The organism is Gilvimarinus sp. 1_MG-2023 (assembly GCF_030548285.1).
In genome coordinates, this window is sequence record NZ_JAUOSC010000003.1 from 230,686 (window position 1) to 288,356 (window position 57,671).

Annotated in this window: 53 protein-coding genes and 1 other RNA gene (2 of these 54 only partly in view); 19 read left to right on the forward strand and 35 right to left on the reverse strand. The window is 49.8% G+C overall.

The window, feature by feature from the left end:
• Both Q4563_RS06555 and Q4563_RS06560 read right to left on the reverse strand, forming a co-directional pair.
• Nucleotides 1-43, reverse strand: partial view of a hypothetical protein gene (locus Q4563_RS06555; RefSeq protein WP_303604010.1) — the 5' portion only. 665 nt of this gene lie to the left of the window's left edge; only the first 43 of its 708 coding nucleotides appear in the window; the start codon lies at nucleotides 41-43; its stop codon lies off the left edge, out of view.
• A gap of 1,001 nt (nucleotides 44-1,044) precedes the next feature.
• Complete coding sequence (locus Q4563_RS06560) at nucleotides 1,045-1,512, reverse strand: pilin (RefSeq protein ID WP_303604011.1); 468 nt, start codon at nucleotides 1,510-1,512, stop codon at nucleotides 1,045-1,047.
• A 331-nt stretch (nucleotides 1,513-1,843) separates the two neighbouring features.
• Between Q4563_RS06560 and pilB the strand changes: the two genes are divergently transcribed.
• From pilB to yacG, 5 genes are read left to right on the forward strand one after another with little or no spacing between them, the layout of a single operon-like run.
• The gene (gene pilB, locus Q4563_RS06565) at nucleotides 1,844-3,556 is read left to right on the forward strand and encodes a type IV-A pilus assembly ATPase PilB (RefSeq protein WP_303604012.1); all 1,713 of its coding nucleotides are present in this window, start codon (nucleotides 1,844-1,846) and stop codon (nucleotides 3,554-3,556) included.
• A gap of 3 nt (nucleotides 3,557-3,559) precedes the next feature.
• Nucleotides 3,560-4,816 carry a type II secretion system F family protein gene (locus Q4563_RS06570; RefSeq protein WP_303604013.1) on the forward strand — a complete coding sequence of 419 codons (1,257 nt, stop codon included), beginning with the start codon at nucleotides 3,560-3,562 and terminating at the stop codon, nucleotides 4,814-4,816.
• A gap of 2 nt (nucleotides 4,817-4,818) precedes the next feature.
• Nucleotides 4,819-5,694 (forward strand): prepilin peptidase, encoded by an 876-nt coding sequence (locus Q4563_RS06575; RefSeq protein ID WP_442903732.1) that lies wholly within the window; start codon nucleotides 4,819-4,821, stop codon nucleotides 5,692-5,694.
• Nucleotides 5,695-5,708: 14 nt separating this feature from the next.
• Nucleotides 5,709-6,311 (forward strand): dephospho-CoA kinase, encoded by a 603-nt coding sequence (gene coaE, locus Q4563_RS06580; protein ID WP_303604014.1) that lies wholly within the window; start codon nucleotides 5,709-5,711, stop codon nucleotides 6,309-6,311.
• Entirely contained in the window at nucleotides 6,308-6,505 is a 198-nt protein-coding gene (gene yacG, locus Q4563_RS06585) for a DNA gyrase inhibitor YacG (protein WP_303604015.1), read from the forward strand. The genes coaE and yacG overlap by 4 nt, the downstream gene beginning before the upstream one ends.
• Before the next feature lie 29 nt (nucleotides 6,506-6,534).
• Here yacG and Q4563_RS06590 read toward each other — a convergent pair whose 3' ends face one another.
• The 22 genes from Q4563_RS06590 to rsmI form a co-directional block, all read right to left on the reverse strand.
• The gene (locus tag Q4563_RS06590; protein WP_303604016.1) at nucleotides 6,535-7,467 is read right to left on the reverse strand and encodes a Nudix family hydrolase; all 933 of its coding nucleotides are present in this window, start codon (nucleotides 7,465-7,467) and stop codon (nucleotides 6,535-6,537) included.
• Between the two features lie 6 nt (nucleotides 7,468-7,473).
• A complete protein-coding gene (gene argJ, locus Q4563_RS06595; protein WP_303604017.1) occupies nucleotides 7,474-8,694 on the reverse strand; it encodes a bifunctional glutamate N-acetyltransferase/amino-acid acetyltransferase ArgJ in 1,221 nt (406 codons plus the stop codon).
• A gap of 11 nt (nucleotides 8,695-8,705) precedes the next feature.
• A complete protein-coding gene (secA, locus tag Q4563_RS06600; protein ID WP_303604018.1) occupies nucleotides 8,706-11,441 on the reverse strand; it encodes a preprotein translocase subunit SecA in 2,736 nt (911 codons plus the stop codon).
• Nucleotides 11,442-11,525: 84 nt separating this feature from the next.
• On the reverse strand, nucleotides 11,526-12,458 hold the full coding sequence (locus Q4563_RS06605; RefSeq protein ID WP_215975818.1) for a M23 family metallopeptidase: 933 nt from the start codon (nucleotides 12,456-12,458) through the stop codon (nucleotides 11,526-11,528).
• A gap of 168 nt (nucleotides 12,459-12,626) precedes the next feature.
• Nucleotides 12,627-13,538: a UDP-3-O-acyl-N-acetylglucosamine deacetylase gene (gene lpxC / locus Q4563_RS06610; RefSeq protein ID WP_215975817.1), complete on the reverse strand. Its 912-nt coding sequence runs from the start codon at nucleotides 13,536-13,538 to the stop codon at nucleotides 12,627-12,629.
• 250 nt (nucleotides 13,539-13,788) lie between these two features.
• Complete coding sequence (gene ftsZ, locus Q4563_RS06615; protein ID WP_215975816.1) at nucleotides 13,789-14,940, reverse strand: cell division protein FtsZ; 1,152 nt, start codon at nucleotides 14,938-14,940, stop codon at nucleotides 13,789-13,791.
• A gap of 33 nt (nucleotides 14,941-14,973) precedes the next feature.
• On the reverse strand, nucleotides 14,974-16,209 hold the full coding sequence (ftsA, locus tag Q4563_RS06620; RefSeq protein WP_215975815.1) for a cell division protein FtsA: 1,236 nt from the start codon (nucleotides 16,207-16,209) through the stop codon (nucleotides 14,974-14,976).
• Between the two features lie 45 nt (nucleotides 16,210-16,254).
• Nucleotides 16,255-17,070 (reverse strand): cell division protein FtsQ/DivIB, encoded by an 816-nt coding sequence (locus Q4563_RS06625; RefSeq protein WP_215975814.1) that lies wholly within the window; start codon nucleotides 17,068-17,070, stop codon nucleotides 16,255-16,257.
• The gene (locus Q4563_RS06630; protein ID WP_303604019.1) at nucleotides 17,067-17,993 is read right to left on the reverse strand and encodes a D-alanine--D-alanine ligase; all 927 of its coding nucleotides are present in this window, start codon (nucleotides 17,991-17,993) and stop codon (nucleotides 17,067-17,069) included. The genes Q4563_RS06625 and Q4563_RS06630 overlap by 4 nt, the downstream gene beginning before the upstream one ends.
• Nucleotides 17,994-18,015: 22 nt before the next feature.
• On the reverse strand, nucleotides 18,016-19,443 hold the full coding sequence (gene murC / locus Q4563_RS06635; protein ID WP_215975812.1) for a UDP-N-acetylmuramate--L-alanine ligase: 1,428 nt from the start codon (nucleotides 19,441-19,443) through the stop codon (nucleotides 18,016-18,018).
• Complete coding sequence (gene murG / locus Q4563_RS06640) at nucleotides 19,436-20,506, reverse strand: undecaprenyldiphospho-muramoylpentapeptide beta-N-acetylglucosaminyltransferase (protein ID WP_215975811.1); 1,071 nt, start codon at nucleotides 20,504-20,506, stop codon at nucleotides 19,436-19,438. Before murG ends, murC begins: the two co-directional genes overlap by 8 nt.
• Nucleotides 20,503-21,702 (reverse strand): putative lipid II flippase FtsW, encoded by a 1,200-nt coding sequence (gene ftsW / locus Q4563_RS06645; RefSeq protein WP_303604020.1) that lies wholly within the window; start codon nucleotides 21,700-21,702, stop codon nucleotides 20,503-20,505. Before ftsW ends, murG begins: the two co-directional genes overlap by 4 nt.
• Nucleotides 21,695-23,044 carry a UDP-N-acetylmuramoyl-L-alanine--D-glutamate ligase gene (murD, locus tag Q4563_RS06650; RefSeq protein WP_303604021.1) on the reverse strand — a complete coding sequence of 450 codons (1,350 nt, stop codon included), beginning with the start codon at nucleotides 23,042-23,044 and terminating at the stop codon, nucleotides 21,695-21,697. The genes ftsW and murD overlap by 8 nt, the downstream gene beginning before the upstream one ends.
• An 8-nt stretch (nucleotides 23,045-23,052) precedes the next feature.
• On the reverse strand, nucleotides 23,053-24,135 hold the full coding sequence (gene mraY, locus Q4563_RS06655; RefSeq protein ID WP_215975808.1) for a phospho-N-acetylmuramoyl-pentapeptide-transferase: 1,083 nt from the start codon (nucleotides 24,133-24,135) through the stop codon (nucleotides 23,053-23,055).
• Nucleotides 24,135-25,499: a UDP-N-acetylmuramoyl-tripeptide--D-alanyl-D-alanine ligase gene (locus Q4563_RS06660; RefSeq protein ID WP_303604022.1), complete on the reverse strand. Its 1,365-nt coding sequence runs from the start codon at nucleotides 25,497-25,499 to the stop codon at nucleotides 24,135-24,137. Before Q4563_RS06660 ends, mraY begins: the two co-directional genes overlap by 1 nt.
• A gap of 11 nt (nucleotides 25,500-25,510) precedes the next feature.
• Nucleotides 25,511-26,995, reverse strand: a complete 1,485-nt coding sequence (locus Q4563_RS06665) for a UDP-N-acetylmuramoyl-L-alanyl-D-glutamate--2,6-diaminopimelate ligase (RefSeq protein WP_303604023.1) — start codon at nucleotides 26,993-26,995, stop codon at nucleotides 25,511-25,513.
• Nucleotides 26,995-28,734 carry a peptidoglycan D,D-transpeptidase FtsI family protein gene (locus Q4563_RS06670; protein ID WP_303604024.1) on the reverse strand — a complete coding sequence of 580 codons (1,740 nt, stop codon included), beginning with the start codon at nucleotides 28,732-28,734 and terminating at the stop codon, nucleotides 26,995-26,997. Before Q4563_RS06670 ends, Q4563_RS06665 begins: the two co-directional genes overlap by 1 nt.
• Nucleotides 28,735-28,737: 3 nt before the next feature.
• Entirely contained in the window at nucleotides 28,738-29,007 is a 270-nt protein-coding gene (ftsL, locus tag Q4563_RS06675) for a cell division protein FtsL (RefSeq protein WP_215975805.1), read from the reverse strand.
• Between the two features lie 15 nt (nucleotides 29,008-29,022).
• Nucleotides 29,023-29,955, reverse strand: a complete 933-nt coding sequence (gene rsmH / locus Q4563_RS06680; protein WP_215975804.1) for a 16S rRNA (cytosine(1402)-N(4))-methyltransferase RsmH — start codon at nucleotides 29,953-29,955, stop codon at nucleotides 29,023-29,025.
• A gap of 8 nt (nucleotides 29,956-29,963) precedes the next feature.
• Nucleotides 29,964-30,404: a division/cell wall cluster transcriptional repressor MraZ gene (mraZ, locus tag Q4563_RS06685; protein WP_215975803.1), complete on the reverse strand. Its 441-nt coding sequence runs from the start codon at nucleotides 30,402-30,404 to the stop codon at nucleotides 29,964-29,966.
• Between the two features lie 310 nt (nucleotides 30,405-30,714).
• Nucleotides 30,715-31,061: RNase P RNA component class A (gene rnpB / locus Q4563_RS06690), an RNA gene on the reverse strand.
• Nucleotides 31,062-31,093: 32 nt separating this feature from the next.
• Nucleotides 31,094-31,939 carry a 16S rRNA (cytidine(1402)-2'-O)-methyltransferase gene (gene rsmI / locus Q4563_RS06695; RefSeq protein ID WP_303604025.1) on the reverse strand — a complete coding sequence of 282 codons (846 nt, stop codon included), beginning with the start codon at nucleotides 31,937-31,939 and terminating at the stop codon, nucleotides 31,094-31,096.
• Between the two features lie 49 nt (nucleotides 31,940-31,988).
• Between rsmI and Q4563_RS06700 the strand changes: the two genes are divergently transcribed.
• From Q4563_RS06700 to Q4563_RS06730, 7 genes are all read left to right on the forward strand, one after another.
• Nucleotides 31,989-33,908 carry a penicillin-binding protein activator gene (locus tag Q4563_RS06700; protein WP_303604026.1) on the forward strand — a complete coding sequence of 640 codons (1,920 nt, stop codon included), beginning with the start codon at nucleotides 31,989-31,991 and terminating at the stop codon, nucleotides 33,906-33,908.
• Nucleotides 33,909-33,913: 5 nt separating this feature from the next.
• Nucleotides 33,914-34,288, forward strand: a complete 375-nt coding sequence (locus tag Q4563_RS06705) for a YraN family protein (RefSeq protein ID WP_215975800.1) — start codon at nucleotides 33,914-33,916, stop codon at nucleotides 34,286-34,288.
• Nucleotides 34,289-34,366: 78 nt separating this feature from the next.
• Nucleotides 34,367-34,954, forward strand: a complete 588-nt coding sequence (locus Q4563_RS06710) for an SIS domain-containing protein (RefSeq protein WP_215975799.1) — start codon at nucleotides 34,367-34,369, stop codon at nucleotides 34,952-34,954.
• Nucleotides 34,954-35,532 (forward strand): BON domain-containing protein, encoded by a 579-nt coding sequence (locus Q4563_RS06715; protein ID WP_215975798.1) that lies wholly within the window; start codon nucleotides 34,954-34,956, stop codon nucleotides 35,530-35,532. The genes Q4563_RS06710 and Q4563_RS06715 overlap by 1 nt, the downstream gene beginning before the upstream one ends.
• An 18-nt stretch (nucleotides 35,533-35,550) precedes the next feature.
• The gene (locus Q4563_RS06720; RefSeq protein ID WP_303604027.1) at nucleotides 35,551-36,147 is read left to right on the forward strand and encodes a LemA family protein; all 597 of its coding nucleotides are present in this window, start codon (nucleotides 35,551-35,553) and stop codon (nucleotides 36,145-36,147) included.
• Nucleotides 36,148-36,197: 50 nt separating this feature from the next.
• Nucleotides 36,198-38,165: a M48 family metallopeptidase gene (locus Q4563_RS06725; protein WP_303604028.1), complete on the forward strand. Its 1,968-nt coding sequence runs from the start codon at nucleotides 36,198-36,200 to the stop codon at nucleotides 38,163-38,165.
• 119 nt (nucleotides 38,166-38,284) lie between these two features.
• Nucleotides 38,285-39,562, forward strand: coding sequence for an aminotransferase class I/II-fold pyridoxal phosphate-dependent enzyme (locus Q4563_RS06730; RefSeq protein WP_303604029.1), 1,278 nt, complete (start codon nucleotides 38,285-38,287; stop codon nucleotides 39,560-39,562).
• A gap of 165 nt (nucleotides 39,563-39,727) precedes the next feature.
• Here Q4563_RS06730 and Q4563_RS06735 read toward each other — a convergent pair whose 3' ends face one another.
• Nucleotides 39,728-40,156, reverse strand: a complete 429-nt coding sequence (locus Q4563_RS06735) for an ExbD/TolR family protein (protein WP_215975794.1) — start codon at nucleotides 40,154-40,156, stop codon at nucleotides 39,728-39,730.
• Nucleotides 40,157-40,395: 239 nt separating this feature from the next.
• Nucleotides 40,396-41,457, reverse strand: coding sequence for a DNA polymerase IV (dinB, locus tag Q4563_RS06740; RefSeq protein WP_303604030.1), 1,062 nt, complete (start codon nucleotides 41,455-41,457; stop codon nucleotides 40,396-40,398).
• Nucleotides 41,458-41,753: 296 nt separating this feature from the next.
• Between dinB and Q4563_RS06745 the strand changes: the two genes are divergently transcribed.
• A complete protein-coding gene (locus Q4563_RS06745; RefSeq protein WP_303604031.1) occupies nucleotides 41,754-42,551 on the forward strand; it encodes a hypothetical protein in 798 nt (265 codons plus the stop codon).
• A gap of 345 nt (nucleotides 42,552-42,896) precedes the next feature.
• Here the strand turns inward: Q4563_RS06745 and Q4563_RS06750 are convergent, their stop codons facing one another.
• The 3 genes from Q4563_RS06750 to Q4563_RS06760 all read right to left on the reverse strand — a co-directional run bounded on the left by Q4563_RS06750 (nucleotide 42,897) and on the right by Q4563_RS06760 (nucleotide 45,219).
• Nucleotides 42,897-43,751 (reverse strand): hypothetical protein, encoded by an 855-nt coding sequence (locus tag Q4563_RS06750; RefSeq protein ID WP_303604032.1) that lies wholly within the window; start codon nucleotides 43,749-43,751, stop codon nucleotides 42,897-42,899.
• On the reverse strand, nucleotides 43,708-44,391 hold the full coding sequence (locus Q4563_RS06755; protein ID WP_303604033.1) for a flagellar brake protein: 684 nt from the start codon (nucleotides 44,389-44,391) through the stop codon (nucleotides 43,708-43,710). The genes Q4563_RS06750 and Q4563_RS06755 overlap by 44 nt, the downstream gene beginning before the upstream one ends.
• 135 nt (nucleotides 44,392-44,526) lie before the next feature.
• Complete coding sequence (locus Q4563_RS06760; RefSeq protein WP_215975790.1) at nucleotides 44,527-45,219, reverse strand: cyclic nucleotide-binding domain-containing protein; 693 nt, start codon at nucleotides 45,217-45,219, stop codon at nucleotides 44,527-44,529.
• Nucleotides 45,220-45,497: 278 nt separating this feature from the next.
• Here Q4563_RS06760 and Q4563_RS06765 point away from each other — a divergent pair, with 278 nt between their 5' ends.
• Nucleotides 45,498-46,769: a TonB family protein gene (locus tag Q4563_RS06765; RefSeq protein ID WP_303604034.1), complete on the forward strand. Its 1,272-nt coding sequence runs from the start codon at nucleotides 45,498-45,500 to the stop codon at nucleotides 46,767-46,769.
• 51 nt (nucleotides 46,770-46,820) lie between these two features.
• Here the strand turns inward: Q4563_RS06765 and Q4563_RS06770 are convergent, their stop codons facing one another.
• From Q4563_RS06770 to Q4563_RS06790, 5 genes are all read right to left on the reverse strand, one after another.
• Nucleotides 46,821-47,372, reverse strand: coding sequence for a hypothetical protein (locus Q4563_RS06770; protein WP_303604035.1), 552 nt, complete (start codon nucleotides 47,370-47,372; stop codon nucleotides 46,821-46,823).
• A gap of 125 nt (nucleotides 47,373-47,497) precedes the next feature.
• Nucleotides 47,498-49,081 (reverse strand): peptide chain release factor 3, encoded by a 1,584-nt coding sequence (gene prfC / locus Q4563_RS06775; protein ID WP_215975787.1) that lies wholly within the window; start codon nucleotides 49,079-49,081, stop codon nucleotides 47,498-47,500.
• A 227-nt stretch (nucleotides 49,082-49,308) separates the two neighbouring features.
• Complete coding sequence (gene cysQ, locus Q4563_RS06780; RefSeq protein WP_303604036.1) at nucleotides 49,309-50,088, reverse strand: 3'(2'),5'-bisphosphate nucleotidase CysQ; 780 nt, start codon at nucleotides 50,086-50,088, stop codon at nucleotides 49,309-49,311.
• Between the two features lie 17 nt (nucleotides 50,089-50,105).
• The gene (cysC, locus tag Q4563_RS06785; RefSeq protein WP_303604037.1) at nucleotides 50,106-50,729 is read right to left on the reverse strand and encodes an adenylyl-sulfate kinase; all 624 of its coding nucleotides are present in this window, start codon (nucleotides 50,727-50,729) and stop codon (nucleotides 50,106-50,108) included.
• Between the two features lie 55 nt (nucleotides 50,730-50,784).
• Nucleotides 50,785-52,116, reverse strand: coding sequence for an MATE family efflux transporter (locus Q4563_RS06790; RefSeq protein WP_303604038.1), 1,332 nt, complete (start codon nucleotides 52,114-52,116; stop codon nucleotides 50,785-50,787).
• 220 nt (nucleotides 52,117-52,336) lie between these two features.
• On the opposite strand from Q4563_RS06790, the gene Q4563_RS06795 reads away from it, so the two are divergent.
• The 5 genes from Q4563_RS06795 (at nucleotide 52,337) to Q4563_RS06815 (ending at nucleotide 57,021) form a co-directional block, all read left to right on the forward strand.
• A complete protein-coding gene (locus tag Q4563_RS06795; RefSeq protein WP_215975784.1) occupies nucleotides 52,337-53,884 on the forward strand; it encodes a 2-isopropylmalate synthase in 1,548 nt (515 codons plus the stop codon).
• Nucleotides 53,885-53,890: 6 nt separating this feature from the next.
• Entirely contained in the window at nucleotides 53,891-54,676 is a 786-nt protein-coding gene (locus tag Q4563_RS06800) for a hypothetical protein (RefSeq protein ID WP_303604039.1), read from the forward strand.
• Complete coding sequence (gene rimI / locus Q4563_RS06805; protein ID WP_303604040.1) at nucleotides 54,663-55,166, forward strand: ribosomal protein S18-alanine N-acetyltransferase; 504 nt, start codon at nucleotides 54,663-54,665, stop codon at nucleotides 55,164-55,166. The genes Q4563_RS06800 and rimI overlap by 14 nt, the downstream gene beginning before the upstream one ends.
• Before the next feature lie 89 nt (nucleotides 55,167-55,255).
• Nucleotides 55,256-56,494, forward strand: coding sequence for an ATP-binding protein (locus Q4563_RS06810; protein ID WP_303604041.1), 1,239 nt, complete (start codon nucleotides 55,256-55,258; stop codon nucleotides 56,492-56,494).
• Complete coding sequence (locus Q4563_RS06815) at nucleotides 56,491-57,021, forward strand: response regulator transcription factor (protein ID WP_215975781.1); 531 nt, start codon at nucleotides 56,491-56,493, stop codon at nucleotides 57,019-57,021. The genes Q4563_RS06810 and Q4563_RS06815 overlap by 4 nt, the downstream gene beginning before the upstream one ends.
• Before the next feature lie 16 nt (nucleotides 57,022-57,037).
• Here the strand turns inward: Q4563_RS06815 and Q4563_RS06820 are convergent, their stop codons facing one another.
• Nucleotides 57,038-57,671, reverse strand: the 3' end of a protein-coding gene (locus Q4563_RS06820) for an alpha,alpha-trehalose-phosphate synthase (UDP-forming) (protein WP_215975780.1). It continues 776 nt past the right edge of the window; the window shows 634 of its 1,410 coding nt (coding positions 777-1,410); its start codon lies off the right edge, out of view — the gene reads right to left on this strand; it ends in the stop codon at nucleotides 57,038-57,040.

The following is a 57,671-nucleotide window of genomic DNA, read 5'->3' on the forward strand; positions in this document are numbered from 1 at the left end:
TAATCGCCAAATGAACACCAAATGCCTTTATTCGATTTTTCATTATCTCGCCCACCTATTTTTCGCCATCTCTATTACGGCGGCAGAATCTCACTAATGGAGAAACAACTCTAAGCCGGCCTTCAATTATCAAAAGGCAACCACAGTACAATCTGATCGCTCCTGCACACCCAGCCATTGACTATAAACACACACTCAGAGACATCAAGAGCCTTTGCTTTAAACAATAGGCCTGCGCCTATTCCACACACCAACCCATTATATCAACTGCAAATTTATTGGAAAACGCCAGCAGGCTACGCAACCTGAGCACAAAAAAACAGGCAGAGGAAATAGGCACTTCGTAGAGCTACGCGACACCTGCAGCGGTCAAATAAAATTGTGCCCTTATGGATAGTAATTACCCCACCTAAACGAGATGCGACCGCCTTATTACTGGATCAAAATTACCCGATAATGCAGGCTTACCACCCTGGTCATTGACAACACAGCGTTTCGCTGCTGACTTAACCAGCCCGTGCAGAGTGCGACGCGCCCTCATCAGGGAAAACATGACCTCGGTTGAGCGGCGCATTAAAGCGCTTGGGGACGCTTACCATCGACGCAGAAAACCTGAAAGGGTCACATTTCAACCAGATCAATACTGCCCGTACACGAGCACTCGTTTTAAGCAAAGTCTTTGGCGGTAGCGTTTTACACAAGGCACGGATCGGTGAGGAAACCGTTGGAATATGCGCCGAGGGGATGGCTGCTGGGGAGCTTAGAACCGCAGTGGACCCCAAGCCGTGGTAGCTCATCAGTGAACGATGCGTTGATAGACGCTGACTGGTACTTGATGATTTTTTACAATCAGCAGTACCCTATGCTACCAAAGTTGGACTATCATCGGCAGCGAAAGAAAACCTATACAATTGCCCGGCATTAGCTGGCCAGCACATATTATAAATACCGCCTTCATTCACATCTTTAAACCCCTATTCTAAAAACAACAACCCCCAGCGTGGCTGAGGGTTGTTGTGTTGGAATCCATTCCAGCCTATTGCATTACAGGCGACATTCACCAGGCAAAAATTTAACTTCAATATTAGTATTACCACCGGTACAATTCCACTCTACGGTACCGCTTGAGTTAGCATCAGAAATAGCGGCGCCACCAATGGTAGGAACAAAGGCAACAGTACTAGAGCCGCCCAGTTGAGGAATACCGCCCATAGTCACCTGAATTTCACCAGTACCACCGTTAATTGCAACGGCACTAATTTTCGAGGTTTGCAGCTCAGCGCCGGCAGCGGCTATCTCACCAGCATAAGCAGCCACACCAGCCATACCGCCGTTGGCAAACATCTCCGTTACACCCACTTTCAGCTCGCTTGCGGCAACCAAGCCCTCAGACACCTGTGCACGTACAGTGTAATCTTGATATGCAGGCAGTGCTACTGCAGCCAAAATACCGATAATCGCCACAACAATCATCAATTCAATCAGTGTAAAACCTTGTTGTACTTTTTTCATTAGAGCCTCCAAATACGCTCAGTGTAAAATAACGTGTAACCAACGCCCCTAGAGAGGCTAATTACCAACCAAGCAAAGCACAGGCCAAGATGCTTAACACTAATTAAACTAGGCGCTATTCGCTTGTCAACCAGATAGAACCCTCACTCTCGGTGCCGCACTGCGGCCAACATTGCCCTAAATTGTCACACCACCCTTTTAAAAAAGCGCAAATCCACACAAACATTGCCAACAGGCCCAACAGTTCGTAAAGTAAGCAGAACTACCTTTGTGCTCAATGCATTAAGCTTGCAACCTAATCTATTTTACGAACAAAAAAGCGCACACTCATATGGCAGAATTAAACGGACTTGCAAGGCGACTGGTGAACGATGGCCTCCTAGATGAAGCCCTAGCCGTCAGCGGATTAGCCGAGGCACACAAACAGAAACTACCGTTTGCGATGTACTTAGCAAAAAATGACGTTTTAAACGCTAAGACAATTGCGCAAGTAGCCGCCGACGAGTTTGGTACGCCGGTATTTGACCTTAAAGCTATAAATCCGCACGCCATGCCATCTAAGCTGGTAGATGCCAAGCTTATTGATAAACATCACGCCCTACCCCTTATACGCCGCGGCAATCGCCTCTTTATTGGTCTAGTTGACCCCACCAACCTGCATGCGCTGGACGAGATAAAATTTAATACCGGCATTAACACCGAGGCCGTTCTGGTCGAGGCCGATAAGCTAGCCATAGCCATCGAAGCTTATATCAATGCCAATGAAGAGAGCATTGGTGATGCTCTCGGTAACCTTGATGATGATGGACTGGCCAACCTGGATACCGAGCCCGGCAGTGACGATAATACCGATGACGATACCTCCGAGGCCGACGAAGCCCCCATTGTTCGGTTTATCAATAAAATATTGCTGGACGCCATTAAAACCGGCGCCTCGGATATTCACTTTGAGCCCTATGAGAAGACCTACCGGGTGAGGTTTCGCACCGACGGCATTTTACAGGAGGTCTCCAAGCCCCCAATAAACCTTGCTACACGACTCTCAGCTCGACTTAAAGTGATGTCGCAAATGGACATCTCTGAGCGACGCGTCCCGCAGGACGGGCGCATCAAAATGAAAATAAGCAAGACCCGGGCGATCGATTTCCGGGTCAACACCTTGCCGACGCTTTTCGGCGAAAAGATTGTATTGCGAATTCTCGACTCCAGCTCGGCCAAGCTCGGAATTGATATACTCGGCTACGAAGACGAACAGAAAAAACTGTTTTTGGACACTCTGGCACAACCCCAGGGCATGATTCTGGTTACCGGCCCCACCGGTAGCGGTAAAACGGTCTCCCTGTACACCGGGCTTAACATTCTCAATACCGAAGAGCGCAATATCTCTACCGCAGAAGACCCGGTAGAAATTAACCTCGAAGGGATTAATCAGGTTCAAATGAACACCAGAGTGGGGCTGACCTTTGCTGAGGCCCTGCGTTCATTCTTAAGGCAAGATCCTGACATTGTCATGGTGGGTGAGATCCGCGACTTAGAAACCGCCGAAATTGCCATTAAAGCGGCACAAACAGGGCACTTGGTACTTTCTACCCTGCACACCAACAGTGCACCAGAAACCCTGACCCGCTTACTTAATATGGGTGTACCGGCCTTTAACGTGGCCACCAGCGTCAGCTTGATTATTGCCCAGCGCTTGGCTCGCCGCCTTTGCCCCAAATGTAAAAAACCGGCCGATGACATCCCTGATGAGATTTTAACCGAAGAGGGGTTTGATGAGATCGGTATCCCGCGCGAAGAGTTCGAGCTGTACCACCCCGTGGGGTGTGATAGTTGCCTGAAAGGCTATAAAGGTCGAGTCGGGGTGTATGAAGTAGTTCGCATCACTCCGGCCATCGCCAGCCTTATAATGGAGGGCGGCAACTCTCTGGATATTGCTAAAGAAGCACACAAGGCGGGATTCAATAACTTACGCATATCTGCTCTACGCAAAGCGGCGCAAGGCCTTACCAGCCTCGAAGAAGCCAACCGCGTTACAAAGGATTAAAACATGGCGATAACTACGGCAACCAAATCTAGAACCAAGCCTAAGCCCAAAACTACGGTCAATGAAACATTTACCTACAAGATAAAAGATCGTAAAGGTACGGTTTCTCAGGGCGAAAAGTCAGGCAGCAGTGCCGCTATTGTGCGAGCGCAACTGCAAAAGCAGGGCTATATTGTTCAAAATGTACGAAAAAAGCCCAAGCCCTTATTTGGCTCAGGCAAGAAAAAAGTGACCCCAAGCGACATTGCTGTATTTTCGCGCCAAATGGCCACGATGATGAAAGCTGGTGTACCGCTTGTACAATCTTTCGATATTGTTGCCGGCGGGGTCGACCACAACGGTCTGGAAGAACTTATTAACAAAATTCGCGACGACGTCGCCTCTGGCACAGGCTTTGCGCCTGCATTGCGCAACCATCCCAGATACTTTGACGACCTGTTTTGTAACTTAGTCGAAGCGGGCGAGCAGTCCGGGGCACTGGAAACCATGCTGGATCGTATTGCCACCTACAAAGAAAAAACCGAAGCTCTCAAATCCAAAATCAAAAAAGCCTTAACTTACCCTATTGCGGTAGTTGTTGTAGCTGTCATTGTAACCGCCATTCTATTGATCAAAGTGGTTCCACAGTTTGCCGAAACCTTCTCTAGCTTTGGAGCCGACCTACCCGCCTTCACCTTGTTTGTATTAAGCCTCTCCGAACTGGCTCAAGCTTATTGGCTGTATGCATTATTTGGCGCGGTAGGACTTTTCTTTGCTCTGAAAGAACTTAAATTACGAAGCTCTAAATTTTCTTATTTTATCGATCGGTATATGCTAAAAGTGCCCATCGTCGGAGATATTCTTTACCAATCCATTATGGCCCGCTTTGCGCGTACGCTGTCGACGACTTTCGCCGCGGGTGTCCCTTTGATAGATGCACTTAATTCTGTCGCAGGCGCTGCAGGCAACAGGTTGTACTCCGACGCGATCTTGCGTGTCCGGGAAGAAGTATCAACGGGCATACAGCTAAACATGTCAATTCGCAATCAGAATATGTTTCCTTCTCTGTTAATCCAAATGGCGTCCATTGGCGAAGAATCTGGCGCACTGGATGACATGCTGGATAAAGCAGCTAGCTACTATGAGGAAGAAGTGGACAATAAAGTGGACTCCCTTTCCTCCTTGTTAGAGCCTATCATTATGTCGGTTCTCGGGGTTCTTGTCGGCGGCTTAATGATCGCCATGTACCTGCCTATCTTCCAAATCGGCCAGGTAATGTAACTGTGACAGAAACCGAGTTTTTCGCCTCTGATTATTTCACTTGGTACGCCTACGTGGTTGTCGCCGTTTTCTGTTTAGCTATTGGCAGTTTTTTTAATGTGGTGATTTTGCGCCTACCCAAACAAATGCAGCAGCAGTGGACGCGAGATTGCTGCGAGCTTTTGGAGCAGCCAGCCCCCGATGAAAAACCAATAGGCATTGCCTTTCCCAACTCGCATTGCCCTAAATGTAAGGCTCCCATTAGACCGTGGCACAACATCCCAGTCATTAGCTACTTACTGCTAAAAGGTCGTTGCGCCAGCTGTAAAGCCGTTATCTCACCTCGCTATCCGGTTATAGAGCTTGCCACCGCGCTGATCTCCGTTGCTGTGGTAAGCCAACTTGGCTTCAACTGGACGGCTCTCGGTGTGCTTGTGTTTACCTGGGCGCTGCTGATTCTTACCGTTATCGACTTTGATACCCAGCTTTTGCCCGACAGCATTACCCTGCCTTTGCTCTGGTTGGGGCTAATTGTCAATTATTTTGGCCTGATTACAGATTTACCCAGTGCGCTTTGGGGCGCAATCATGGGCTACCTTTCACTGTGGTCTATTTTCTGGCTGTTTAAAATTCTTACCGGTAAAGAAGGCATGGGTTATGGCGATTTTAAATTGCTCGCGGCCTTGGGCGCCTGGATGGGGTGGCAAATGCTACCTTTGGTGGTCATTCTGTCATCGTTTGTGGGGGCTGTCATTGGTATTGGTCTTATTGTGATCAAGGGGCGCGATAAAAACATCCCCATCCCTTTTGGCCCTTATCTAGCCATTGCCGGCTGGATCGCCATGCTATGGGGCAGTGAAATGACTCGCTCCTATTTGCAGTTTGCGCATATCGGTTAATAATCTGAGCGTTCATGGGTAAACCTTTTTGTGTGGGCTTAACCGGAGGAATTGGCAGCGGTAAGAGTGCGGCGGCCTGTCTATTCGCCGAGCTGGGCATTGCCATTATCGATGCAGACGTTATCGCTCGAGAGGTCGTAATGCCTGGTGAACCGGCGCTAAACACCATCACTGAGCATTTCGGTGAGACAATCTTAACCGCAGAGCAAACACTCGACCGACGTCAATTACGCGCGATTATTTTCCATGACCCAGTCCAAAAAACATGGCTTGAATCGCTGCTCCACCCAGCGATTCGCCAACGAATTATTACACAGCTCGGCAGCGCTCTAAGCCCCTATAGCTTGCTTGTGTCGCCTCTTTTATTAGAAACCAATCAGCACACACTCACCGACCGGATTATTGTGATTGACTGCCCTGAAGCACTGCAGGTTGAGCGCGCTCAAATCCGTGACAACACCAGCGCCGCCCAAATTAAAAGCATTATGGCCACTCAAATGTCACGTCAAAAAAGGCTACATTTAGCCGATGATATTTTGCACAACCACGGCAATTTGGCCGACTTACACACTCAAATACTGCAACTGCATAACCAATATTTGGCATTAATACCATGAATGATAATACTCAGCCCATTAAGCTCGCCTGCCCCACCTGTCAAAAAAAAATATTTTGGAGTGATGAGTTCCCGCACCGACCTTTTTGTTCGGAGCGTTGTAAATTAATCGACTTAGGGGAATGGGCTAACGAAAATCATCGTATCGCCGGAGAAGATGCCAGCGCGCAAAACGATGAGTTAGAGGATAGATAGACAAGTCAGCGAACATACCTGCTCAGTGATTACCACCAAGCACTGATCGCACCGATACCTTGAGCGCCTGCGGCTTTAGCTTGTACCAGGTCATGTTGTACCAAGCCCCCTAGGGCATAGACCGGCAGCTTGGCGGTGCGCACCAGATCGGAGAACTGAGACCATCCTAAAGCTTGCTCTTGCGGGTGGGAGGCGGTTACTTGCACCGGGGAGAGCGATGCATAGTGAACCCCTAAAAATTCTGCTCGATGCAGCTCTCGGCGATTGTGGCAAGAAGCACCCACCCAACAACTCTTCGGTAACTTGCTCGCGGCTTGTAATTGCGCTGAACTCATGTGCAGCCCATCAGCCCCCAATAAGCTCACAATATCTATGGCCGAGGCATGATTTAACAGCACACGAGCGCCATGAGTTTGACAAATCTCTACCGCCAATTGAGCCAAGGCTTTATAGTCTTGGTTATTAAGATGGTGAGCCCGCACTTGCACCATAGTGATGCCGGACGCTAACGCCTTTTGCAGCCGATCAGTAAAATCTTGCAGGCAGATAAAATCACCGGTAATTAGGTAACTCTCAGGCAACTGTAACGCATTAATGATAGGATAATTTGCGGCTGGAAACGCATATTGATAAAGCTTTTGTGGGGCCACCCAACAAATTGGCTGTCCTTCTTTACCGCGGGCTAGTCCGCGCCAAGAATTCACCCTGTGAACTTGCAGGCAAACTTGCTTATCGGGGTAATCGTGGAGGATTTCAATAACCGGGACAGTGGCATCCACCCGAATATCAAGCTCTTCAAACAATTCGCGGTCTAGTGCTTGTAAAAGCGTTTCACCAGCTTCAACTTTTCCCCCGGGAAACTCCCATAACCCACCTTGATGGGTATGATCTGGTCGCCTGGCAATTAATATTCGCCCCTCGGTATCTTGCACCACTCCGACGGCAACCTGAACTCGTTTCATAACCGCTTAGGTTCGATAATCAGCGTTGATTCGCACGTACTCATAGGACAAGTCCGTGGTCCACAACAGCTCTTGGCACTCACCGCGCCCCAGATCAATAGTGATTGTAATTCGTTCGCCATCCATCACTTGTTGCCCCTGAGCTTCGGTATAGCTGGCCGCCCTACCACCTTGTTCGACAATCAGTACATCGTTAAGTAACACACGAACCTTACTTGCATTGAGGTCGCTCACACCAGCATAGCCAATAGCTGCAACTATTCGCCCCCAGTTAGGGTCAGAAGCAAACAGCGCGGTTTTAATCAAAGGAGAGTGGGCCACGGCATAGGCCACTTTTAAGCATTCTTCGTGATTGGCACCACCTTGCACATCAATGGTGACAAACTTTGTGGCACCCTCTCCGTCAGCAACAATCATTTGCGCCAATTGTACACACACATCGGCAATAGCAGCTTTTAACGCAGCGTAGTCTTGGCTATCGACACTTGTAATTCGGGTATTGCCCGCCTTACCCGAAGCCATCAACATACAGGCATCGTTGGTCGATGTATCGCCATCGATGGTGATGCGGTTAAACGACAAGCCAGCTACCTCACATACCAGCTGTTGCAATACGGCTTGATCAATGGCGGCATCTGTCGCGATAAACCCCAGCATGGTGGCCATATTGGGGTTTATCATTCCCGAGCCCTTGGAAATACCATTAATGGTCACGGTTCGACCTGCTAACTCAAGCGTGGTGGTAGCGCCCTTAGGGCGGGTATCGGTGGTCATAATGGCCCGAGCTGCACGATCCCAAGCATCTTCCTTGGTACTTTCTACGAGCAACGGCAGAGCAGCCTGCATTTTATCAACCGGCAAATGCTCCCCAATAACCCCTGTTGAGAAAGGTAAGACTTCACTTTCTGACAAAGCGTAATGTTGCGCTAAAGACCTACATAATTGCAGAGCTTCTTGACGGCCTCTCTCACCGGTACAAGCGTTAGCATTACCGGAATTAATCAGCAATAAACGCGGGCTAGCCTTTTCCAAATGTTCACGGCATAGCGTAACCGGTGCTGCGCAAAAAGCACTTTGGGTAAACACACCAGCGACACTGGCACCGTCGGGCAACGCAAAGATAAGCATATCATCGCGCCCGGGACTTTTAATGGCCGCCCCCGTAACGCCAATTTCAACGCCTGCAATTGGCGGCATGCAAGGAAAAGAAAGCTCACCGACAGCCATGTTTATCTCCGTTAACTCAATTTACCGTGACATTGTTTGTACTTCTTACCTGACCCACAAGGACACGGATCGTTACGGCCGACTTTGCGCCCCTCGCGGGTCATCGGAGCTGCACCTGGCTGTCCAGCCGAGGGCGCTTCAGACTCGCCCCCCATAGCGGATGCCTGCTCGTGTTGCAATTGCATTTTACTGCGGGCTTGCTCTTCCATTTCGCGCCGGCGTAGTTCCATCTGCTCCAACTGCTCTCGGGTATAGGGCTGAAAGCGAGCAAGGACAACAACCACTTCTCGCTTAACCGTAGACAGCATGTCCTGGAAAAGATAAAACGCTTCGCGCTTATACTCTTGCTTGGGGTTTTTCTGTGCGTAAGAACGTAGGTTAATCCCCTGGCGCAGATGATCCATACTGGATAGCTGCTCTTTCCACGCGGTATCCAACACCTGCAACATAATTTGTTGCTCGACCGGGCGCATAGCATCTGGGTTACCTGCAGCCTCACCCACTGCGGCACACTTGGCATCATAAGCGGCTTGGACATCCTTAAGGATTCGCTCACGCAAAGTGTCTTCGTGCAGATTGTCATCTTCATCCAGCCATTGTTTGACCGGCAATTTCAAGCCAAAATCAGACTCTAGCTGTTTCTCAAGTCCTGCTACATCCCATTGATCTTCAATGGACTGTGGCGGTATATGCGTACTGATCACCTCGTCGACCACATCGGCGCGAACATTGGTTATGGTGTCAGAGATGTCACCGGCCTCAAGCAATTCATTGCGTTGCTGATAAACAATTTGACGCTGGTCATTTGCCACATCATCAAACTCTAGCAATTGCTTACGCATATCAAAATTACGCCCTTCTACTTTCCTTTGCGCTTTTTCAATAGCGTTATTGACCATGCGGTGCTCAATCGCCTCGCCTTTATCCATACCCAGGGCCTGCATAAAATTACGCACCCGGTCCGAGGCGAAGATACGCATCAGGTTATCTTCCAGCGATAAATAAAAGCGGGTAACCCCTGGGTCACCTTGACGACCGGCCCGCCCACGCAACTGGTTATCAATGCGACGCGATTCGTGGCGCTCTGTGCCGACAATATGTAATCCGCCCGCAGCAATGACTTTGTCGTGACGCTCTTTCCAGTCTGCTTTGATTGTATCGATTTGGTCTTGGATGGGGTTATCGAGCTGCGCTACCTCAGACTCCCAATTGCCCCCCAAAACAATATCAGTACCACGACCGGCCATATTGGTCGCAATAGTCACAGCACCTGGGCGGCCAGCCTGGGCAATAATTTCCGCTTCTTTCTCATGGTATTTTGCGTTCAACACCTGATGCGGCACTTTGCTTTGCTTCAACCGTTTAGACATCTCTTCCGAGGTTTCAATCGATGCGGTACCTACGAGAACAGGTGCATTTTTAGCCCGGAACTCTTCCACATCCTGTACGATGGCATCGAACTTCTCTGCGATGGACAAATACACCAAATCGTTTAAGTCATCGCGTTGCGTGGGCCGGTTAGAAGGAATAACCACAACATCCAGGCTGTAGATTTCCCTAAACTCAAACGCTTCGGTATCTGCCGTGCCGGTCATGCCCGACAGGGTGGAGTACAAGCGGAAATAGTTTTGAAAAGTAGTCGATGCCAAGGTTTGGCTTTCGCTTTGAATCTGTACGCCTTCTTTGGCTTCAATCGCCTGGTGTAAACCTTCTGACAACCGACGACCTGCCATTGTGCGGCCTGTGTGCTCATCAATCAGCACTACTTCATTGTTTTGCACAATATATTCAACATCACGATTGAACAGTGCATTCGCGCGCAGTGCCGAATTGACATGATGCAACAAACTTAGATTGGCAGCAGAGTACAGACTTTCTTCCTCAGACAGTAAGCCGGCCTTAATCAATAGCTCTTCTACATGCTGATGACCTTGCTCGGTCATTTCAACTTGGCGAGCTTTTTCATCAACATAGTAGTCGCCATCTTCTTCGTCTTCTTTTTGACGAGTCAGGTTAGCAATTAACTTATTCATACGCTGGTACATTTCCGAGCTATTTTGAGCCGGACCAGAGATGATTAATGGTGTACGTGCCTCGTCAATCAAAATGGAGTCGACTTCATCCACCACAGCAAAGTGTAGAGGGCGCTGAAACTTATCGGCTTTTGACAGCGCCATGTTGTCACGCAAATAATCAAATCCGTATTCGTTATTGGTGCCGTAAGTAATATCGGCCTGATAAGCCGCGCGCTTTTGCTGCGGATCTTGGCCCGAGACAATAGCCCCAACATCCATACCTAGGAAATTAAACAAAGGCGTCATCCAGGCCGCATCGCGTGTGGCCAAGTAGTCGTTCACTGTTACGATGTGAACACCCAAACCGGTTAGTGCGCGCAGGTAGGCAGGCAAGGTGGCCATCAAGGTTTTACCTTCACCGGTGCGCATCTCGGCAATACAACCTTCGTGCAATGCCATACCACCGATAAGCTGAACATCGAAGTGTCGCATTCCCATGGTGCGCTTACCTGCTTCGCGCACGGTGGCGAATGCTTCTGGTAGCAAAGCATCAAGTGACTCGCCATTTTCATGGCGTTGCTTGAACTCAGCTGTTTTCGCCTTGAGCTCCTCATCGCTGAGTGCTTGTAATTGCTCTTCTAATGCGTTGATACGCACAACTGTCTTGCGCATGCGCTTTAGCACGCGATCGTTTTTAGATCCCAATATGAATTTAGTAATCTTGCCTAACATCTAACACATCCGTACAAAAAATAATAATTGGGCGCTAGCCAAGGCAGCACCAAGCGTGAAGGTATAGTGAAAACAGGTGGGCTTTTATCGCAGGGTGCGATGAATATAGGAGGAGGGGTCAACCGCACGGCCATTTTTGTAGACTTCAAAATGCACATGCGGGCCGGTAGAGCGGCCAGTAGAACCCATTAGAGCAATGACTTGCCCTTTTTTTACAACATCGCCAACTTCAACCGAGTTAGCCTTATTGTGTGCGTAACGCGTAGAAAAGCCATTGCCATGGCTTATTTCCACTAGATTGCCGTAACCGTGGCGATCAGCAGACCAAGTCACCACTCCAGAGGCAACGGCAATAATATTGGAATCTTCTTTACCGGCAAAATCGACACCACCGTGCCAGGCGACCTTCCCAGTGAAAGGGTCGGTACGGCGGCCAAAGCGCGATGACATCCAGCCTTTTTCGACCGGACGGCCAGCGACAAATATGTCTTCTTTTAATCGGCGATTTACCAGCAGCGCATCGAGTGTTTCTAGCTGTTGTTCACGGTTGGCAATTTGACGCGATAAGTCATCAATAGCGGTAAGAAAGTCGGGCGCCGCGTAGGCATCGCCCAGCAACTCACCCTCAGGCCCACCGATAGCGGGCTTTTGGCTGAAATCGAATTCACCTTGGTCAAGCTTAGCAATGGTGGTTAAGCGTTCGCCCAAAGCATCTAGGCGAACCAGACGCGCCTGTAATTCAGCGACCTTTAATGTCAATGCGGCAACTTCAGCCTGTGCTTGACGGCGGCTTTCAAAGACCTGTTCTTTTTGCTCAGCCAGCGCCATTTGCCATGCTTGGCGCGACTCAACCGAAAATAAATTGCTATTATTTTGTGCTACGAGGAAGTGGTAACCTAGAACACCTGCCACCGCCGGCATTCCCAAAATACACACGGATAAAACAGCACGAGTCCACCCTCCCAGCGTAATGCTGCGAGTATGGCCGTGTCGTTTGCTTACCAATATAATTTTCATGTGTATTTTGTATGGGCTGAAGGATTAGCAAGTAATCACTAACCTTGGCCTCCACCCCTACTTTAATTAGCTGCCTAAATTTGTAATAGCGACATGCGACGCTCATTTCCGTTAACTATATAAAAAAGGCCCGCTAAACACAATCAGCGGGCCTTTTTAGGTATTTTTTCACACCGCCAATAATGGCTTCATATAGGAGATCGGGGCGGCATTTTCATCATCGAACGTCACCACCTCCCACGCGTCAGGCTGAGCAATAAGTTGCCGCAGAGACTTGTTGTTGAGGGCATGACCCGATTTATGTGCTTTAAATTCACCGATCAGGCTATTGCCCAGCAGGTAAAGGTCGCCAATAGCATCGAGTACTTTATGCTTTACAAACTCATCTTCGTAACGCAGCCCATCCTCATTGAGGATTCGGTACTCGTCAACTACGATGGCATTGTCAACACTGCCGCCCTTGGCCAAGCCCTTAGAGCGCAGATACTCTATTTCGTGCATAAAACCAAAGGTTCGGGCGCGGCTAACTTCTTTCACAAATGAGGTACTGGAGAAATCTACCGAGGTTTCCAGTGAGCGGTCTTGAAAGACCGGATGATCAAACTCTATCGAGAAGGTCACTTTAAAACCGTCAAATGGCACAAAGCTGGCTGATTTGTCGCCATCTTCTACCGTGATCGGACGCTTGATACGGATAAATTTCTTTGCGGCAGCCTGCTCCTGAATACCCGCCGATTGAATCAAAAACACAAACGGACCAGCACTGCCATCCATGATTGGCACTTCAGGCGCACTGACCTCAACAATCGCATTATCAATCCCTAAACCGGCCATTGCTGACAGCAAATGTTCCACGGTCGATACCTTGACGTCATCCTTGACCAAGCTAGTAGAGAGGGTGGTATCGCCGACGTTTTCGGCCTTAGCTTCAATTTCCACGACTGGGTCTAAGTCGACCCGTCGAAAGATGATGCCAGTATCCACTTCGGCGGGAAGTAACGTAAGGAACACCTTTTGACCGGTATGCAGGCCCACGCCGGTAGCGCGGATTGCATTTTTAAGGGTACGTTGTCTGATCATTGTTTGAGTCTGGCTCTCGTTTGCGATGACGGGCATATAGTTGAAACGGCTACAAAGCCCGATACCGAGTCATAGCCACTGTATCGGGCACCATAACTCACAGCAATATGACATTGCCCGTAAATTACGGCTGTAAAAGCGGAACTATAGCACAAAATGCTAAATGTCCACCAGTAACAGCCACTTTGGCGCCCAAATGTGGTGCAAACACGCTGTCACACCCTGTTAATCGCCAACCTTAGGCCACGGATCAGTCTGCCTGGCGCCGTAAAAAAGCTGGAATATCAAGATATTCCATATCTTTATCAGCAGCGGGCGCTGCATCACTCTGACCGCCGGGGCCATTGCGCATAATTGTCGGGCGATCCAGAGCTGAGTAATCGAGCTGGCCATCTGGGCGACGGGTGTTATCCACCACGACTTTAGTAGGCGCTTTTGCCGCTTGTGCGGCGCCTAAACCCGTAGCCACAACTGTGACACGCAGCTCATCAGTCAGTTCCGGATCAATCACCGTACCCACCACTATCGTGGCGTCATCCGATGAAAACTCAGCGATGGTATCGCCGACTTCTTGATACTCACCCAAAGATAAGTCCATACCGGCGGTAATATTCACCAGAATACCGCGTGCGCCCTGCAAGTTAACATCTTCCAGCAAGGGACTGCGAATAGCCGCTTCCGCCGCTTCGCGAGCGCGGGTTTCACCTTCCGCGTGCGCGGTGCCCATCATAGCCATGCCCATTTCAGACATCACCGTGCGTACGTCAGCAAAGTCTACGTTGATCATGCCGGGGCGTATAATCAAATCCGCAATACCTTGTACTGCTCCTTGCAACACGCTATTGGCCGCTTTAAAAGCGTCTAGCAAACTGGTGGCTTTACCCAGCACAGATAAAAGCTTTTCATTAGGGATGGTAATCAGCGAGTCAACTCGCTCTTGCAGCTCTTTAATGCCGGCGTCCGCCACTAACATACGCTTGCGCCCTTCGAAAGGGAAAGGCTTGGTAACTACCGCCACCGTCAGTATGTCCAAATCGCGCGCGACTTCGGCAACGATAGGGGCCGCACCGGTGCCGGTACCACCGCCCATACCCGCTGCAATAAACACCATATCCGCACCGCTCAACACCTCAGCAATACGTTCACGATCTTCCATCGCTGCATGTCGACCCACCTCTGGATTGGCACCCGCACCCAAGCCTTTGGTCATACTGTTACCCAGCTGTAAAGCAACCCGGGCATCAATATCTTTCAGTGCCTGCGCATCTGTATTGGCACAGATAAACTCCACACCTTCGACATTATTTCCGATCATGTGCTTAACGGCGTTACCACCGCCGCCACCGACACCGATCACTTTAATAACTGCATTTTGTGGCATGCTATCGACTAATTCAAACATGACGTTCCCCTCTCTTCCATATTAAATCAAAAATTAAAATTCACCTTGAAACATTTTTTTCAGTTTAGCGAGCAGGTTAGGCTCGCTTTCACTGGCCGGTGTGGCAGAGTGTTCACCCTGGTGTTGCTTTAATGCGTATTGCAATAGCCCCACACCGGTAGAATAAATAGGATTGTTCACAATATCGGATAAGCCCGTAATATTTTGTGGGGCCCCCAGGCGCACCGGCATATGAAAAATTTCCTCTGCCAGCTCAACAACGCCTTCCATTTTTGCGGTACCGCCCGTCAGCACAATGCCCGCGGGAATCATATCCTCAAACCCACTGCGACGAACCTCGGCTTGCACCAACGTAAACAGCTCGTCATAACGCGGCTCGACCACTTCAGCCAGGGCCTGGCGAGACAAGTTGCGAGGTGCGCGCTCGCCAACACTCGGCACCTTAATGGTTTCATCAGGGCCTGTTAATTTAGCCAACGCACAAGCGTATTTTATTTTTATCTCTTCGGCATTTTGAGTAGGTGTACGCAAGGCCATGGCGATATCATTGGTAACTTGATCACCTGCTATTGGAATGACACCCGTGTGACGAATCGCACCATCGGTAAAGATAGCAATATCGGTTGTACCGCCGCCGATATCCACAATGCAAACCCCAAGCTCACGCTCATCGTCGGTTAATACCGAATAGCTAGACGCTAATTGTTCCAAAATGATGTCTTCAACATCCAGCCCGCAGCGCCGAATACATTTATCGATATTTTGCGCAGCATTGACCGCACAGGTCACCAAGTGCACCTTTGCCTCTAAGCGAACGCCACTCATCCCTAAGGGCTCTTTAACGCCTTCTTGATCGTCAATCAAAAACTCTTGCGGCAAAATATGTAGGATCTTTTGATCTGCAGGAATGGCTACGGCTTGTGCGGCATCAATCACCCGGTCTATATCCTGGGTATAAACTTCGCGGTCTTTAATCGCCACAATACCGTGCGAATTCAAACTGCGAATATGGCTACCGGCAATACCCGCATAAACAGAATGAATTTGACACCCTGCCATCAATTCCGCCTCTTCTACGGCTCGCTGTATGGAGTGGACTGTCGACTCAATATTGACCACCACACCTTTTTTCAAACCGTTTGAGCGGCAAGAGCCAATACCAACAATTTCCAAATCGCCTTCGGGTGTAATTGCCCCGACTATGGCCACCACTTTGGAAGTGCCGATATCCAGCCCAACAATCATTTTATTGTCGTTAGAGCCTGCCATTATTTGGACCTCTTTTCCCCAAATCTTTATGTGTTGTCATGGGTCTTAACCCGCCACTTCAACGGACACGTTATAACTGTCCGACCAAGCCACCGCCAAACCATTGGCATAGCGTAAATCCACACGTTCAACAGCATCAAATCGCTGCACTAAATATTCGTCATACACTACTAAAAACCGCTGTACTTTTTCAGGCAACTGATCTTTTCCCAGCATGAGTTGCACACCACCATCCAGCTTAACGGTCCAACTCCCCAGCTCGTCCACCCACAATTGACGAACACCTAAATTGCGCGAACGAACCATTTGCGACAAATCTTGAAACTGACGCATAATTTTTTCTGAATCTTGCTCTCGCCCATCCAACACCGGCAACTCTGCCAAGCCTTGCACCTTATCGGTATGAATAACTTGTCCACGTTGATTCAGGTACCCCGCTTCACCCCACACCGCTATCGGTGTCTGCTCAATGATGGTGACTCGTAAAGTACGTGATAAGCCACGCGCTACAATCGCCCTTTCAACCCATGGGTGCTGCTCTATCAATTTTTTTAGTTGCGCAATATTAAGGTTGACGAAATCTTGATTAATTGCCTCCCCAATCAATCGGCTCGCCTCGTCACGTGACAAGTGCTTAAACTCACCTTCAACTTTGACCGACTCTACCGGCTGTTGAACACCGTGCTGCCAAACTTTATCACCGTAAAAATAAGCACCAACTATGCTAGCAACGACACACCCTGCCAGCACCAGCCGCCCCAGCACCTTCACTAACCCAGCCATGCGACCGGAATAAATTTCGGCCCCACGTCTAGGGGTTGCTTGGCGTATATTTCTAGAGCGATTAGCGGGCTTATTCATCCGGCCAGAGTCTCTTCTAGAATGGCCAATGTGAGCTCAGAAAAATTCAGCCCTTTCGCTTTGCCCGCCATTGGCACCAAAGAGTGCTCGGTCATTCCGGGCACCGTGTTCACCTCCAACATATAAAAATTACCGTTGGCATCAGCCATCACATCCACCCGCCCCCAGCCGCGACAACCAATCGACTGGAACGCGTTTAACGCCAAGGATTGCAAAGTTTCCACTTGCTCATCGCTCAAGCCACAAGGACAAATATATTGTGTATCACCCGTGACATATTTAGCCTCAAAATCATAAAAAGTATGCCCCGTTTCCAATTTTATGGGGGGCAAAGCCCTATCGCCTAAAATGGCCACGGTGTATTCAGCGCCTACAATGAGCTTCTCTGCGATGACCAAGCCATCGTACTCAGCAGCCAATTGATAGGCTCGATGTAAAGCACTCGCCGTATTCACTCTTGACATGCCAATACTTGAACCTTCATGGGCGGGCTTAACCATAACGTCGCCACCCAATCTTTCTATTACCGCGGCCCAATCGGTATCGTCATCAAGAACTGCAAAATCAGGTGTCGACACGCCCATGGCCTGCCACAACTGCTTGGTTCTGAGTTTATCCATAGCAATAGCCGACGCCTGAACTCGACTCCCGGTAAATGGTATTTCTAGGTACTCTAAAACGGCTTGAATTTTACCGTCTTCACCTCCGGGGCCATGCAATGCAATAAATGCTCGATCTAACTCGGCAGCCTGCAATTCCACGATGCTGTTTTTACCAATGTCGATACCCACACAATAAACACCCTGCCCTTCCAGCGCCGACTGTACTGCCGCACCACTTTTCAGAGAGATTTCACGCTCAGCCGAGTTGCCACCGTACAAAACGCCAACTCGACCGTATTTTTGTGTATTTACTTCCGACACTGAATAATTTCCTTCACTATCACTAATTAATAAGTTGACGCTTGGCCAACTCAACCGCCAGAGCGCCGACATTACCGGCCCCCTGAGTTATGACAATATCCCCAGCTTGTACAACATCTTGAATAACAGCGGGCACACCATCGACGCCCTCAACAAAAATGGGGTCGATTAGGCCTCGGTTGCGAATACTTCGACATAAAGTACGGCCATCGGCACCGGGCACGGGCTCTTCGCCGGCGCTGTAAACTTCAAGCATTACCAGAGCATCGACCCCTGATAACACGTCGACAAAATCTTCGAATAGATCGCGCGTGCGAGAAAAACGATGCGGTTGATATACCATCACCAAACGCCGGTCTGGCCAACCATCACGAATGGCTTTAATAGTGGCGGCCACCTCTCGAGGATGATGACCATAATCATCCACTAGCATAGCGTTGCCTTCAGAAACCGGAAACTCGCCATACACCTGAAACCGCCGCCCAACGCCAGTGAAGCTTTCCAAGCCCTGCACTATTGCCTGTGGACTCACCCCTTCATCCAAGGCAACTGCAACAACCGCCAAGGCGTTTAATATGTTGTGCTCACCTGGAATATTAATTTTGACACTTAAGGGTTCACTCAAACCTGAACCCACGACATTAAAAGTCGATAGCATTTTATTTTGATGAACATCGATGGCACGTATATCGCAATGCTCAGAAAAGCCATAGGTGACTACCGCACGCGACACATCATTCAGAATCTCTTGCACTACGGGATCATCACCGCAGACCACAGCCACACCATAAAATGGCAAGTTATGCAGAAACTCGACAAAGGTTTGCTTGAGCTTGGAGAAATCTCCGCCATAAGTATCCATATGATCGGCATCAATATTAGTAACCACAGCGACCATTGGCTGCAAATGTAGAAACGATGCATCGCTCTCATCAGCTTCGGCTACTAAATACCGGCTTTCGCCCAGCTGGGCATTACTGCCTGAGCTATTCACGACCCCACCAATTATATAGGTGGGGTGTCTATCCGCTGCAGCCAGCACCGACGCCATTAAACTGGTTGTGGTAGTTTTGCCGTGCGTGCCGGCCACAGCAATACCGTGCCGATAACGCATTAATTCCGCAAGCATTTCTGCACGACGAACAATAGGGATACGTTTATCGCGTGCCGCCACCATCTCAGGGTTGTGCTCTCCCACCGCACTAGAGTTCACCACCACATCAACACCGGCAACATGGGATGCACTATGACCGATAAATATCTGTGCACCCATTAACTGTAAACGCTCAGTGACATCGGATTTTTTTAAATCTGATCCAGAAATCTCATATCCTTGATTTAACAGCACTTCGGCAATACCACTCATGCCTGCGCCCCCAATACCAATAAAATGAATACGGCGAATACGGCGCATCTCTGGAACTTCGTAATAGGTTATGGACTTATCCATTCGCCAATTCCTCAATCTGATTTGCCACACTTTGCACCGCTTCAGGGCGATCCACTTTTCGCGCATTTTCTGCCATGCCTAAAAGTGTTGAGCGCTTAGCGCAGTGCTGGTGCAGCAAATCAGCTAATGTTTGTGAGTTTAAATCGCGTTGTGCCACACTGAGTGCAGCGCCGCCCCCGGCTAATACGGCGGCATTATGCGTCTGGTGGTCATCAATAGCGCTGGGTAAAGGCACAAGTAAGGCGGCCACCCCTGCCGATGCCAGTTCTGCCACTGTGAGCGCCCCGGCCCGGCAAATAACATAATCAGCCCATCCATACGCTTCACTCATATCTTCAATAAAAGGCTCAACTTTCGCCTTTACTTGGGCTTTCACATAAGCGGCTGATGTTATCTCAACATGCTTGGCGCCACACTGGTGACGAATTTGTGGACGCTGACTCTCCTCTATTAATGCAACGGCGCTAGGCACTAACTCATTAATAGCTAACGCCCCCAAGCTCCCTCCCAGCACCAATAGTCGCAAAGGCTCTTCTCCACGCGCGGCGTATCGCACACTCGGCTCTGGCAGAGCCTGAATACTCGCTCGAACTGGATTACCGACCCACAGACCTTGCGCGAACACATTTTCAAATCCGGTCAGTGTTTTAATGGCCACACGGCTCAAAATTTTATTCGTTGTACCGGCAATGGCATTTTGCTCATGAATCACCAAAGGAACACCCAAAAGCTTTGCAGCAACACCTCCGGGGCCAGATGCAAATCCACCAAAACCAACTACCACATCCGGCTTTAAACTCTTTAAAACTTTTAATGACTGAACAATAGCTCGCCCAATAAAAAATGGGGCCTTTAACAATCCTAAGAGCCCTCGGCCACGAACGCCTTCAACGCTGAGGTAGTCGATATCAATATTCGCCTGGGGCACTAAACGTGACTCAATACCCGCTTTTGTTCCCAGCCAAGATACAAGTACTTGGCGGCGACGCAACTCATCAGCGAGAGCGAGCGCAGGAAACACATGGCCACCGGTACCACCAGCCATAATAACCACCCGTGTCATGACATTTCTCCTGCAACCATTGACTCTCGTCGCAAGCGCGATGGATTAGTCACAGCTGTTTGCGTCTGCGGCACCACATTGGCTTCCATCGATGCTCTCATCACCAAGGCCAACATCGAACAACAAATGATCAAGCTACTACCGCCGTAGCTAATAAACGGTAAGGTCAAGCCTTTAGTGGGCAGTAAGCCACAAGACACTCCCACATTAATAAACACCTGCAGCGACAAAACAATTGCCACACCAAAACAGGCATAGGCATAAAAAAATAAATGTCGATTGTAGCAGCGGCTGGCAATTGTCAAAGTGCGTTTTATAAGCCCGGCAAATATTGCCAACAACAATACACAACCTATTAACCCGATTTCTTCGGCAATAATGGCAAAAATAAAATCGGTATGAGCCTCAGGTAAAAAAAACAACTTTTGTACACTATTACCCAAGCCAACACCAAACCACTCTCCACGTCCAAACGCGATTAATGACTGGGTCAGTTGATAGCCTGAATTAAATTGATCTGCCCAAGGATCTAAGAATGTCACCAACCGTTTCAATCGATATGGACTAGCAACTGCCAGCGCAGCCAGCATCCCCAAAGCACCCAGTGCCATAGGTAAAAAATACCTAAGCTTTAAACCTGCAATAAACATTATGGCGATGCTGGTCGCACCAATCACAACTGTGCTGCCAAAATCCGGCTCCAGTATTAAAAGGGTAAGTAACCCCCCCAACACAGCAATTAGAGCACCAAACTCCTTCCAACTGCTAACAGCCACTGGCTGACGTCTCGAAAAATAACTGGCGAAGAATATAATCACCGCAAATTTAGCCAGCTCTGAAATCTGCACCGCAAAAAACCCAAAGCTAATCCAGCGTTGCGAGCCATTCACTTTTTTCCCAATACCGGGGATTAATACAACAACCAAAAGCATTATCGCTACAATTAACAGGGGCACACCCAGCTTTTGCCAAAGCTCACCCGGCACTAAAAACACAACCGCTGCACTGGTGACCCCCATAACGAGAAAAATTATGTGGCGCTCCACAAAATAAAACGCATTGCCATAGTACGCCGAAGCAAAGGCAATAGAAGCGGAGGCCACCATAACAATACCCACAGACACCAACGCGCCCCATAAAAGCAGAAGCTTCCAGTCTGGTTCACTAGCGGGCAAAAGCGGCTGCCACTTAACCATTCGCAGCCTCTCCCACCCAGCGGGAGAAAATTTCCCCGCGCTGAATATAATTATCGAACTCATCAAAACTTGCACAAGCCGGACTTAAGAGCACGCTATCTTTGGGTTGAGCAAACTTTCGGGCAGAGTCAAAGGCCTCAGCCATACCGACCACTTGCACCAAACCAGGCACCCCCTGTAAAGCCTCTGCCAATAACGATGCATCTTGGCCGTATACAATCACATGGCGAGCCTGTTGCATTAACACAGGCTTTAACGCTGAAAAATCAGCATCTTTGGCTACTCCGCCCAACAGAACTACCAACTTTGCCGGGGGATTAGCCAATCCGTTAATAGCGGCCAAGGTGGCACCGACATTGGTGCCCTTAGAATCATTGATAAACTTAACGTCGTCGATAACACCAACGGGCTCACAGCGATGAGGTAAACCTCTAAATGAACGCAACGCCTGAACCATAGCCTCTTGCGTGAAGCCTGCCGCTTTGCCTATAGCTAATGCAGCCAGTGCATTATCGACATTATGACTGCCGACAATACTCAACTCGCCGACCGGCATTAAAGGAGTGAGCTGATCGCAAAGCCATGCTTCCCCTTCACGCACCTGCAGCCCCATATTTTTAAAGTCAGCACTGCCTCCGAAAGAGGTGACCGTTACATCCGCTGCAATTGGAGGATGGGTTAAAATATCACGTCGATTGACAACCACCTGCTGCGCACCAAAATACACTCGTTGTTTAGCCGCATGATAGGCAGGTATGGAGTCATATCTATCCATATGGTCGGGACTGATATTGAGAATGCTGGCAACCTGCGCACCGAGCTTGGATGTAGTCTCCAACTGAAAGCTGGATAACTCCAACACATACAACTCTATGGCATCATTCAATAAATCCAGCGCAGGCGTGCCTAAATTTCCACCGACAGCAACATTTACCCCTTGCGCCTGGGCCATTTCTCCCACTAATGTGGTGACCGTACTTTTAGCATTTGACCCGGTAATAGCGATAATGGGAGCTTTTGCATGTTGCACAAATAGATCGATATCACCCAACACTGCCACGCCCTGTGCTTTCGCCAGCGCCAGCCGTGGCTCTTTCAGACTCACCCCTGGGCTGACAATAATTTCGTCCATGGACAAGAGCAACGACTCATCCCACGAGCCAAACTCACAATGCACATCGGGAAACTGCTCAGCGATAAGGGTGGCATTGGGTGGCAGTTCGCGTGTATCAAAAAACGTAAAACGCTGCCCTGATTCTTGCAAAAAGCGCGCAACAGACAGGCCGGTAATTCCGGTGCCTATAACTGCTACGCATCTACTTGTTGCAATCAACTCACTCACGCTTAACCTCAACGTAATTTCAGTGTCGCCAGCCCAAACAGGACCAACATAACGGTGATAATCCAAAACCGCACAATCACTCGTGGTTCCGGCCAACCTTTCAACTCAAAATGGTGGTGCAGTGGCGCCATTCGAAAAATTCGTCGGCCGGTCAATTTATATGAACCTACTTGTAAAATCACCGAGACGGTTTCCATAACAAAAACGCCACCCATAATAAAAAACACTATTTCATGACGCACGATGACAGCAATAATGCCCAGTGCAGCGCCCAGCGACAGCGCGCCCACATCACCCATAAACACCTGTGCGGGATAGGTGTTAAACCAGAGAAAACCTAAACCCGCGCCGCACAACGCAGCGCAAAAAACCACCAGCTCACCACTGCCAGGCACATGAGCAATATGCAGGTACTGTGCAAATTCAAAGTGCCCAGTGACATAGGCAATCACACCGAGAGCACCCGCCACCATCACCGACGGCATAATGGCCAAGCCATCTAAACCATCGGTTAGGTTCACCGCGTTACTTGACCCGACCACGACAAAGTAGGTCAGCACCACATAAAAAACACCCAACTCCAACGCAAAGTCTTTCAAAAAGGGTAAAAACAATTGAGTTTCTACCGCTTCCGTTGCAGTCATATACAAAAAAACGGCGGCACCAACACCCCCAACCGATTGCCACAGGTATTTCCAGCGCGCTGGTAACCCACGCGAATTTTTTTGTACTACTTTTCGGTAATCATCCACCCAGCCCACAGCACCAAACACTGCGGTCACCATCAACACTACCCATACATATCGATTTGCCAAATCAGCCCACAACAAAGTACTGATAAAGATAGACGCCAGAATTAAAGTACCACCCATGGTCGGCGTGCCCGACTTGGTCAGATGCGATTGAGGTCCGTCGTCTCTCACTGACTGCCCTATTTGCAACTGATTCAATTTACGAATCATCCAGGGGCCCATTAACAATGAAATGCCTAAGGCGGTCATAACACTCAAAATAGCGCGCAACGTCAGGTACTGAAACACAAAAAAGTGACTGTTGTATTCTTGTAAGTTTTCAGCCAACCAGAGCAACATTAGATATCTTCCCCGCGAATCAATGCCTCGGCGACTAAGTCCATACGCGCGCTACGAGAGCCTTTAATTAATACAGTGCAGTCGCTGTCAGTCATCACACATAATAAATGACTGATAAGATCATCCTGCGTCTCAAAATGTTTACACGGCCCATCAAAGTGTTCCGCCACAGCCTTTGCCATTGAACCGATAGTAAATACAGCTTGTAGGGATTTTTCTGAAGCGTATGCACCTATGTCGGCATGATGCAAATAGGACTCATCACCCAGCTCACCCATATCTCCCATAACTAAAATATTCGCACCTTTAATCTCTGCCAAAACATCAATTGCCGCACGCACCGAACCTGGATTGGCATTGTAGGAGTCATCAATAATGGTACTGCCATGAGGGCCCGCGCAAAACTTCATTCGCCCATCAACCGGATTAAACCGAGCAAGCCCCTCAACAATAGATTCATCTCGGGCTCCAACAGCATAAGCGCAGCAGGCTGCAGCTAAGGCATTGCGAACATTATGGTAACCACTAACCGGAAGTTGTACTGGTAAAGTGCGCCCCAACAATTGCAAATCAAAGCTCAAACCACTGGCTGAAGTTTGAATATTCGATGCATAACAGTTGGCCTGGGTATTGTTCAGCGAGAATGTAAGCAGTGTTCGTTTTTTGATCTGCGACAACCACTGACCGGAAAACTGGTCATCGATATTAATCACACAACAACCATCAGCTTTAACACCCTGATAAATTTCACCTTTGGCTTCCGCCACTCCCTCTAGAGAACCAAACCCCTCTAGATGAGCAGGCATAACATTATTGACCAAACCGACATCAGGCAGGGCAAGTTCACACAAGTAAGCTATTTCGCCAATGCTACTTGCTCCCATCTCGACAATCGCAAAACTCTCATCGCCCGATAAACGCAGTAACGTAAGTGGCACACCAATATGATTATTGAGGTTACCTTGAGTCGACAGCACAGGGCCTTGCTCACGCAAGATACCATCAACCATTGTTCGAACCGTTGTTTTACCGCTGGAGCCTGTAACTGCAATTACCGGGCCGGTAAAACGTTGGCGATTAATACGAGCCAATTCACCCAACCCCAATACAGTGTCGTCTACTTGCAACTGAGGTAAATCACAATCGGGGTCAACCGTATCAACCAAGGCACCTACAGCCCCTTTTTCTTGTACTTGCTGCAAATACGCATGGCCATCGAAATTGGGGCCGCGCAGTGCGACGAAAAAATCACCCGCTTTTATTTTGCGCGAATCAATACCCACTTGTTGAAAGGGCTGACTGTTACCAGTAGCAAGAGCCGCTGCATAGCGAGAAAAATCATCGCGCAATTGAGCAATTGTCATAGTGCCAATCATTATGCTCCTCCCCGTTTTTGCAGAGCGCTTATTGCGCACTCCACATCGTTAAAACGGCTCTCTTTGTCAGCAAAAATCTGGACCTGCTCATGCCCTTTACCGGCAATAAGAACAGCATCGCCCGCTGCGGCCTGCTGTACCGCTAACTCTATAGCTTTCCCTCTATCGGGAATAACCAGGCAGCGCTCCGGATTGTGCATACCCTCAACGATTTGAGCTGCAATAGCAGCAGGGTCTTCGCTTCGAGGGTTATCGTTAGTCACAATTATATAATCAGAGGATTTTTCCGCGGCGCGGCCCATAATAGATCTTTTTTCGACATCGCGATCACCACCACAACCGAAAACACACCAGACACTGCCGTCTGCATGTAAGCGCAACGCTCGCAATGCTTTTATGAGTGCATCCGGTGTGTGAGCGTAATCAACCACAACTTGCACACCTTGCTCCGGACCCAGCTGTACCTGCTCCATGCGACCCGGCGCCGACTTCAAAAGCGGTACGTATTGTACGACTCGCTTAAGATCATAGCCGCGAATTAATATCGCACTTATGGCCGCCAATAAATTACTCGCATTAAATTCACCAATTAGCGGTGAATTAAATGATGCCGATTCACCGCGAAATTCGATACGACCGGAAACACCACTACATGAATATTGCAACGAGTGACAATATAAGTCTGCCTTAGGATTATGTATTGAATAAGTAAAACACTCGGCATATTTAGCCGCCCGCTTCTGCAGGCCAGCACACCACACATCATCAAGGTTCAAAATTGCGTGCTTCAGGCCTCGGCTTTTCAACAATTTAGCTTTAGCTTTACCGTACTGCTTAAAATCACCGTGATAATCGAGATGATCGTGAGATAAATTGGTAAAAATAGCCGTGGTAATTCGTATGTCTTTTACCCGGTGCTGTACCAGTGCATGAGAAGAAACCTCCATAGCCAAGGCGTCAACACCATCAGCGGCCAGCTCTTGCAAAGCTCGCTGAACAGTAATCGCGTCAGGCGTTGTTAGCCCAGTTGCAGTTATTTCCCTTTGAGGTTTTCCATAGCCCAATGTACCTAAACTTGCGGCATTCTTTCCCACCAAACTCATTAACTGAGCAATCAGCAACGCTGTTGTTGTTTTACCATTGGTGCCGGTAATGCCGATCACGTCCATCGATGCGCTAGGGTCGCCAAAGACGATTCCAGCTATATGGCTGAGCTTTTTATCCAGCTGATCAATCCACACGACTGATCGTGCATTATAATGATCATCAAACCCACGCTTATCCGCCAGCACTGCAACGGCCCCAGCCTCTATCGCGTCATCTATATAATCGACCGCATTAATGCGTGCTCCTTGCAAAGCGATAAACAGGTCACCCGGCAACACATTACGGCTGTCTAAGGTAATGCCCGTAAACGTTTGCTTCGCCAATGAGGATAGAGATTCCTCTAGCAGCGACTCTATTTTCATTGTCGTCGCGCGCATTATAATGCCACCCCGTGAGCGGCAAGCTGATCAACCGACTTAGGACTAACACTAAGACGAACAGGCTTGCTATGAGGGGGTTCTTGCAGCAGGCGCAAAGCATCTTCGGTAATTTTGGCAAATGTTGGTGCCGCTACCTGACCACCGTGATACTTGGTATCGCGTGGTTCATCAATCATGACCGCAACAATAATTTCCGGATCATCGGCCGGTGCTACTCCAACAAACGAGCCAATATATAGATGATCAGCATAACCGCCAGCATCCGCTTTATGCGCGGTACCGGTTTTCCCAGCAACTGAATAGGAATCGATAAAAGCTCTGCTGCCAGTGCCGTCATCGCTAACCACCTTGCGCAACATTTTCATAACATCGCGAGCGTAATGAGCTTCTACAACTTTCTGTCCGGGCGGGGATTTATCCGTGCGCAATAAACTCACTGGGCGCTTTACACCTTCATTGGCAATCACTGCGTACGCTTGCGCCAACTGCACAACGGTTAAATTCAGCCCGTAGCCAAATGCATAGGTCGCCTGCTGAATGGGTCGCCAGCGATCATATGCCGGTAACACACCCACCGCCTCACCGGGAAAGCCGGTTCCGGTGCCTTGCCCTAGACCCAACCGGTAGTACATATCGCGAACGACGTCAGGCTCTAATTGCAGCGCCATTTTAGTCATACCCACTTGGCTTGACTTGGCAATAATCCGGGTAATGTCCAGCTCACCATAATTGACCGGATCAAGCAGTGTTTTCCGCCCCACTTGAACGTACCCAGGCGTGGTATCTATCACGGTGTATGGCTTAAATTTCTCCGTCTCTAACGCAGCCAAAACGGCCAATGGCTTAATGGTTGACCCCGGCTCAAACACATCTGTGATGGCGCGATTACGTAAACTTGCAGGGGCGATATTACTGCGATCATTAGGATTGTAAGACGGCTGGTTTGCCATCGCTAAGACCTCTCCGGTTTTTGCATTGAGCACAACCACAGAGCCCGCCTTGGCACCAAAATTAGCAACCGCCTGCTTGAGCTCGCGATACGCCACATACTGCAATCGCAGATCAATACTTAACGCCATGGCTTGACCGCTGCGCGCGGACTTAATCAACCCCAGCTCTTTAATGGTTCGGCCACGCAAATCTTTCATAACTTGTTTGGCGCCCGACTCACCCGTGAGCCATGCGTCGTAAGCTAATTCCATCCCCTCCTGACCGCGATCATCGATATCGGTCATACCCACTAAATGGGCCGTCACTTCACCGGCTGGATAGTAACGGCGATATTCACGCTGGGCATAGACTCCATCAATACCCAGATCGAGAATTGTCGCCGCTTCATGTGGGGGGAGATGGCGCTCCAGGTACATAAATTCTTTTGCGCTGAATTTGACTAAACGTGACTCCAGCATGGCCTTATCCCAGGACAGCGCCTGCGCTAATCGCGACCAATCTTTGGGGTGCTGAAGCAAAACCTTAGGGTTGGCCCAAATAGACTCTACCGGCGTACTCACTGCCAAAGGCTCGCCATTGCGATCGGTAATTACACCGCGATAAGCACTGATAGGCTCGGTTCTTACTGTTCGAGCCTCACCCTGGCCCTGCAAAAACTCAAAACCACGGTCAGCATCGGGTAACACCTGTAGCGATGCCATCCGCCACAACAAGACGGCAGCCAGCAGCAGCATGGCAAGAACCACGCTGTAAAAACGCCACGACTGTAAGCGCTGCTGCTGCATCTATTATTCCTTCCCCACAAATATTATTTGACCCGACTCCGGCACCTGCATTTGCAGCTCCCGTTCGGCCTCTGTACGCACCCGAGAATAAGAGGCCCAGGTACTCTGCTCTAACAAAAACTGCCCCCACTCCACCTGCAAGTGGGCCGACTCTCGACGCAAACCTTCCAGCTGATCTGTTTCTTTGCGCACCTGATGAGTTACATGAACCACCATCAAGGCCGATATCACACAGCTGAACCAGAGCGCCACAACCAACCATCGAGCCGTCACAAGTAAACGCCCCGATCACGCAATTTTTTCGGCCACACGCATCACTGCACTGCGCGACCGTATGTTTTTCTCGAGCTCGTCGGAACCAGCCTTAACCGCCTTGGAGCGACTTTTTAAACGTCGATTTAACTGACTGTCCATCAGCGGTATATCGCGCGGTACAGGGTCACCTTTTTCTTGGCGACGAATAAATCGCTTAACCAACCGATCTTCCAGCGAGTGAAAACTAATCACCACCAAATGACCGCCAACGGCCAAAACTTCGAGCGCCTGATCCAAGGTGGACTCAAGATCTGACAGCTCACTGTTAATGTGAATTCGTATTCCCTGAAATGCCCGGGTGGCAGGGTGTTTCCCCTTCTCCCAGGCAGGGTTTGCTTCTTTTAATATGTGCGCCAAGCGGCCAGTTCGCTCAATGGGTGACTTTTCGCGCTCCGCCACCAAAGCTCGCGCCATTCGTTTGGAGAAACGCTCTTCGCCATACTCTTTCATAACGCGAGCCAATTCGGCTTCGCTAGCGGTGTTCACCCACTCGGCAGCACTCTGGCCTCGGGTTTGATCCATCCGCATGTCGAGAGGGCCGTCATGTAAAAAACTAAAACCGCGCTCCGGCTCATCCAATTGCGGCGACGACACCCCCAAATCGAGTAAAACGCCCGACACCTTGCCCATCAAGCCGCGCTCTTCAACCAAAGAACGCATCTGTGCAAAGCTGCAGTGGGCGATTTCAAAACGCGGCTCATCGGCAAAGCGCTCGCTCGCCACCGCAATGGCGTCAACATCTTTATCAATAGCCAGCAACTGCCCCTCAGGCGCTAGGTTTTGCAGAATCTGCGCCGAATGACCGCCGCGCCCAAAAGTCCCGTCAATATAAAAACCCGCCGGATCGATCACCAGCGACTCAACCGCCTCTTGCTCAAGTACGGTTATATGGGGCTGTAGCTTCATAGGGCCTCCTACAGCACCAGCGTTTGTAATTCTGCAGGCATGTCGTCGTCGCCCGGCTCTTCCATCTGAGCGGTCCACGTCGCCTCATCCCACAGTTCTAATTTGTCTCCCAGACCCGCCAACATTAGCTTTTTATCCAAATTCGCATAAGCGCGTAGGGTCGGCGGCACCAACACCCGACCATTGCCGTCCATTTCCAGCGAACAGGCATGACCTATCAGCAAACGCTGAACTCGTCGCACTTGGCGGTTCATGGCCGGCAGCGCCTGAATAGCGGGCAGTATTTCTTTCCAGCGTGGTTCGGGGTACACCAACAAGCACTTGTCTTCGGTGTGGGCAGTAACCACCAAACGACCGGCACACAGATCCACCAACCCTTCTCTTACCTTGGTCGGTATCGCCATGCGCCCTTTGGCGTCCATATTGATGGAATAGTTACCTGTAAACACAATTCACCACTTATTAGGTCCTGCAGCCCACTAAAAACCACTATTACCCACTTTTCTCCACATTGGCACACTATAAATCGGGTGGAAACAAAGTCAAGCAACAGGTCGGGAAATTGCGGCTAAAATTCACAAAAACAGGGGGAAGTTGCGGCCAACATCGGCCAACCGGCCGATAAAGCAGCAGGAAAGACAAGTGGAAATCTTGCATTTTCAGGTGGTTACAAGCAACTCTTAAGAAACTACTTTAAGTTTGGTATTATTTTGAATTAAAAATAGGGGGGTATCAGACAATAAAAGTATAAGAAAGGTAATACGGAGTCGGCCTGTAAGCCGGGTTCTGTCGTGGACAGTCATTCATCTGGGATGCCCGTCACCGGACACCTCATGCAACCTACCCGAATCCAGTGCGGGCCACACCAATGGATTCCTATTTGGTCTTGCTCCGAGCGGGGTTTACCATGCCACGAACTGTTACCAGTCGCGCGGTGCGCTCTTACCGCACCCTTTCAGCCTTACCGGCGCTTGCGCGCTTAGGCGGTCTACTCTCTGCTGCACTTTCCGTAAGCTCACACTTCCCAGGCGTTACCTGGCGCTCTGCCCTATGGAGCCCGGACTTTCCTCCACCTGTAAACAGGCAGCGACTGCCGAGCCGACTCCGTGGCAACACAATAACCGCAGCGGTATAAAAGTCAAGCTTTTGCGTTGTCCAGCGCCCATTGATAAAGCTCATTTTTACGCAGACCTGTGAGTTTTGCGGCCAAAGCGGCGGCTTTCTTAACCGGCAACTCTTCCAGCAAAACCCTCATAGTGCGCGCTGCTCTCTCATCGATAGCCTGAGGGCGCTCGGCGGCGCCGTGCACCAGCAACACAATCTCCCCACGCTGCTGATTTTTATCGCTCTCCACCCAATCAACCATCATGTGCAAAGGGTACCCCACAATCGTCTCGAAGGTTTTGCTGATCTCTCGGGCAATCACTACTTCCCGCTCGTCGCCAAATAGCTCCTGCATCGCCCGTAAGCTCTCCAGTACCCGGTGGGGGGCCTCGTAAAAAATAAGTGTGCGAGGCTCCGCCGCCAAAGCCTCCAGTCGCTGGCGTCTGGCCACCGCCTTGGCGGGCAAAAAACCTTCAAAGATAAAGCGGTCAGAAGGCAGGCCAGCGGCACTGAGTGCTGCAATTAAAGCGCAAGCACCCGGTACCGGCTCCACTCGATAACCCTGTTGGCGCGCACGGCGAATTAAGCGGTAGCCGGGGTCAGATACCAGGGGAGTCCCCGCATCGCTAATCAGCGCCAGGTCTTCGCCTTTATCCAGCAGCGCCAACAACTGGTCGGTTTTTTTATCATCGGAGTGGTCGTGATAGGCCGTGGTACGCGTCGGGATGTTAAAATGTTCCAGCAATCTGGCACTGTGTCGGGTATCCTCACAGGCTATCAGGCTGACCGCCCGGAGCACTTGTTCGGCGCGCGGCACCATATCGGACAGATTGCCGATAGGCGTCGCCACTACATATAAGGTTCCCACGGAGTTGGTCATAACAGTTTCCGCCCAAAACGAGCAGTCTAACATTAAGACGAGTTACTCTATGCAAAGAAAGCTATCACTGATACTCGCGGCCCTCGCCTTTCCCCTACTACTGGCAAGCTGCTCAAATCAAGTAGACAAACCCGAAACAGACTCAGGCACCCAGACACTGAGCGAAAGTGCTCTGGAGGAAAAAGTTAACAACTTGGTTCGCCAGGCGCGCCAAGCTAGCGCCACCGAACGCCCCAAAATACTACTCGACGCCGCCCAATTGCTACTCGAACAAGACCAGGATGACTGGGCGTTCAATCTTATTCAGTCTATCGACCCCGACCTCATCGGTGACTTCACCTTCCTTCAGTACACCGATACACTCAGTGCCGCCGCGATTCAATCGGGCCATTTTCTTCGCGCCCGACAACTATTATCCGCTCCTCGCCTAGACGCCATTTGGACCCTACAGCCCCCCGCCCAACAGCAGCGTCTTTTGCAAAGGCGCGCCGAAATCGAGTCCCTACTGGGGGATTACCGTCAAAGTTTATCGGCTCGGCTTGAGCTGGGACACTTTTTAGCCGATGCCAACAGCCAGCAGTACAACAATGAAGCCATCTGGCAGGATTTAATGAGCCTGGCGCTATCAGAGCTGGAAAGCCTACGCAGTGCCGAGCAACACGAATTGCGTGGCTGGGCCGAGCTCGCTTACATTAGCCGCAACAATGCTGCCAATCTCACCGAACAATTGCGCAGCGTAAAACAATGGCAGGATCAATGGCCACAGCATCCAGCTAGCTTGAATACCCCTAGTGATTTACGGCTACTCAACGCGCTTATCGCCCAACAGCCGCAAAAAATCGCCTTATTATTACCACGTCAGGGGCGTCTAGCGAGTGCGGCCACAGCCGTGCGCGATGGGTTTTTAGCGGCCTACTACAACCTTGGCCAAGACGAACCCAAGCCCAGTGTGCGCCAATATGACACCAGCGGTGTAGACATCAATCTTTTAGTTGACCAAGCAGCAAGAGAGGGGGCTGAACTGATTATTGGCCCCCTGGCCAAGGAGAATGTCGAGCAGCTAGCCGCTCGCGTCCAGCTGCCCGTACCGGTACTAGCGCTGAACCAGCAAGATATAAATACCAGTGAACCCCCCCGACTAAATTTACCGACACTGGTCCTGCCCACTCGCCACAACCCACAGCTGTTCACTCCTGAACTCTACCAATTTGGCCTGGCGCCAGAGGATGAGGCTGAACAAATTGCCCAGCTGGCCCATCTATCGGGGCACAAGCGCGCAATGATTATTGCCCCAGATATTGACTGGGCTGAACGCAGCGTGCAGACCTTTATTGAACACTGGGAAGGTAACGGCGGCGAGGTCATTCTCGACAGCCGCTATATTGGAGTCGGTGATTTTTCTGGCGTGATCAAATCAGCGTTACGCATTGATGATAGCGAGGAGCGTCATCAACAATTGCGCAGTGCCATTTACACCAATATGGAGTTTGAGCCCCGGCGACGTAAAGATATTGACGTTATCTTCTTAATTGCCACCCCCAAAGAAGCGCGACAAATAAAACCCACGCTGGCCTTCCACTACGCCGGCGACATTCCCGTGATTGCCACCAGCCAAATTTACACCGGTGAGCCCAACCCCAAAAGCGATCGCGATCTAAACGGTATACGCTTCAGCACCCTGCCCTGGCTTTTCGACGACGGCACCGAAACCCAAAACATTAACTCTTACACTGATGCGCCCGATGCCTATAATAGGCTCCATGCGCTCGGGATAGACGCATTTCACCTTTACCCTCGCCTACCGCAACTAAAGCGACTACCACAAACTCGCCTCGAGGGTGCCACAGGGATCCTCAGCATGAGCCCAGACCGGCAGATCAATCGACAATCTGTGTGGGCTGAATTTCGCGATGGCACGGCACAGCGCTTGAACACACAACCACTAGCCACAACAGCCGACGAGTCATAACCGCTGTGAGTTGGCTCAAGAGAAATAATAAATCCTCAGGGGCCTGTGCGGAAGATTTAGCCCTCAAGCATTTAAAGCAACAGGGACTGCAATTGCTGGCGCGTAATTACGCAGGCCCCCGAGGTGAAATTGACCTCATTATGAGCGATGGCGACGCCTTGGTTTTTATCGAAGTACGCCTGAGGCGCAACCGGCAATTTACCAGTGCCGCTGAGAGCGTCAATAGCGCCAAACAAGCAAGACTGTGGGCCACCGCCCAGCACTACCTCCAGCAGGAAAACCTAGTGGATAAGGTACCTTGTCGCTTTGATGTGGTAGCATTGAACTCATTGGAAGCAAACACCTCTATAGAATGGATAAGTAACGCTTTCCACTTTTAAAGCAAGGCCATCACAGCGAGCGCTGCCCCTTCATACCAGCGGCGCACGCAACGTAGCAAAAGCGAAATAAGGTCAGATATGGAACAAAGGGTCATTACCCTCTTTCACGAAAGTATTGAAGCCAAGATGCAGGCCGGCGAACAACTGGCTCCGCTGATTGCTCACAGCTCAGAGTTAATCGTTGAAAGTTTATTGCAAGATGGCAAAATCCTAACCTGCGGCAATGGCGCCAGTGCGGCCCTAGCCCAGACGTTCTCCTCCACGCTGATCAACCGATTTGAGCAAGAAAGGCCCAGCCTTCCCGCTCTAAACATCGGCGCCGATCACATTACTCAGTCCGCCATCGCGCACGATTATACCTTTAATGAAATCTACGCAAAGCAAATCCGCGCGCTAGGCAACCCGGGCGATGTTCTAGTAGTCTTGAGTGCGGCCGGTAACGCCAGTAATCTACTGCAAGCGATCAGCGCCGCCCACGACCGCGACATGCCAGTTATTGCGTTAACGGGACGGAACAGTGACGATATTGTGGCCTTGCTGGACAACCGCGATGTTGAATTAAGGGCCCCCGAAATGTCCTACGCCAGAACTCATGAGGTGCACCTACTCACGCTTTTTTGTTTGTGCGACCTTATCGAACAACAATTATTTGGAGGCCATGAGTAATGCCATTGAAATTTCTATTTCCGCTATGGCTTTTAATGACCATCCTGATTAGCTCAGGCTGTACGAGCATTATCGGCGCCACAACAAACGAGCCTATTACCATTGACCCAGGTAAGCGCTCGCTCGGCGTTAAGATTGATGATCAACAAATTGAAACTATAGCCTCTGTCAATATCGATAAGGCGCACGCTCTGCTCGACCAAGCGCCGGTCAGCGCACACAGTTTTAATGCGGTTGTCTTGCTGGTAGGACAAGTCCCCACCAGTGATATGCGTGAACTGGCAGGGGCTACGGTTAAAAAGTTGCCCAATGTTCGCCAAGTGCACAACGAGCTGCAAGTTCAAGCCCCTATCTCTCTGTTGGACGGCGCTAACGACAGTTGGCTAACCACAAAAATCAAATCCAAGCTTCTCACCAACCGTGACATTGACGGCGGGCGCCTGAATATCATCACAGAAAACAATACTGTTTTTTTAATGGGATTGGTGACTCACGCTGAAGCAAAAGTGATCACCGACATTGCCCGCCACACCGGCGGAGTCCAAAAAGTTGTTAGAGTTTTTGAATACATCGATTAACTGACAGGAACTATCATTATGGATATCTCAACGATTGTATTTTTAGTCGTCGTGGCTGTTATTGTTTTTTACGCCATTGGCATTTACAACAAGCTCGTCAGCTTAAAGAACCGGTTTGAAAATGCCTTCGCTCAAATTGAGGTGCAATTAAAACGCCGCTACGATTTAATCCCTAACCTCGTGGAAACCGCGAAAGCATATCTCGCCCATGAAAACGAAACCCTGACCGCTGTCACAGAGGCGCGCAATCAGGCAATGGCAGGCTTAAGTGCCGCATCAGCGTCCCCTGGTGATGCCGGCGCCATGGCGCAATTAGCTGGGGCAGAGGGGGTTCTCTCCAACGCACTGGGCCGGTTGAACATGGTAATGGAAGCCTATCCCGACCTAAAAGCCTCAGCCAATATGCAACAGGTATCGGAAGAATTAACCAGCACCGAAAATCGCATTGCGTTTGCACGCCAAGCGTTTAACGATTCGGTTATGAACTACAACACCTATAAGCAAAGCTTCCCACCGGTTGCCCTGGCCGGCGTATTGGGTCACAGTGAAGACGCCAGCCTACTCGAATTTGAAGACAGCGAGCAAATCCAACAAGCTCCTAAAGTTCAATTTTAAAGGTTCTATGTAACCACCTCAGTGCCTACTGATGATTAATGAGAGCCGCCATGAACTTTTTTGAGCAGCAAGACATTGCCAAGAAAAATACACGCAACCTGGTTTTTCTGCTTGGGCTGGCCGTCCTCTCATTAATAGCCGTCACCACAGTGCTTTTTATTGGCATCACTTATTATTTGCAAACCGGTAATAGCTTATTTGTGATGGAAACGGCCGGCATGACATTTTTGCAAAAAGTGGACACATTAATAAGCTGGCAGACCGCTACAGGAATCGCCCTGATGGTCATAACCGTTGTGGTGCTCGGAGGCATTTATAAGTACCTCCAGCTAAACGGTGGTGGCAGCACAGTGGCCGAGGCTTTAGGCGGTCGACAGATCAATCACGACACAAACGACTACGCGGAAAAACAACTACTGAATGTGGTCGAAGAGATGGCTATCGCCTCGGGCACACCCGTGCCACCAGTATTCGTGCTGGAAGAGGCCTCCATTAACGCTTTCGCCGCGGGGCACACGCCTCAGGATGCGGTGATTGGAGTCACGCGAGGCTGCATTGAACAGCTCAACCGCAATGAGCTACAAGGTGTTGTCGCCCACGAGTTCAGCCACATTTTCCATGGCGATATGCGCTTAAATATGCGCTTGGTCGCTTTACTAAACGGCATTTTATTACTCGGTCTTATCGGTCAATATATACTGCGCGGCTCTTTGTATCGCCGCTCTGGCCGCTCCAGCAAAAACAACTCTCAGGGAGCTGTTATAGGCGCAGGCTTAGCGCTAATGGTAATTGGTTATGCCGGTACGTTTTTCGGCAGTTTGATCAAAGCCGCCGTCAGCCGTCAACGGGAATTTTTGGCCGATGCCTCCGCAGTTCAATTTACTCGCGACAACAGCGGCATTGCTGGCGCGCTAAAAAAAATCGGCGGCCTACCCGCTGGCAGTCGAATGGAAGCCAAGCACTGCGCCGAGTTTAGCCATATGTATTTTGGCCAGGGGGTTTCCACCGCTTTCAATAGCCTGATGGCCACTCACCCACCACTTCCCGAGCGTATTAAGCGCGTGCAACCAGAATGGGACGGTGATTACCCCAGTGTGGGCAAGGCTAGCACTACTACGGCGACGCCTGAACAAGGCGAACCATCAAATGCCAGCGCACAAGTCAGTGGCTTCAGCGCTGCAAGTGCCGCCAGTTTTCACAGCGAACATATGACAGCCGCAGTCGACAATATCGGCCAACCCAGCACGGAAGACTTGGCTCAGGCCCAGTCAACCATGGCAAGCATTAGCGATGTATTGCACGCTGCAGCTCACGATCCATTTTCTGCGCGTGCGGTGGTCTTTGGCCTGCTACTGGATAACGATCAACAACTGCGCGGGCAACAGTGGCGCGCCCTAACCGAACTCTACCCTACAACAGAGCTTAACCAATTAGCGCCCACAGCCCAGCGCGCGCAAAAAATTGAAATCCATTTGCGCCTGCCGCTAATTGAGCTGGCACTGCCGGCATTAAAAAACCTAAGCCACACACAGCACCGGAACTTCTTGACCGCCATCGACACATTAATTGAAGCCGACCAAGAAACTAATGTCATGGAGTGGTCGGTCAGACGTATTATCCAACATCACCTAGGGGCAATTCAGCACCGCAGTGGTTCACTCAGTATTCGTCAGTTGCGCGGCGAGTGCGCCACATTGCTATCGTTTATGAGTCATGCCAGCAGCGACAATTTACAACACTGCCAAAAAGCCTTTACCGCCGCCTGCCAAGAGCTGCGTTTAAGTGAGCTGTCCTTGATCGATTTATTCCAGCTGGATACTCACACACTGGATCGCGCACTCGACAAGCTCAATCAAATTAAGCCTTTGCAAAAGCCGCAATTACTTAAAGCTATGATGCGCGCCATCGAATCTGACGGTGTTATCACCATCGCTGAGGCAGAGCTCTTTCGCGCTGTTGCCGATAGCTTAAACTGCCCAGTGCCACCATTAAGAGCCGACCTCGCCCGCAATCACTAATCAATCCCGCCGCTGTTAAAACTGTATTTGCTTCGGCACCTTAAATCTTGGCTCCAGTGCCGCTATAATAGCGACACCTGCGCCCCGCGCGCTTTGCAACCAATATTGAGGTGACCCCATTGTTACTGGATCAAGCTACCGCTGAGCAACTCAAAGCCTGGGAATCAGAACTGGCTGAGCAATACAACGCTATTCTCGGCAAAAACCTCTCACTCGACGTCACTCGTGGCAAGCCTTCTGCAGATCAACTGTCCCTGTCGGACGGCATGGACGGTATTTTAAACGGCAACTATAAGGCCAGCGACGGCACTGATACCCGTAACTACGGCGGCCTGGACGGCATTGCGGAAGCCAAACGCCTCGGCTCTGACCTCATGGGCGTGCCCAGCAGCAATATTGTCGTGGGAGGCAATTCCAGCCTTACTTTGATGCATCAAACCATGATGACAGCCTACCACTTCGGGCTTACCGGTCCCGATAGCGCCTGGAAAAATGCCGAGCAGCCGAAAGTCATCTGCCCGGTACCCGGCTATGACCGTCACTACACCGTGTGTGAGCAACTGGGTATCGATATGGTCACCGTGCCCATGACCGCAAATGGTCCGGACATGCAGGCGGCTGAAGAGCTGATTAAAAATGATTCCAGTATCCGCGGCATGTGGTGCGTTCCCAAGTACTCCAACCCAACCGGGGTGGTTTACTCCGACGAAACTGTCGAGCGAATTGCCAAACTGGGCCAGATAGCTCACGCCGATTTCCGTGTTTTTTGGGACAACGCTTACGCGGTGCACGATTTGGTGGAGAACCCACCACAGCTGGCCAGCGTTTTCGAGCTGACCGCCAAGCACGGCACTGAACATAGCGTTATTCAGTTTGCCTCCACCTCTAAAATCACCTTCGCCGGCGCCGGCGTTGCGTTTACTGCCGCCAGCACCGAAAATTTAGCTGGTCTGAAGAAATTCTTAGGGGCCAGTACGATTGGGCCAGACAAGGTCAACCAATTACGTCACGCGCAATTTTTACCCAATCGCGACGCACTGATCAAGCATATGAAAAAGCATGCCGCACTGCTGCAACCGCGCTTTGATGCCGTACTGTCAGCACTGGGCACCGCCTTTGATGGCACTGACCTCGGCAATTGGGAAGCGCCTGTTGGCGGTTATTTCGTCTCCTTTGATACCCGCCCTGGATGTGCCAAAGCCACCGTTAAGCTCGCCGCTGAAGCAGGCGTCAAATTGACCCCAGCAGGAGCGACTTTCCCCTACGGTGATGACCCCGAAAATCGCAATATACGCATTGCACCTTCCGTACCCTCCATTGAAGAGGTTGTCGGTGCCATGGAGGTCTTTGTGGTGTGCGTTAAGCTGGCTTCTGTTCGCCAAGCACTGGCAGGCTAATACATCCACTGGGCCCGGGCTGCGTTCAGCGCTCGGGCCATCCCCCCCCCTGACCACTCACACCGACCTCAGAGCAATGCCAACACCTTTGCACTCTAAACGCTTTTTACAGGCATAAAAAAACCACCCGTAGGTGGTTTTTTAACTCACACTCTTGAACGAGTATCAGTTGTGTTCCACTGGCACCAGTACGACGGCAGGAGCCTTGGCTGCACGAGCGGCATCAGCCACAGCAACATAAACACCTGAGTCAGCTTCGTGGTTAGCCTGAATGATCACCGCAGCCTTGGGCAGCTCGGCACGCATCTGGGCGATATTAGAACGCACGGCAGCCTCATCTATCCGACGCAAACCATTATCACCAAACATCCAAATTTGGTTGTCAGCGGTAATCTGAACCAGGATATTAGGATCCGCATTCTCTGGTGGTGGCTCGTCATTTTCTTCTGGCACATTGACGTCGAGGCCAATTTCCTTAACAAAAGACGCTGTTACGATGAAGAAAATTAGCATGATAAAGACGACGTCCAGCATTGGCGTCAGATCGATATCATTACTTTCTTCAGAGCTACGGTTTTTCTTTCTACGACTCACCGCGCACACTCCCGTTATTATTACTGGTGGTTGGTATTAATTTTCGAGGAGCAATACTACCAGCTTGTGGTGGCCATGACTAACCATTTGAAGACCTTTTTCATGCAAATATGCGTAAAAATTTTTATCGGGTCACTTTAAAACCAACGGATACTAAGAAGGCAGCCCGCACCGGCGCACCACCTTGGTGCAGCCCACCGCTGTGTTGCGCAAGCCAATCGCCCCCGGGTAACCGCTTTTTATAATAAGTTTATTTGCTCCACAGCAGCGGACTGAGGGCCTGATCCCGCCAATCTAACCCCTAACCCCAATAGCCGCACCCGGCCATTACCCCGCGAGTAAGCCTGTGCAAGTAAGGGTAAAAATGCCTCCGCCGCCCAATCCCCACCTAATCGCTCCAGCGTGGTTTGACGGAAATCTGAAAATTTTATTTTGACAAACCCTTTAGCGATTACCGTATCCGCCGACAGCTTTTCTAGCCGTAGCATTAATCGCTGATACAGCTCGGGCAATAAAGCCTCACAAGCGTTCAGTGATTCGATATCTTGAGCGTAGGTTTGCTCCACACTAACGGACTTTCGTTCCCGTGTCGGCTTGACCGGCCGCTCATCCACACCTCGACTTAAATGATAAAGTCGAGCACCAAAACGACCGAAACGCTTAACTAATTCGTTTTCACTGTGACAATAAAGATCCTGGCACAAACTCACGCCCATAAACTGTAACTGATTAGAGGTGACCTTCCCTACGCCGGGTATACACCATATAGGCAATTGCGCCACAAATGAATCCTGCCGATCACTATCAATGACAAACATTCCATCGGGTTTGCGCCAATCACTGGCCACCTTGGCCAGAAACTTATTACCGGCAACACCCGCGGAGACCGTAATCCCCAATGTTTGCCAAACTTTTTGCCTGATCTCTTGCGCTAGGCTTCCCGCCTCCTGCAGCGATTCACAATTCGATGAGACATCGAGAAACGCTTCATCCAGTGACAACGGCTCAACAATATCGGAATATTTGTGAAATATTGCCATCATCTCTTGCGAGACTTCTCGGTACAGTGCCATACGATGCTCCAGCAATGTTAAGCCCGGGCACAACCTTAATGCGTATGCCGTTGCCATAGCCGAGCGCACACCAAACTGTCGCGCCGAATAATTACACGTTGAAATTACACCACGTCGGTTTGCACTGCCGCCAATTGCCATTGGTCGATCGAATAATTCGGGCCGATCGCGCATTTCAATCGCAGCAAAAAAACAATCCGCATCAATATGAATTATAAATCGATTCAAAAAAACCCCCATGAGCTGTACATGCATTCAGTATATATCCTGCAACACTTCGGTACTGCGTCTAAAAAAATAATTGTATTTCATCCTTTGCACGCTCTATAAATGCGTTTTTTCTTAGCAAGTGGCAAAAAAATCATCGAAATCGGCATTAATTTTCCATTTTCTGCGTTTTTTTCAATAAAAATGCTTTAAAATGGTTGAAATTCCTCTGCAAAGTTTTAACGTATTGGCAGCGGAAAGATTCCGTTCACTTTTTTGTTCATAACAATTGTTCACAACAATAAAGGAAGCTCACCATGGCTGCTCGTAAAACCCAAACTGTAAATACAGTTGCACAGTTGGAAAAACAGCTTGATCAGCTGCAAACCCAACTGAACAAGGCCCGCAGTGCTGAAGAAAAGGCGGCGGCTAAAACCGTTGATTCTCAGCAAAAAGCGGTAACCAAAGCAAAGAACGCATTGAAAGCAGCCAGAACAAAACTGGCCGCTGCGAAAAAGAAAAAGAAAACCCCGGCTTCGGCCAAACAAGTGACTGCTGCTAACGCCGCCGTTAAGAAAGCTCAAACTGCCGCTAACAGCGCCAGCGCAGCTCTGGCTGAAGCCAAAGCGACTCTGGCCTCAATCAAGTCAGGCAACAAGGTAGCAGCTCAGTTCTCTGCCGCCATGAGCAAAGCTCAGCGTGAAATGGCCAAAAAGCAAAAGGCTGCTGACAAAAAAGCTGCTGCTAAAGCTAAGGTTGCTGCCAAGAAAGCCGCTGCCAAGCAAAAGGCTGCCGAGCGCAAAGCTGCCGCCAAAGCCAAACTAGCCGCTCGTAAAGCCGCTGCCAAAGCTAAAGCTGCTGCTAAGAAAGCCGCCGCCAGGCAAAAAGCTGCCGAGCGTAAAGCCGCTGCCAAAGCTAAAGTCGCCGCCAAAAAAGCTGCTGCCAAGCAAAAAGCCACAGCTAAGAAAGCAGCCACTAAAGCCAAGGCAAAAAAGGCCCCAGCTAAGCGCAAAACAACCGCTAAAAAAGCTCCGGCCAAAAAGAAAACCACTGCGAAAAAAGCACCGGCCAAGAAAGCCGCTGCTAAACGCGGTCGCAAGCCAAAGGCTAAGTAATTAGTCGTATAAGCTTGGAAAAACAAAAAACCGCCCATTAGGGCGGTTTTTTTATGCCGGAACGCTTACGACCCGGTTAACCATGCAAGCATGGATTTGCACTTTTGACTGCCCCCTCATTTAAATAACCTATACGGAAGCAGTCGGCGTCTTATGAGCACCCGGAGTGCAACCGGCACCACAAGTGTAGAGTCTAAGGAAAAAGCCGCGGCGGCGCGGTAACAAGTGACAGTCCCAGCTGCCGCACTCAACTCATAACCTTAAAACCCTTGCAGGATTAAAACACCACAAAATTGATAATCAGCGTTAACAGGCCAGGTGTGCACCCGGGAACTCCCCAATAAACTAGCGAGCGACTGACTCTGAACTTTGGGCCGACTCTAGCTCCAGGGCGCGCGGATGGATATTTAAATCGATTTCCTCTTGAGCGGACACATCACAGTACCCTCGGTAATTGAGCGCCTGATCGTAAATATCACGTGCATCAAAGTCTATTATAAAACGGATGGCAAGATTAGACGCAGCGGCGGCAGGAGAGCCATCACTCAGGCTTGATTGAGACTGAGCCTGCTTATCCTCTTGCGTTAATTCTATGGCCTGTGGTTGTGCTAGGGTTTTAAGCTCTACGGCCTGCATATTCTGAGTTTGGAATTTAAACTTCTGCATACATACCTGCCACAGCTTTTTACGGCGAAGCAGCTCTTGACGTCTCTTCTGCTCCTGCTGACGCATACTTTCTATTTTCACGCGCTCCGCTTTTAGGGCTGCCATTTGTTCCTGTCGCACCGCTTCCAATGCGCGCATTCGCTCTCGCTCCGCATCGATCTCAGCTTGTAGGTCAGTAAAACTGATGCGTCCGGTGGGACGCGTGGAATCGAGAATCGTTAAATCTATTCCGTCGACCAGCCAGCGATAGGTTAATAAGCTTTCATCTCGGCAAGCATACACAAAAACTGGTCGCTCTAAGCGACTGGCATCCGCTTTTAGAGTGCCGGAAAGAAACTTGTGGCACTGCTCGCTAGACTCCATTAAACGTGCACCATCGAGCAATTGAGGCAGGTACCGCAAATAACTTTTAGGCAGGTGTAACTGATCGAGCTCTACCGCATTGGCTGAACCTGTTGTCAGTGCCAGCGCCAATATCAATAGCGCTTGCTTATTCACTGTCTTGCGGCGTTTGATCGGCAACAATTTGAGCATACACATAGGCATATAGTGTTAATAGTGATTCCTGCTCGCTTTCGATAAACTCAATACCATAAACCGCAGATAATTCTTGCGCTTGCTCTTGGGTGCTGCGCTCCACTCGAGAACGAATTACCGCCTTAATCGACCATTGTAAAGCGAGCCTCTCAACAGGCACTTGGGCCCGGATAATGACCTCATCTCCAATGCTCGCCAATGCCTCTGTTAATTCTAAGCGGGCACCGGTAACGCTAATGTCAGCTATGTAGCCCGCACCATTAACACTAGTCAGGCTACTGATATTTTCGACTTTTATGGGTAAATCAACCACCACACGCGTGGCGTTGCGAATACCTTTGAATTTAACCGATTCAGGATAACTTACAAACAGTAAAGGGAATGGCTCATTACTTTGCGCTTCAACTGCCACGGCGAATACACCAACCCCATTGGCCACCATCATACGCACCGCCAATCGCTGACCAGGCCGAAAACGCACAAGCTTGCCAGCGGCTTTGGGGACGGAAAACATTAAATTGCGTCCAGGCACGGCCCCAATAAAGCGACAAGCATACCGCTCTGGCTGCCCCTGCCCATTGGTCACCTGTAACTGAAGGGAAGTGCCATGGGGAAGTTTTAAGGCCTCAAAGTCCATCGTTAACAAGTCTCATTAATATTCAATTTTCAGGCGAGCAGCCAACGCATCGCTATAAGGTGCGCTATTCGCTTTTTTACATGGAGCAAGGTGGGGCTAAGCCTATCAATGATGACCCGTGTCATGTCAAAACTGTTAATGGTCAACTGCGCTGATCAGCTGAGTTGCCCCTGAGGCCTCTTGCGCACCGCTCAAACCACCAAACTGATCGTTCCAAGCCACCAACAAATTCGCTAACTCACACGCTTGCTGGTAGAGCGATTGCAGTTCTTCGGGCGTATCTTTAGGCCCCATATATAATCTGATGGCTCGGTGCTGATTGGCCAGATCATCTTTAGGATGCTGCGAGCGATAGACCTCAAGCTTCCAGCGTAAATTATGTACCGTGTTTCGATAATAGAGTAATTTAGTTTGCAGGCTGATCGGATACGTTGAACGCAGATTGTCTAACTCGCTGAAATCCGACGAAAACACCATGCTTTCCCGGCCTGGGCTATCGGCGACAATGGTTGCCGAACGAGGCCTGTGGGTAAGCCTGGCTAGGTCACCGAACACCTCTCCTGGGGTAATAAAGTTGACTGGATCAGCAGTGAGACTCTCGCCAGGGTAGACCGCCAAACGGCCCTTAAGCAAAAAGTACAAACACTGATCGCCATCGCCTCGCTGCAAGACAACTTCACCAGGGGCGTAGGTAATAATACGGGAAAACTGTAACAACACCTCAAACTGGCTCAAATCAGCCTGCTTGACCGCTTTGAAAAACGGAATGGCCGATAATAACTGCTCTATCGTTTGCCGTCCCATTGTTTCAATGCGCTTAATTTCCATAAATACGTGCCCATACAGCTCAATTAACAGGTTTTAGGTACCACCGAGCGGGTACTTTTCAATGTAATGCTATCAGTTCTTTACACTTTATAGCCTTTCCGCTCGTTCAGAGCAAATGCAGCTGACAATTCTCTATTCTACGCCAAGATTCCAACCAAACTGCTTTTCTGACGAGTTGTTTTTCGGTACAGTTGAAGTTGATCGCTTGATAAAGTACCAAAATCATTGCTTTACCGTACTTCCAAGAATAAAACCTTATCGTAAAAGTGAAGCCAAGTATGCAAACGAATCGAAAAAACTCTCTCTGGCCAGCCTACCTAATGACTTTATTGGTAAGCCTACTGCTTATCGGCAAAGCTCATGCAGAGCCCCTGTTAAACGGTATGGCGATACACCAAGAACTAGGTAAAGACCGGTTTATCGGGGCTATCTATAGCGAGCGCCTAACCGAAGCCGCCGACTTACTGGTAGCTTCAAATATGCCGATGCGGCTGGAGATGAAAATCACCGCCGACCGAGGCATGGCTGCCCGACGTTTTAGCCGCATGTGGATTGAAGGCATGGCCATTAATATTCGCTCTAGCGCTCTGACCGAGCAGGCGGACAACATGGTCGCATTTACCCAAATGTTTCAAGATCGCCTGCTGGAAAATGATCACATTGTCATGGCCCTTGCCCCAGGGGAGGGAACATCCATTAGCGTTAACGGTGTAGAACTGGGAAGAATCGAAAGCGACGCATTTTTTGGCTTACTAGCGAGTGCCTGGGTGGGCCGAGTGCCCCTATCATCTACCTTTCGCGACCAGCTGTTAAAAGCAGGTGAAGTCAGCGGTGCACTGCAAAGCCGGTATAGCAACATTCAACCCAATGAGGAGCGTCGCCAAGAGGTTGCAGCATGGATTGCTCCACCGCCGCCCCCTGAGCCGGCACCAGAGCCTGCTGTTGCGCCTGAGCCAGAACCTGTTGTTGCCCCAGCTCCTGAGCCAACAATTGCCGCCCCCCCCATCAAGCCGCCCAAGCTGGAGTTAGCCGGCCCCAGCTCAGTTGAGGACCCCACTGATACGGTCGCCACGAACGATATCGCGACCAGCGAGCCCTCTGAGCCAGCACCTGACAGCGAGGTGGTCGAAGACAGCACTCCCGAGCTACCGATTCCTGCCAAGACTGAGCAGATTGCTGCATCATCCAGCAGTGAGGCCAGTGAAATGGTCGACGAGACCGACGAAGACTTTGTACCGACCTTTACCGCGGAGTCGATACTAGCCAACCAACGTTACTTCTCCAAACTGGTCATCAAAGTTCAGCGAGAAATTGAATATCCACAAAGAGCTCTGGCTCGTGGCTATCAAGGGTTTATCCGTATTGCGGTTCGCATCAACCGCAATGGCGATTTGTTGAGCACTGATCTGTTAGAAGAAGCCGATCACTCTGTTTTGAATAATGAAGCCCTAGACGCCGTCGCGGATGCCGCCCCTTTTGCCGAGATCCCGGAAGTCATCAGTGGCCAGTTTCACGAGTTCACCATTCCCATTACTTTCGCTTTGCAATAACAACTGAATGGGTGCAGTGCCGTCTAAACGGCACTGCACCTAACGCAATGATTAGCACAAACTGTTCAAATGGCTCTCAATTACCTTGCGAATTCCAGTTTGCTCCAACACAGAGTGAGACTCTAAGCGCTCTAGATGGATAAAATGCAAATGCAGGCACGGTGTGGTCGCATCCATCTCACGTAAATCACCCTTCATTAGTACGGGTAAAAATGACTTTCCTTCAGGCAGTCGCTGCTCCACCATTCGCAATCCTACTCGCAATGGCACCTTTCGGTATGCTTTAGTACCGCGCTTAAGTGGCAAGGTAAGCTGTAACGCACCCGCACTATCAGGCAGAATATGCAACCCGCTAGCAGTCACAGAACGGGTTGGAATACCATTATAGGTGTCGTGCGGGGCATAGGGGTTGGGAAGAATCACAAGCTTACGTGACTCTTCTTTAGGAAAGAAAATATTGTAGTTAGTGTAAAGCTGACGAACCGAACTGGAGTAGACACAAAGTTTGTTTTCAAAACCCATGACAAAACTAACCGCCTTTTGACGCTGACTGAAAGTGTCAAGATCCCACACCAGATCTTTATTATCGTTTGTCTCTTCCACACCAGCTCCCGTTCCATGTAGGGCAAATCGTCTCGTTAGTATAACGTAATATACCTAAACGCACTGACCACTGTAATCTACAAGCTTAACCCATAGCAGCCACACCACTACGGGTCGGTACAGCGTCAGTGTTCCCGCGTAGCTCGGAATCTAACATCCGGATAGCGCTCTTCTGCCAGTGACAGATTCACGCGTGTTGGGGCTAAATAAGTTAGGTGGCCGCCGCCATCAATGGATAGGTTATCCTCACACTTGTTTTTAAACTGCTCCATTTTCTTGGCGTCATCACACTCAACCCAACGAGCTGTGGCCACATTAACGGGTTCGTAAATGGCCTCGACCTTGTACTCATCTTTAAGTCGGTAGGCAACCACTTCAAATTGCAGCACCCCGACCGCACCCACCACGATATCGTTATTATTCAGCGGAAAGAAAACCTGGGTGGACCCCTCCTCAGACAATTGTTGTAAACCTTTTTGCAACGCTTTGGTTTTTAGAGGATCCTTTAGACGAATACGACGAAAGAGTTCTGGTGCAAAATGGGGAATACCGGTAAATTTAAGCGCCTCACCAGCGGTAAAGGTGTCACCGATCTGGATGGTGCCGTGATTGTGCAAACCGATAATATCACCTGCTACCGCTTGCTCCACGGACTCCCGGTCACCCGCCATAAAAGTAACCGCATCGGAAACCTTCACGTCTTTGCCCAAGCGAACATGCCGCATTTTCATGCCTTTGCTATACACCCCTGAGCACACACGCATAAATGCAATACGGTCACGATGTTTCGGGTCCATATTGGCTTGTATCTTAAAGACGAATCCAGAAAATCCTTCCTCGTTAGATTCGATAAATCGCTCGTTGGTCGCGCGTCCAATAGGTTTAGGTGACCACTCAACAAATCCATCGAGCATTTCACGCACACCAAAATTACCCAATGCAGTACCAAAAAATACCGGCGTCATACGCCCTGCCAAATACTCATCCAAGTCGAACTGGTGAGTGGCACCACGCACCAGTTCGATTTCATCACAAATATCATCGTACTCGTCACCCAGCAACTGTTTCGCCTCGTCGGTCTCCAACCCCTTAACCTGCTCATCCTCAGGAATGGTATGGCCTTGACCCGAGCGGTAAACATGAAGAGTGTCAGTATAAAGATTATATACACCCTTAAAATGTGAGCCGTTACCTAGCGGCCAATTGATTGGCGCGGCAGAAATTTTCAACACATCTTCAATTTCATCCATGACCTCAATCGGGTCGCGACTATCGCGGTCCATTTTATTGATAAACGACAAAATAGGCGTGTCGCGCAGACGACACACCTCCATTAATTTAATGGTGCGATCTTCAACACCCTTCGCGCCATCAATCACCATTAATACCGAATCCACTGCGGTCAAGGTACGATATGTATCTTCCGAGAAGTCTTCGTGTCCAGGCGTATCCAGCAAGTTAACAATGCGCTCTTTATAGGGGAACTGCATCACCGACGAGGTCACCGAAATGCCCCGCTCTTGCTCCATAGTCATCCAGTCAGATTTGGCATGAGGGCCTTTTTTCCCTTTCACCGAGCCGCCCACCTGAATAGCGTTGCCGAACAACAGTAGCTTTTCAGTGATGGTGGTTTTACCTGCATCAGGGTGCGAGATAATCGCGAAAGTGCGGCGTTTGTCGATATGCTTTTGCAACGCAGTGTTAGACATATTAAGAGTTATTACCTGTTTGAAACTGGGACTATTATTTGTAATCTATATTACAAATAATAGTCCCGTAAAATTAGTATTAATTATCGCAAGCGATCTATTTCTCTACCAGTGAATCACCACTGACAAACTTGCTTTTACTATTAAAAATTATTGATAAATACGAACCACTGAGCGCATCGACAAAAAACAAAAAGTTCTCAAATAACTCAACTGCCACTCATACCCTAGGTCTTATATTCTTGGGGGGTTGCTAAAAAGTAAGGGTTGAGTATGTTTTCTTCCTGGTTATAAAGCAGCGGCTGATTGGAGTCCAAATCAACCACTTTACCACCAGCACCAAGTAATACCGCGTGAGCGGCACCGGTGTCCCACTCACTGGTGGGGCCCAGCCGCGGATACAAATGAGCCTTCCCCTCGGCCACCAAACAAATTTTCAATGAGCTACCCATACTGGTGATACTAGGCGTTTGGAAGCGGCTAACAAACTCAACAAAAGCATCACTTTGGTGTGAGCGACTGCCCACAATGCACCAATCTGCCGTCCCACTTGGCAGCTCGGCCACTTGCATCTCGATATCATTGGGTGAACGTTTATAACTGTTTTCCACGGCCGTACCGCCGTGATAAGTCACCCCCAAGGCAGGCGCAACCACCACGCCCCACACAGGGGCGCCATTAACTATGTGAGCAATGTTTACGGTGAATTCATCATTTTTTTTTATAAATTCTTTGGTGCCGTCGAGAGGGTCCACCAACCAGTATTCGCTCCACTGCTGACGCTCGGCCCAAGTAATATCGCCGCTCTCTTCTGACAACACTGGCAGCACTTCTCCCAGCTCCTGCAAACCTTTTTCAATAAGAGAGTGAGCGGCCAAATCCGCTTCGGTTAAGGGACTTTGATCTGCTTTTTGTTCGATAGCAAAATCGCGCTGGTAAACTTCCATAATTTTATCACCGGCCGCCTGGGCAATGGTGATAACTTGCTCATACTGATTTTTCTGCAAGGTTTTGCTCTCCGCTGTTATTGCACCAATGTACTAAAAATATCTTTAACGCAGTCATTAACACAGAGTTTACTGGTGTCGAGTGTAACCTCGGGATGTTCGGGCCGCTCGTAAGGATCGCTAATACCGGTAAATTGTTTAATCACTCCGGCGCGTGCTTTTTTGTACAAACCTTTGGGATCGCGTCCTTCACATACAGATAAAGGGGTATCCAAATAGGCCTCGACAAATTGGCCGTGATCAAACATAGACCGAACCATCTGTCGATCACGTCGGTAGGGAGAAATAAAAGCGCAGATCACCACCAAACCGGCATCCACCATCAACTTAGCAACTTCACCGACTCTACGAATGTTTTCGGCGCGGTCATTTTCCGTCATGCCTAAGTCTTTATTCAGCCCGTGGCGAACATTATCACCATCCAACAAGTAGGATTTAATACCATTGCTATGTAAGGCTGAATCCAGCGCATTGGCCACCGTGGATTTACCCGACCCTGAAAGCCCCGTTAACCAGATGCAACGGGGCATCTGCTGTAATAACTCTGCGCGCTGAGCAGCGCTTACGGTACAAGTGTGCCATACCGCATTGGATGGCAAGGTAATATCCTTTAATTTATAGGGCTTATCTGATTGACTCATAGTGTCTCTCACTGATCCTTCTTTTGATCACTCAATCTTACAATATATTACCAACTCATTGAATGCGGGAGCGAAGCCAAAAATAGGCCCATACCCCCACAATGGCATTGGTAACAGCGGTGGCGATAAATATTCCGGTTAACCCCCACGTTGACTTGAGCAACAACATTAACGGCAGATATACCAAAAGTACCCGGCTGGCGGATAACATCATGGCAGGCCAAGGTGCCCCCAAACCATTAAACGCCGCATTGACTGACATCGTCAGCCCATACAAGCCATAACTTAAAGGGACAATGGCCAAATACAATACGGCCACTTCCAGCACCGCGCGGTGCTCACTAAACAATTCAGCCAACTGGGCGCCAAACAGCCACATTAGGCCTGTTAGTAAGGCACCAAAGCCCAAACAAAAAAGCGTAATGATGGTCAAGGCTTCGTACATTCGATGGTGCTTTCCGGCTCCATCATTTTGCCCAAAAAAAGGGCCTACTACACCACTTAATGCGTAAAAGGCAATCAGCGCTAATGGCTCAATTCGCACTGCCACTCCGAGCCCTGCCACCGCATCGGTGCCGAAGCTTGCCACCATAATCACCACCACACCACTGGCCAGCGGAATGATAATATTGGACGCCATGGCCGGCAGCCCTACATGAATAATCGTTCGCCAAGAGCTGGCAATAACGGCTATAGGTGCCCTTAAGGGGCCCAATAATCCAACGCGAGCTTTCAGTATATATAAAGCGAACACCAGCGTCAGTGCTCTAGTGATCAAAGTGGCCCAAGCCGCTCCGGCGATACCGAGCTCGGGGAACCCCCACAAACCAAAAATTAATAGAGGGTCAAGCGCTGCATTAAACAGAGCCGCGACACTCATTAATGTTCCCTGAATTTGACTCATGCCCATAGCACGCAGCGATGCTAGCGCCACCATGGGCACTAACAAACAAGGTGCGCTGAAATACCAGATACTCATATATTGGTGAATAAGTGGTATCAACTCAGGCGGAGCGCCCAGCAGAGTAAACAATGGGTCAATAGTAAACCAACCTAACACACACACGGATACCGCAATCAACAGTGTTAGAGTCACCGCATCGGTTGCCAAGCGCTGGGCGCTGGAAGCATTACCTGCACCCAGCAGACGGGCCACAGCCGATGAGGTGCCGGCGCCCAAGCCTATACCGATACTGGTCAGTACCATCACCACAGGGAAGGTAAAACTCATTGCCGCCAACTGGCTGTTGCCCAATTGAGCGACAAAATAGGTATCGACAACATTGAAAGACATGGTCGCCATCAATCCCCACACCATCGGCAGCGCGAGAGTACGCAGCTGGGTGGGCACATGCCCCTCGGTCATGGTGGCCTGAAGTGGCGGCATGAATGGCAACCTAATCGGATGTATGGAGCCTAACGGCGGGTGGCAAAGTATACCAGACCCGCTAGGTGGCTGCCTGTCAGCCCATAAGCTGACCAACTAACAGCGCCAGACTCGGTTATGGTGTTTTTGCGAGCCACTAAACTCTATAATGGGCTACAACGCTGTTAATGAATACACTGCGGCCGGCGGGTCGCAGATATGACCTTGAGAAATGGCAACCATGAGCAATAAAGACAAACTGTTTATCTTTGATACCACACTGCGTGACGGCGAACAGAGCCCTGGCGCATCCATGACCCGGGAAGAGAAAATCCGCATTGCTAGAATGTTGGAAAAAATGCGCGTGGACATTATCGAAGCGGGCTTTGCCATCGCCAGCAAAGGCGACTTTGAGTCCATTCAAGCGATATCTAAGGTCGTTAAAGACAGTACTATTTGCTCCTTGGCTCGCGCCGTACCTGGGGATATTGAACGCGCCGCCGAAGCTATTCGCCCTGCTAACAGCGGCCGCATACATACGTTTATTGCCACTAGCCCTATCCATATGCAGTACAAACTGAAAATGGAGCCACCTAAGGTGCTGGAGCAAGCAGTCGCTGCAGTCAAGCAAGCACGTAACTACACCGATGACGTTGAGTTCTCACTGGAAGATGCCAGCCGCTCAGAGTTCGGCTTTATGTGCCAAATCATTGAAGCGGTAATCAATGCCGGCGCTCGTACCATCAACCTGCCCGACACCGTCGGCTATGGCGAACCGGGCGAGTACGGGGCCATGTTTGGCCGCTTAATAGAAAACATCCCCAATGCGGATAAAGCCATTTTCTCAACCCATTGTCACAACGATTTAGGGCTGGCTGTAGCCAATTCCCTATCAGCTGTGATGCACGGCGCCCGTCAGGTGGAATGCACGATCAATGGCTTAGGTGAGCGTGCAGGCAATGCAGCGCTGGAAGAGATTGTCATGGCAGTACGCACCCGACAAGATATGATGCCGGTCGAAACCGACCTCGACGCCAGTCACATCGTACCCACCTCGCGCCTAGTATCCACCATTACCGGATTTCCAGTACAGCCTAATAAAGCCATCGTTGGCGCCAATGCGTTTGCCCACGAATCCGGCATCCATCAAGACGGCGTGCTTAAGCATCGCGAAACCTACGAAATCATGCGCGCCGAGGATGTGGGTTGGAACACGAACAAACTGGTATTAGGTAAACACTCGGGTCGAGCAGCGGTGAAGGCTCGGTTTGAAGCCCTCGGTATTACCTTTGAGACACCCGAAGAACTAACCGTAGCCTTCGAGCGCTTTAAAGACTTAGCCGATAAAAAACACGAAATTTTTGATGAAGACTTACAGGCCCTAGTCAGTGGTGTGGTACCCCAAGAGGCACCCGACATTTACGTGCTTGGCGACATGGAGGTAATCAGTAAAACCGGCCAACAGCCAGAAGCTCACTTATCTCTCACCATTAGTGGTGAGCAACACCAGTGCTCTGCCACCGGCAGTGGCCCTGTAGACGCCGCTTACAAAGCAATCGAAAGCGTGGCGAATAGCGGCGCGACCTTAAAACTTTATTCGGTGAATGCTATTACTCAGGGTACCGACTCACAGGGCGATGTTACCGTACGTTTGGCCAAAGACGGCCTAATCGTCAACGGCGTTGGGGCAGACACAGACATAGTCGTTGCTTCAGCCAAGGCGTATTTACACGCCTTGAATTTGCTGGCCGCTCCCGAGCGCTCGCACCCGCAGCGCGAAGGCATTTAACAGAACATGGATGAGCTCGCGCGGCAAAAGTATTTAAACGCTCTAGGCATTGATGGCTATATGCCCCGTGTGCGGCTACCCCACGCGCCGCAACCTGTACTCTGCGCGATACCAGAGACACTTGTGCAGGCGTCAAGCCACACACCGGCCCAATCATTGATGCGGCCTGAGACTGAGGCTCTTCCCGCACGCTCAACACCGAAAGAAAATGTAGAATCAGTCGGTCAGGTACTGGCCGGTATCGGGGGGAATCAAGAGCGCAAAGCAGCCCCAAAAGCGCCGCTAAAAGCATCACTTACCCCCAAGACCGCCGGCGTAAAGCCGGTGCACTTACATCTTTGGCGCGCCTCGCCGTCCTTAATGATTGTCGATCAACACGAGCCGGGAATGGCGTTCCCCAAAGAAACATTATTAACCAATATTTTACGGGCAACCCAGCAGATCTCTCAGCCACTAGCAGAGGCCGAGCGAATCCGCTGCCCCATTAATGATGACCTGGCCAGCCGTTACCGCGAAGAAGATGTGAGCGAAGAGTTAAAAGCTTGGATCAATGAAGAATTAATTAAATCGCCGCAAGCCAATTTATGGATTTTTGGTCTGCGGCCTGCACAGTACTTAGCCACACCAGAAACTAAACCCGAAGCGACGTTTAGTCAGGCGCTAGTAAGCTGTTATGGCGAAACTGAAACGACACGGCGTGCCGCGGTACTTCCCAGCCTCACCGAATTACTGCAAACCCCCGATCTGAAACGCCAAGTTTGGCAAACGTTACAAGCTCGTGAGTACAAATAAACTCAGCGCGGACGCGCTCAACACCCAGCTACCGTTAAACGGGGTATACCTGCAACTGCGGCCACTGGCAGCAGACGATATTGCCGCTGTTTTAACGATCGAACAGTCCGTCCATTCTCACCCATGGAGTCGAAAGTTGTTCGAAGACTGCCTCCACTCGCGCCAACAATGCTTACTTTTGTGTGATCAGCAAACCGTTGTTGCCTATTGTGTGTTTAGTGTCGCCGCTGGTGACGCTGAGCTATTGAATATTGCTACTGCACCACAGTGGCAACGACGTGGCCTCGCTCGACTCTTGCTCAGCTATTTACTGGAGCAGCTCACTTGCGTTGCCGATACACTCTACTTGGAAGTACGCCAATCAAACATCAAGGCGATTATGTTATATCAAGAGCTGGGACTTGCCGAAGTAGGCATTCGTCCTAATTATTACCCCAGTGCCAAAGGGCGGGAAGACGCCATCATTATGGCTTACACTTTACGCCTATAAGTCCTGCGACATTTCGCCGCACCCGGTTTTTTTGAGTTTTTAACGCAACTGGGGCATTCTGCCAACGATTCTCTAAAACGGTGAGCTTTGTGCATTTGCGACATTTGGTTTTTATTCGCTTTTTATTGATATTGTCATTGGTTTTGGCAAGCACCATTGCTCATTTATTTTCATCAATTCCTGTTATCCCGATCGCAGCAATCACCCTCACCCTCATCGCGGTTAACTTTGCATCGCTGCCCAGAACCTCCCCTGCACTCGAGATTCAACCAGCCGAGCTGGCCCTTCATTTGTTAATCGATATCGCCGCAGTAGCTATTTTGGCTTATTTCACGGGCGGGGTCAGCAACCCATTACTGTCTTATATTCTCGTGCCCGTTTGTATTGCCGCCAGTGTACTGCCCAAGCTCTATGCTTGGTCGCTCAGCCTATTGGCCATTGCACTTTACAGTCTTTTGTTATTTTGGCATCAACCTCTGCCTTTATTTACCCCGCACATAGATCACCATTCACACCATTTGCCCAGTATGAATATTCATATGATAGGCATGTGGTTTAACTTTGCCCTCAGCGCACTGTTAATCAGCTTTTTTATTGTTCGTATGACGGCTACCGTACGACAACACCAAGACGAGTTAAATTCACTGCGTGAAGAAGATTTGCGCAATGAACAACTAATAGCAGTTGCGACTCAAGCCGCAGGCACCGCCCATGAGTTAGGTACGCCTCTAGCAACCATTAAAGTATTATTAGGGGAAATCGCAGCCGATCCTTTATTGCCGCAACAAACCCAAGATGACATTGCTTTACTCGGTACACAGGTGAGTCAGTGCGCAAGTATTTTACAAAAATTACGTCAGCGCGCGGATATTGATCAACTCACTAACCCCTCTGCGGTACCGGCATTAAAGTACTGTCAGCAATTGCTTGATCACTGGCAATTATTAAGACCCGATGTGTCGACCCAACAAGATTTAGATAAAAACCTAGCGAGCCACTCAGTGACCTTGCACCCAACTATTGAGCAGGCCATTATTAATGTGCTAAATAACGCTGCCGATGCCAGTGAAGAAGGTATAGCGATTAAGGTGGCAATAGAAAATGAACGACTACTCTGGCGTATTATCGATGACGGCAAAGGCATAGCACCCAGCACTCGCCCCTTATTAGGAACACAGCCGATATCCACAACCAAACCCGATGGCCTAGGTATCGGTCTATTTCTAACTCATGCCAGTATTCAACGTTACGGTGGCAGCGTTAGCCTAGAGGCCGGCCCTAAGGGCGGGACTCTCACTACCATTACTTTGCCTTTAGGTGGAATATGAACAACTGCGACGCCATACTCATTATTGATGATGACATAACTTTCGGCGAAATTTTACAACGCGCCTTAATTCGACGAGGGTTTAAGACCGATGTCGCTCATAATAGCCAAGAAGCTTATACCTTAAGCGAACAGAATGATTATCAACGAGCTATTATTGATTTGAAAATTGGCGCCGAATCCGGCTTAGAATTAGTCGATGAATTATTACTGCGCAAACCATCGTTGCACATTGTTATGCTAACTGGGTATTCCAGTATTGCCACCGCCGTGCAAGCAGTAAAAAAAGGGGTGATCCAATATTTGTGTAAACCGGCCGATGCCGATGAGATTTTAGCGGCATTTACTGACACGAGAGAAACTCCCACGATTCCTGATCAACCGCCCTCGGTCGATCGCCTAGCGTGGGAGCATATACAAAGCGTTCTAGCCGCACACGATGGTAATATATCGGCTACTGCACGCGCTCTAGGCATGCACCGCCGTACATTACAACGAAAGCTGAGCAAGCGCCCGGTAAAGCACTAGTAGCAGCGGCAATCTATCAGGTATTGATAGCCCGTGCAGTAACAGCCTGTCCATCACTTAACTGTTTAAGATCTGTTAAGAAACTTTTCTGCCAGGCGTGAATATCTTGAGCTTCTAATACGCTCATCATGCGCTGCCAGCGATCTATTCGCTCATCCAATGGCATGCGTAATGCCTTCGCCAGAGATCCCGCCATACCATCCACATCGTAGGGATTAACTATAACGGCTGAGTCTAGCTCATCGGCAGCTCCCGCCAATTCCGACAAAACCAACACTCCTGGGTCTTTCGGATTTTGCGCAACCACGTATTCTTTGGCGACTAAGTTCATCCCATCTTTTAGTGGAGTCACTAAACCTACATGCGCTAGACGATACATCGCCAGAATGGTTTTACGGCGAAATCCTCGATTTAGATAACGCAAGGGCATCCAATCAAAATCAGCGTAAGTCCCAATGATATGTCCCGCCTCTCGGTCGATACGTTTGGCAAGGTCACCATAGGCCTGTACATCGCCGCGTGAGGTCGGGGATATTTGTAAATAAACCACTTGCCGCAAAAATTCTCTATTATGCCCCAGCAAACGATCGTAGGCCTGAAAGCGCCTTACCAACCCCTTGGAATAATCCAGCCGGTCTACACCAATAAGT

Bases quoted from the DNA above. Each gene is read 5' to 3' on its own strand.
- Q4563_RS06815 (WP_215975781.1), top strand. From the start codon at position 56,491: ATGAACAACTGCGACGCCATACTCATTATTGATGATGACATAACTTTC.
- lpxC (WP_215975817.1), bottom strand. From the start codon at position 13,538: ATGATCAGACAACGTACCCTTAAAAATGCAATCCGCGCTACCGGCGTG.
- Q4563_RS06560 (WP_303604011.1), bottom strand. From the start codon at position 1,512: ATGAAAAAAGTACAACAAGGTTTTACACTGATTGAATTGATGATTGTT.
- rsmI (WP_303604025.1), bottom strand. From the start codon at position 31,939: ATGACCAACTCCGTGGGAACCTTATATGTAGTGGCGACGCCTATCGGC.
- prfC (WP_215975787.1), bottom strand. From the start codon at position 49,081: ATGTCTAACACTGCGTTGCAAAAGCATATCGACAAACGCCGCACTTTC.
- Q4563_RS06710 (WP_215975799.1), top strand. From the start codon at position 34,367: ATGGAACAAAGGGTCATTACCCTCTTTCACGAAAGTATTGAAGCCAAG.
- ftsZ (WP_215975816.1), bottom strand. From the start codon at position 14,940: ATGTTTGAATTAGTCGATAGCATGCCACAAAATGCAGTTATTAAAGTG.
- coaE (WP_303604014.1), top strand. From the start codon at position 5,709: ATGGGTAAACCTTTTTGTGTGGGCTTAACCGGAGGAATTGGCAGCGGT.
- Q4563_RS06625 (WP_215975814.1), bottom strand. From the start codon at position 17,070: ATGAATAAGCCCGCTAATCGCTCTAGAAATATACGCCAAGCAACCCCT.
- Q4563_RS06755 (WP_303604033.1), bottom strand. From the start codon at position 44,391: ATGGACTTTGAGGCCTTAAAACTTCCCCATGGCACTTCCCTTCAGTTA.
- Q4563_RS06670 (WP_303604024.1), bottom strand. From the start codon at position 28,734: ATGCAGCAGCAGCGCTTACAGTCGTGGCGTTTTTACAGCGTGGTTCTT.
- rsmH (WP_215975804.1), bottom strand. From the start codon at position 29,955: ATGAAGCTACAGCCCCATATAACCGTACTTGAGCAAGAGGCGGTTGAG.
- cysC (WP_303604037.1), bottom strand. From the start codon at position 50,729: ATGAGTCAATCAGATAAGCCCTATAAATTAAAGGATATTACCTTGCCA.
- secA (WP_303604018.1), bottom strand. From the start codon at position 11,441: ATGTTAGGCAAGATTACTAAATTCATATTGGGATCTAAAAACGATCGC.
- Q4563_RS06725 (WP_303604028.1), top strand. From the start codon at position 36,198: ATGAACTTTTTTGAGCAGCAAGACATTGCCAAGAAAAATACACGCAAC.
- murG (WP_215975811.1), bottom strand. From the start codon at position 20,506: ATGACACGGGTGGTTATTATGGCTGGTGGTACCGGTGGCCATGTGTTT.
- Q4563_RS06570 (WP_303604013.1), top strand. From the start codon at position 3,560: ATGGCGATAACTACGGCAACCAAATCTAGAACCAAGCCTAAGCCCAAA.
- Q4563_RS06765 (WP_303604034.1), top strand. From the start codon at position 45,498: ATGCAAACGAATCGAAAAAACTCTCTCTGGCCAGCCTACCTAATGACT.
- ftsA (WP_215975815.1), bottom strand. From the start codon at position 16,209: ATGGCAGGCTCTAACGACAATAAAATGATTGTTGGGCTGGATATCGGC.
- Q4563_RS06665 (WP_303604023.1), bottom strand. From the start codon at position 26,995: ATGCGCGCGACGACAATGAAAATAGAGTCGCTGCTAGAGGAATCTCTA.
- Q4563_RS06800 (WP_303604039.1), top strand. From the start codon at position 53,891: ATGGATGAGCTCGCGCGGCAAAAGTATTTAAACGCTCTAGGCATTGAT.
- argJ (WP_303604017.1), bottom strand. From the start codon at position 8,694: ATGGCTGTCGGTGAGCTTTCTTTTCCTTGCATGCCGCCAATTGCAGGC.
- pilB (WP_303604012.1), top strand. From the start codon at position 1,844: ATGGCAGAATTAAACGGACTTGCAAGGCGACTGGTGAACGATGGCCTC.
- Q4563_RS06720 (WP_303604027.1), top strand. From the start codon at position 35,551: ATGGATATCTCAACGATTGTATTTTTAGTCGTCGTGGCTGTTATTGTT.
- Q4563_RS06760 (WP_215975790.1), bottom strand. From the start codon at position 45,219: ATGGAAATTAAGCGCATTGAAACAATGGGACGGCAAACGATAGAGCAG.
- Q4563_RS06750 (WP_303604032.1), bottom strand. From the start codon at position 43,751: ATGCTCAAATTGTTGCCGATCAAACGCCGCAAGACAGTGAATAAGCAA.
- Q4563_RS06795 (WP_215975784.1), top strand. From the start codon at position 52,337: ATGAGCAATAAAGACAAACTGTTTATCTTTGATACCACACTGCGTGAC.
- Q4563_RS06790 (WP_303604038.1), bottom strand. From the start codon at position 52,116: ATGCCGCCACTTCAGGCCACCATGACCGAGGGGCATGTGCCCACCCAG.
- mraY (WP_215975808.1), bottom strand. From the start codon at position 24,135: ATGTTGCTCTGGTTGGCTGAAAACTTACAAGAATACAACAGTCACTTT.
- Q4563_RS06590 (WP_303604016.1), bottom strand. From the start codon at position 7,467: ATGAAACGAGTTCAGGTTGCCGTCGGAGTGGTGCAAGATACCGAGGGG.
- murC (WP_215975812.1), bottom strand. From the start codon at position 19,443: ATGGATAAGTCCATAACCTATTACGAAGTTCCAGAGATGCGCCGTATT.
- Q4563_RS06700 (WP_303604026.1), top strand. From the start codon at position 31,989: ATGCAAAGAAAGCTATCACTGATACTCGCGGCCCTCGCCTTTCCCCTA.
- Q4563_RS06715 (WP_215975798.1), top strand. From the start codon at position 34,954: ATGCCATTGAAATTTCTATTTCCGCTATGGCTTTTAATGACCATCCTG.
- Q4563_RS06660 (WP_303604022.1), bottom strand. From the start codon at position 25,499: ATGACAATTGCTCAATTGCGCGATGATTTTTCTCGCTATGCAGCGGCT.
- ftsW (WP_303604020.1), bottom strand. From the start codon at position 21,702: ATGGTTAAGTGGCAGCCGCTTTTGCCCGCTAGTGAACCAGACTGGAAG.
- Q4563_RS06605 (WP_215975818.1), bottom strand. From the start codon at position 12,458: ATGAAAATTATATTGGTAAGCAAACGACACGGCCATACTCGCAGCATT.
- Q4563_RS06745 (WP_303604031.1), top strand. From the start codon at position 41,754: ATGGCTGCTCGTAAAACCCAAACTGTAAATACAGTTGCACAGTTGGAA.
- yacG (WP_303604015.1), top strand. From the start codon at position 6,308: ATGAATGATAATACTCAGCCCATTAAGCTCGCCTGCCCCACCTGTCAA.